At 55.1% G+C, this 57,671-nt stretch carries 57 protein-coding genes and 1 other annotated feature (1 of these 58 only partly in view); of the genes, 40 read left to right on the forward strand and 17 right to left on the reverse strand.

Going from position 1 to position 57,671, the window contains the following annotated elements; genetic code table 11:
• From OCV66_RS00410 to OCV66_RS00420, 3 genes are all read right to left on the reverse strand, one after another.
• The coding region (locus OCV66_RS00410) for an integrase DNA-binding domain-containing protein (protein ID WP_262563553.1) at positions 1–300 on the reverse strand (300 nt) is incomplete at its 3' end.
• 78 nt (positions 301–378) lie between these two features.
• Positions 379–582 carry an excisionase gene (locus OCV66_RS00415; RefSeq protein WP_002607397.1) on the reverse strand — a complete coding sequence of 68 codons (204 nt, stop codon included), beginning with the start codon at positions 580–582 and terminating at the stop codon, positions 379–381.
• Positions 582–1,643: a replication initiation factor domain-containing protein gene (locus OCV66_RS00420; RefSeq protein ID WP_279222308.1), complete on the reverse strand. Its 1,062-nt coding sequence runs from the start codon at positions 1,641–1,643 to the stop codon at positions 582–584. Before OCV66_RS00420 ends, OCV66_RS00415 begins: the two co-directional genes overlap by 1 nt.
• Before the next feature lie 496 nt (positions 1,644–2,139).
• Here OCV66_RS00420 and OCV66_RS00425 point away from each other — a divergent pair, with 496 nt between their 5' ends.
• On the forward strand, positions 2,140–2,811 hold the full coding sequence (locus OCV66_RS00425) for a helix-turn-helix domain-containing protein (protein ID WP_055200788.1): 672 nt from the start codon (positions 2,140–2,142) through the stop codon (positions 2,809–2,811).
• A 398-nt stretch (positions 2,812–3,209) separates the two neighbouring features.
• Positions 3,210–3,497: a hypothetical protein gene (locus tag OCV66_RS00430; protein WP_262563554.1), complete on the forward strand. Its 288-nt coding sequence runs from the start codon at positions 3,210–3,212 to the stop codon at positions 3,495–3,497.
• Here the strand turns inward: OCV66_RS00430 and OCV66_RS00435 are convergent.
• The 6 genes from OCV66_RS00435 to OCV66_RS00460 all read right to left on the reverse strand — a co-directional run bounded on the left by OCV66_RS00435 (position 3,481) and on the right by OCV66_RS00460 (position 11,272).
• Entirely contained in the window at positions 3,481–3,663 is a 183-nt protein-coding gene (locus OCV66_RS00435; RefSeq protein WP_147573643.1) for a recombinase family protein, read from the reverse strand. The two genes, OCV66_RS00430 and OCV66_RS00435, sit on opposite strands and share 17 nt — an antisense overlap.
• Positions 3,664–3,747: 84 nt before the next feature.
• Positions 3,748–3,915, reverse strand: coding sequence for a hypothetical protein (locus OCV66_RS00440; RefSeq protein ID WP_147573644.1), 168 nt, complete (start codon positions 3,913–3,915; stop codon positions 3,748–3,750).
• 1,059 nt (positions 3,916–4,974) lie between these two features.
• Entirely contained in the window at positions 4,975–8,529 is a 3,555-nt protein-coding gene (locus tag OCV66_RS00445) for an S-layer homology domain-containing protein (RefSeq protein ID WP_054327638.1), read from the reverse strand.
• A 216-nt stretch (positions 8,530–8,745) separates the two neighbouring features.
• Complete coding sequence (locus OCV66_RS00450; protein WP_207724418.1) at positions 8,746–9,378, reverse strand: recombinase family protein; 633 nt, start codon at positions 9,376–9,378, stop codon at positions 8,746–8,748.
• A gap of 18 nt (positions 9,379–9,396) precedes the next feature.
• Complete coding sequence (locus OCV66_RS00455; protein WP_186949422.1) at positions 9,397–10,419, reverse strand: replication initiator protein A; 1,023 nt, start codon at positions 10,417–10,419, stop codon at positions 9,397–9,399.
• A 280-nt stretch (positions 10,420–10,699) separates the two neighbouring features.
• Complete coding sequence (locus tag OCV66_RS00460; protein ID WP_107632080.1) at positions 10,700–11,272, reverse strand: N-acetylmuramoyl-L-alanine amidase family protein; 573 nt, start codon at positions 11,270–11,272, stop codon at positions 10,700–10,702.
• Between the two features lie 232 nt (positions 11,273–11,504).
• Here OCV66_RS00460 and OCV66_RS00465 point away from each other — a divergent pair, with 232 nt between their 5' ends.
• From OCV66_RS00465 to OCV66_RS00485, 5 genes are all read left to right on the forward strand, one after another.
• The gene (locus OCV66_RS00465) at positions 11,505–12,374 is read left to right on the forward strand and encodes an NAD(P)H-hydrate dehydratase (protein ID WP_159068217.1); all 870 of its coding nucleotides are present in this window, start codon (positions 11,505–11,507) and stop codon (positions 12,372–12,374) included.
• Between the two features lie 82 nt (positions 12,375–12,456).
• The gene (locus tag OCV66_RS00470; RefSeq protein ID WP_147573646.1) at positions 12,457–12,954 is read left to right on the forward strand and encodes a hypothetical protein; all 498 of its coding nucleotides are present in this window, start codon (positions 12,457–12,459) and stop codon (positions 12,952–12,954) included.
• A 19-nt stretch (positions 12,955–12,973) separates the two neighbouring features.
• On the forward strand, positions 12,974–14,095 hold the full coding sequence (gene alr / locus OCV66_RS00475) for an alanine racemase (protein WP_147573647.1): 1,122 nt from the start codon (positions 12,974–12,976) through the stop codon (positions 14,093–14,095).
• Positions 14,096–14,246: 151 nt separating this feature from the next.
• Entirely contained in the window at positions 14,247–14,609 is a 363-nt protein-coding gene (locus OCV66_RS00480) for a type II toxin-antitoxin system PemK/MazF family toxin (protein ID WP_054325835.1), read from the forward strand.
• A 75-nt stretch (positions 14,610–14,684) separates the two neighbouring features.
• The gene (locus OCV66_RS00485; protein WP_054325836.1) at positions 14,685–15,269 is read left to right on the forward strand and encodes a hypothetical protein; all 585 of its coding nucleotides are present in this window, start codon (positions 14,685–14,687) and stop codon (positions 15,267–15,269) included.
• On the opposite strand, the gene OCV66_RS00490 is transcribed toward OCV66_RS00485, so the two are convergent.
• A complete protein-coding gene (locus tag OCV66_RS00490; RefSeq protein ID WP_107632081.1) occupies positions 15,262–16,572 on the reverse strand; it encodes a DUF1015 domain-containing protein in 1,311 nt (436 codons plus the stop codon). The genes OCV66_RS00485 and OCV66_RS00490 overlap by 8 nt on opposite strands.
• A gap of 323 nt (positions 16,573–16,895) precedes the next feature.
• On the opposite strand from OCV66_RS00490, the gene OCV66_RS00495 reads away from it, so the two are divergent.
• Together OCV66_RS00495 and ptsP are read left to right on the forward strand one after the other, a co-directional pair.
• Positions 16,896–17,273, forward strand: a complete 378-nt coding sequence (locus OCV66_RS00495) for a hypothetical protein (protein WP_054325837.1) — start codon at positions 16,896–16,898, stop codon at positions 17,271–17,273.
• A gap of 164 nt (positions 17,274–17,437) precedes the next feature.
• Positions 17,438–19,150, forward strand: coding sequence for a phosphoenolpyruvate--protein phosphotransferase (ptsP, locus tag OCV66_RS00500; protein ID WP_054325838.1), 1,713 nt, complete (start codon positions 17,438–17,440; stop codon positions 19,148–19,150).
• 64 nt (positions 19,151–19,214) lie between these two features.
• On the opposite strand, the gene OCV66_RS00505 is transcribed toward ptsP, so the two are convergent.
• The 4 genes from OCV66_RS00505 to OCV66_RS00520 form a co-directional block, all read right to left on the reverse strand.
• The gene (locus OCV66_RS00505; RefSeq protein WP_054325839.1) at positions 19,215–19,430 is read right to left on the reverse strand and encodes an alpha/beta-type small acid-soluble spore protein; all 216 of its coding nucleotides are present in this window, start codon (positions 19,428–19,430) and stop codon (positions 19,215–19,217) included.
• Between the two features lie 338 nt (positions 19,431–19,768).
• The gene (locus OCV66_RS00510; protein ID WP_262563555.1) at positions 19,769–20,227 is read right to left on the reverse strand and encodes a hypothetical protein; all 459 of its coding nucleotides are present in this window, start codon (positions 20,225–20,227) and stop codon (positions 19,769–19,771) included.
• Positions 20,224–21,762: a Y-family DNA polymerase gene (locus OCV66_RS00515; RefSeq protein ID WP_147573648.1), complete on the reverse strand. Its 1,539-nt coding sequence runs from the start codon at positions 21,760–21,762 to the stop codon at positions 20,224–20,226. Before OCV66_RS00515 ends, OCV66_RS00510 begins: the two co-directional genes overlap by 4 nt.
• Positions 21,763–21,821: 59 nt before the next feature.
• Positions 21,822–23,975 (reverse strand): ATP-dependent helicase, encoded by a 2,154-nt coding sequence (locus OCV66_RS00520; protein WP_147573649.1) that lies wholly within the window; start codon positions 23,973–23,975, stop codon positions 21,822–21,824.
• A 219-nt stretch (positions 23,976–24,194) separates the two neighbouring features.
• Between OCV66_RS00520 and OCV66_RS00525 the strand changes: the two genes are divergently transcribed.
• Both OCV66_RS00525 and OCV66_RS00530 read left to right on the forward strand, forming a co-directional pair.
• Positions 24,195–26,777, forward strand: coding sequence for a translation factor GTPase family protein (locus tag OCV66_RS00525; RefSeq protein WP_147573650.1), 2,583 nt, complete (start codon positions 24,195–24,197; stop codon positions 26,775–26,777).
• A gap of 75 nt (positions 26,778–26,852) precedes the next feature.
• Positions 26,853–27,281 carry an RrF2 family transcriptional regulator gene (locus OCV66_RS00530; RefSeq protein WP_054325841.1) on the forward strand — a complete coding sequence of 143 codons (429 nt, stop codon included), beginning with the start codon at positions 26,853–26,855 and terminating at the stop codon, positions 27,279–27,281.
• Positions 27,282–27,316: 35 nt separating this feature from the next.
• Here OCV66_RS00530 and OCV66_RS00535 read toward each other — a convergent pair whose 3' ends face one another.
• A complete protein-coding gene (locus OCV66_RS00535; RefSeq protein WP_147573651.1) occupies positions 27,317–28,735 on the reverse strand; it encodes a lipopolysaccharide biosynthesis protein in 1,419 nt (472 codons plus the stop codon).
• Entirely contained in the window at positions 28,732–29,307 is a 576-nt protein-coding gene (locus OCV66_RS00540; protein ID WP_159068003.1) for a phosphatase PAP2 family protein, read from the reverse strand. The genes OCV66_RS00535 and OCV66_RS00540 overlap by 4 nt, the downstream gene beginning before the upstream one ends.
• A gap of 222 nt (positions 29,308–29,529) precedes the next feature.
• Positions 29,530–29,769: a binding site (T-box leader), on the forward strand.
• Positions 29,770–29,810: 41 nt separating this feature from the next.
• On the opposite strand from OCV66_RS00540, the gene OCV66_RS00545 reads away from it, so the two are divergent.
• The 14 genes from OCV66_RS00545 (at position 29,811) to OCV66_RS00610 (ending at position 42,424) form a co-directional block, all read left to right on the forward strand.
• On the forward strand, positions 29,811–31,346 hold the full coding sequence (locus OCV66_RS00545; protein WP_390126344.1) for a 2-isopropylmalate synthase: 1,536 nt from the start codon (positions 29,811–29,813) through the stop codon (positions 31,344–31,346).
• 20 nt (positions 31,347–31,366) lie between these two features.
• Positions 31,367–32,629, forward strand: coding sequence for a 3-isopropylmalate dehydratase large subunit (leuC, locus tag OCV66_RS00550; protein ID WP_174887834.1), 1,263 nt, complete (start codon positions 31,367–31,369; stop codon positions 32,627–32,629).
• A gap of 16 nt (positions 32,630–32,645) precedes the next feature.
• Positions 32,646–33,137: a 3-isopropylmalate dehydratase small subunit gene (leuD, locus tag OCV66_RS00555; protein ID WP_054325843.1), complete on the forward strand. Its 492-nt coding sequence runs from the start codon at positions 32,646–32,648 to the stop codon at positions 33,135–33,137.
• A 5-nt stretch (positions 33,138–33,142) separates the two neighbouring features.
• Positions 33,143–34,219, forward strand: a complete 1,077-nt coding sequence (gene leuB, locus OCV66_RS00560; RefSeq protein WP_147573653.1) for a 3-isopropylmalate dehydrogenase — start codon at positions 33,143–33,145, stop codon at positions 34,217–34,219.
• A gap of 84 nt (positions 34,220–34,303) precedes the next feature.
• Positions 34,304–34,618, forward strand: coding sequence for a phage holin family protein (locus OCV66_RS00565; protein WP_161804664.1), 315 nt, complete (start codon positions 34,304–34,306; stop codon positions 34,616–34,618).
• A 165-nt stretch (positions 34,619–34,783) separates the two neighbouring features.
• Entirely contained in the window at positions 34,784–35,521 is a 738-nt protein-coding gene (locus OCV66_RS00570) for a WecB/TagA/CpsF family glycosyltransferase (protein ID WP_147573654.1), read from the forward strand.
• Positions 35,522–35,524: 3 nt separating this feature from the next.
• Positions 35,525–36,301, forward strand: coding sequence for an FAD-dependent thymidylate synthase (gene thyX, locus OCV66_RS00575; protein ID WP_107630410.1), 777 nt, complete (start codon positions 35,525–35,527; stop codon positions 36,299–36,301).
• Positions 36,302–36,318: 17 nt separating this feature from the next.
• On the forward strand, positions 36,319–37,233 hold the full coding sequence (locus OCV66_RS00580) for a DUF2156 domain-containing protein (RefSeq protein WP_054325845.1): 915 nt from the start codon (positions 36,319–36,321) through the stop codon (positions 37,231–37,233).
• Entirely contained in the window at positions 37,230–38,027 is a 798-nt protein-coding gene (locus OCV66_RS00585) for a GNAT family N-acetyltransferase (RefSeq protein WP_054325846.1), read from the forward strand. The genes OCV66_RS00580 and OCV66_RS00585 overlap by 4 nt, the downstream gene beginning before the upstream one ends.
• 16 nt (positions 38,028–38,043) lie before the next feature.
• Positions 38,044–38,595, forward strand: a complete 552-nt coding sequence (locus OCV66_RS00590; RefSeq protein ID WP_054325847.1) for a DJ-1 family glyoxalase III — start codon at positions 38,044–38,046, stop codon at positions 38,593–38,595.
• Positions 38,579–39,154 carry a 5-formyltetrahydrofolate cyclo-ligase gene (locus OCV66_RS00595; protein ID WP_054325848.1) on the forward strand — a complete coding sequence of 192 codons (576 nt, stop codon included), beginning with the start codon at positions 38,579–38,581 and terminating at the stop codon, positions 39,152–39,154. Before OCV66_RS00590 ends, OCV66_RS00595 begins: the two co-directional genes overlap by 17 nt.
• Positions 39,141–40,028, forward strand: a complete 888-nt coding sequence (locus OCV66_RS00600; protein ID WP_054325849.1) for a CPBP family intramembrane glutamic endopeptidase — start codon at positions 39,141–39,143, stop codon at positions 40,026–40,028. The genes OCV66_RS00595 and OCV66_RS00600 overlap by 14 nt, the downstream gene beginning before the upstream one ends.
• A 31-nt stretch (positions 40,029–40,059) precedes the next feature.
• The gene (gene mltG / locus OCV66_RS00605) at positions 40,060–41,199 is read left to right on the forward strand and encodes an endolytic transglycosylase MltG (RefSeq protein ID WP_054325850.1); all 1,140 of its coding nucleotides are present in this window, start codon (positions 40,060–40,062) and stop codon (positions 41,197–41,199) included.
• Entirely contained in the window at positions 41,192–42,424 is a 1,233-nt protein-coding gene (locus OCV66_RS00610; protein WP_242977783.1) for a peptidase U32 family protein, read from the forward strand. Before mltG ends, OCV66_RS00610 begins: the two co-directional genes overlap by 8 nt.
• A 25-nt stretch (positions 42,425–42,449) precedes the next feature.
• Here OCV66_RS00610 and glpK read toward each other — a convergent pair whose 3' ends face one another.
• Positions 42,450–43,940 carry a glycerol kinase GlpK gene (glpK, locus tag OCV66_RS00615; protein WP_147573655.1) on the reverse strand — a complete coding sequence of 497 codons (1,491 nt, stop codon included), beginning with the start codon at positions 43,938–43,940 and terminating at the stop codon, positions 42,450–42,452.
• 186 nt (positions 43,941–44,126) lie between these two features.
• On the opposite strand from glpK, the gene trpS reads away from it, so the two are divergent.
• From trpS to OCV66_RS00690, 15 genes are all read left to right on the forward strand, one after another.
• A complete protein-coding gene (trpS, locus tag OCV66_RS00620) occupies positions 44,127–45,137 on the forward strand; it encodes a tryptophan--tRNA ligase (protein WP_107630415.1) in 1,011 nt (336 codons plus the stop codon).
• A gap of 26 nt (positions 45,138–45,163) precedes the next feature.
• Positions 45,164–46,297 carry an MraY family glycosyltransferase gene (locus OCV66_RS00625; protein WP_054325852.1) on the forward strand — a complete coding sequence of 378 codons (1,134 nt, stop codon included), beginning with the start codon at positions 45,164–45,166 and terminating at the stop codon, positions 46,295–46,297.
• Positions 46,284–47,432, forward strand: a complete 1,149-nt coding sequence (gene wecB, locus OCV66_RS00630; protein ID WP_054325853.1) for a non-hydrolyzing UDP-N-acetylglucosamine 2-epimerase — start codon at positions 46,284–46,286, stop codon at positions 47,430–47,432. Before OCV66_RS00625 ends, wecB begins: the two co-directional genes overlap by 14 nt.
• Positions 47,429–48,202, forward strand: a complete 774-nt coding sequence (locus OCV66_RS00635) for a hypothetical protein (RefSeq protein ID WP_147573656.1) — start codon at positions 47,429–47,431, stop codon at positions 48,200–48,202. The genes wecB and OCV66_RS00635 overlap by 4 nt, the downstream gene beginning before the upstream one ends.
• Positions 48,203–48,204: 2 nt before the next feature.
• A complete protein-coding gene (locus OCV66_RS00640) occupies positions 48,205–49,458 on the forward strand; it encodes a methionine gamma-lyase family protein (RefSeq protein ID WP_147573657.1) in 1,254 nt (417 codons plus the stop codon).
• A 105-nt stretch (positions 49,459–49,563) separates the two neighbouring features.
• Positions 49,564–50,055, forward strand: coding sequence for a crossover junction endodeoxyribonuclease RuvC (ruvC, locus tag OCV66_RS00645; RefSeq protein WP_107630420.1), 492 nt, complete (start codon positions 49,564–49,566; stop codon positions 50,053–50,055).
• Positions 50,055–50,663 carry a Holliday junction branch migration protein RuvA gene (gene ruvA, locus OCV66_RS00650; protein ID WP_054325855.1) on the forward strand — a complete coding sequence of 203 codons (609 nt, stop codon included), beginning with the start codon at positions 50,055–50,057 and terminating at the stop codon, positions 50,661–50,663. Before ruvC ends, ruvA begins: the two co-directional genes overlap by 1 nt.
• 12 nt (positions 50,664–50,675) lie before the next feature.
• Entirely contained in the window at positions 50,676–51,716 is a 1,041-nt protein-coding gene (gene ruvB / locus OCV66_RS00655; RefSeq protein WP_054325856.1) for a Holliday junction branch migration DNA helicase RuvB, read from the forward strand.
• Between the two features lie 37 nt (positions 51,717–51,753).
• Positions 51,754–53,106 (forward strand): phosphoglucosamine mutase, encoded by a 1,353-nt coding sequence (glmM, locus tag OCV66_RS00660; RefSeq protein WP_054326068.1) that lies wholly within the window; start codon positions 51,754–51,756, stop codon positions 53,104–53,106.
• A gap of 314 nt (positions 53,107–53,420) precedes the next feature.
• On the forward strand, positions 53,421–55,265 hold the full coding sequence (glmS, locus tag OCV66_RS00665) for a glutamine--fructose-6-phosphate transaminase (isomerizing) (RefSeq protein ID WP_054325857.1): 1,845 nt from the start codon (positions 53,421–53,423) through the stop codon (positions 55,263–55,265).
• 83 nt (positions 55,266–55,348) lie between these two features.
• Positions 55,349–56,005, forward strand: a complete 657-nt coding sequence (locus OCV66_RS00670) for a sigma-70 family RNA polymerase sigma factor (RefSeq protein ID WP_242977784.1) — start codon at positions 55,349–55,351, stop codon at positions 56,003–56,005.
• Between the two features lie 75 nt (positions 56,006–56,080).
• Positions 56,081–56,359: a zinc-ribbon domain containing protein gene (locus OCV66_RS00675; RefSeq protein WP_054325859.1), complete on the forward strand. Its 279-nt coding sequence runs from the start codon at positions 56,081–56,083 to the stop codon at positions 56,357–56,359.
• Between the two features lie 249 nt (positions 56,360–56,608).
• The gene (locus tag OCV66_RS00680; RefSeq protein WP_054325860.1) at positions 56,609–56,809 is read left to right on the forward strand and encodes a DUF1858 domain-containing protein; all 201 of its coding nucleotides are present in this window, start codon (positions 56,609–56,611) and stop codon (positions 56,807–56,809) included.
• A gap of 52 nt (positions 56,810–56,861) precedes the next feature.
• Complete coding sequence (locus OCV66_RS00685) at positions 56,862–57,551, forward strand: tRNA (adenine(22)-N(1))-methyltransferase (RefSeq protein WP_147573658.1); 690 nt, start codon at positions 56,862–56,864, stop codon at positions 57,549–57,551.
• Positions 57,548–57,671, forward strand: the 5' end (the start) of a protein-coding gene (locus OCV66_RS00690) for a Nif3-like dinuclear metal center hexameric protein (protein WP_054325862.1). Its footprint extends 653 nt past the window's final position; the window shows 124 of its 777 coding nt (coding positions 1–124); its start codon is at positions 57,548–57,550; the stop codon falls past the right edge of the window. Before OCV66_RS00685 ends, OCV66_RS00690 begins: the two co-directional genes overlap by 4 nt.

The raw sequence follows: 57,671 nt of genomic DNA on the forward strand, positions 1-57,671 counted from the left end.
TTTCTTCACATTTGCCCTCTGTGCGTTCTGTTTGGCGTAGAGTTGGCAAAGCGTCATTTTCTTGCCTGTGCTGTCGATACCGTCCTCAATATCCCGTCTTATCTGCTGTTCCAGTTCACGAAGTGAGGGTTTTTCCCGTTTTCCCTTTGGTGTCGGGTCTGTGGGTGTCAATCTCCAAGCATACACATATTTTGTGTTTCCAAATGCGTCCACATATTTATATAAGTATTTTCCGTCTGTTCGTTGGCTCTCTCCAGTATGCAGGATACGACCTTTGTTATCCCGTCTTTTTTCTTTCATGGTGTCTGCTCCTTTCCTTGTTGGAAAGAGCCTTGATATGACTTGTGTTCATCATAACACATACAAGGCTCATTTGCATTAGATTGCGTCCAATTTATCAATAACCTGTTCAAACTGTCGGCGTTTAATCTGTATGCGGTTGCCATTCATAATGAGCCAGCCAGCGTCCTTGTTTTCCTCTGCCAATCGTCTTAACTTGTTTTCTCCGATACGGAAATATTTTGACGCTTCTTCAATGGTAAGGGTGTATTTTTCCCATACGGGAATATCGTTGTTATTCATCAGATACCCCCTTTCCCATGTTTCGTGTCATATTGGATATAAGGGATAAGGTCGGTGCGGTTTATCCTCTGTAAATGGGCGGTTAATTTACTGGAAAGGGAATTACTGTATCTTGCCTTATCAAGCATAGTTCCCACTTTTTCCAGTCCACCTAATGCGTCATGTTCTTCCAAGAAGTAAAAACTTTTGACAGCGGAAATCACGCCACCCTCTGTGAGCCATTGCTGTGTTTCTTCAAGGGAATTTTGCTGTTTTGGTACTTGCAGTTTTAAGACTTCCACAGCCCCTAAAAAGCGTTCCCAAAACCGACAAGTTTTCCACCTGCTCTTATTACTTTCGTTTCTGTTTGGTACGACAAAGCGTAGGTTGTTTGCCAATAGCCCGAAAGCCAGTTCTCCCAGTTCCAGCGGTCTGTCCTTGAATGTCATGGCAAAAGCATGAGCCTTATCATCACGCAGTTGCATTTCTGTCCGTTTCCAACTGCCGACTTCATCAAGTGTCTTATTATGTTTTGAACAGACTTCCTTATCCTTGTCATAAAAGCGGTAGGACAATCCCGATTTCCCAGCACCGATATAAACGGTCTTTGCGGTGTCGAAATCATCAAACTTGCTTTCGTCAAAGTGGTAGCCCTCACTATTCGAGATAAATTCCTCTTTTTCGCATTTCTTCTTTATCTGCTCTATGGTAAAAAATGGCTTTTCGTTCTTATCATCAATGGCAATATCCAGTCTAGTGAAATGGAAGTTATCCAGTCCATATCTTCGCTCACAATGTTTGAACATATCTCCAAAGGTATAATTCCTACTGTCGAGAATACGGAAAATATCATCACAACCTCTGCCAGTCATAACAAGATAACAGCCTAGCCCTTGTGGGTTGTCCTCTGTCTTTCTTGCGTCCCCCGATACATAAATATCTCCAATCTGCCAGCGTGCTTGATAAGTCTTGAATTTAATGCTTGCCGGATAGACATTGAAAATATCAGTCGGTAAACCTAAAATGTGCATGATGACATCTTCGGCGGTTGCAGTATCGAATACAATACTGATGTAATCAATCTTAACGGATAAATTTTTGTGTGTAGTTATAGTGCATTACTCCTTTCGTACTTCCCGTTTTTTTGCGGGGTAAAAATCGTGTTTTTTCCTTTATTTATCACAGTTTCTAGGTACTATGACATGTATGCGCAGGGCGGTGTTACATATACGCCCTTTACGAACGCCTAAAGGCGTTCCCTTTCTTCCTGTGTCTGATCCGTTCTTAACGCTCACGAGCCTTGTAAGGCTCGTGGCTAAACGGAACAGCCCCAGTCAGAAACTTTATTTTCTGTCTGATAGTCCATGCTCATTCATGCTATCAAAATGAAAATACATCTTTTCTATGCTTACTCAAGCACGTGATTGACCCTAGCGTGCTTAATCACTCTATCTAACACGATAATAACGCCATTAGAATTACTTGTCAAGAAGTTTTTGTTGACTTTTTGATATGTATTAAGTATGATATGCTTATAAATACCAAGAAAAGCAATGAAAGGAGCGGTTATACTAAGTTATGGAGCATTATGAAAAGAAAATCAGTTTCTTAGGAGAGAACATACAAACCATAAGAAAACACAGAGGAATGAAACAGCAGGAACTTGCGGACAAAATCGGTATCAATATGCAGAGCCTTTCCAAGATTGAACGTGGCGTGAATTATCCTACCTTTGATACGCTGGAAAAGATAATGGACGTGCTGAGTGTAACACCCAATGAATTATTATCGGGAGAATGGAAGTATATTGACCACACAGAACCTTACATCATGGATATTGTCAAACGGGAACAAGACTTTAATGTTTCCTTAGATTATCTGTCTGAAAATGAGTTTTTCAATGATGAAAAAGAATGTAGATTTTACAAGGCATATAAACTCATACAGTATATCCATAACTACATTACCAATGAGGTTACGGAGTTGGAAGAACTTATGGAAATCAAACAGTTGATACAGCGTCAAAAAATAGAACGTATGATGAAAGTACATAAGGAAATGCGAGGGTTAGACCGATACAGAGAACAACCGAAAGAGTATAAATACCACAACCCTTATGATGATTGGATATTCCGTCAACTTGCAGATATTGACAACAGAAAAAACATTCCTAATACTTCTCCACAAGTAGACTTTAATGAGGGAGATTATGAAGATTATCTAAAGGCGAAATGGAACAGAGGTCTTTAATTTCCTCTTGCATGGAAGATACAGCAAACAAAAAGCCCAGTAAAGAGTGCAAAGCACCACCAATGGTGGCAAGGCTCTTGACAGGGCTTTTTCTTTTCTGCACGTGAAAAAATGTTGACAAATAAAAGAGCATTAGTTATTCTAAGATTAGCTTAGACTAACTAATGTAAATCTAGGAAAGGAGGAGTTAAATGCAAAATAGAAATTTTAGAAAAATCGTGATATTAGTATGTATATGTTTACTTTCAACACCAATAGCAACTATTATTTCCGATTGTATAGACGTAACTACCACTGAATACGCTATAAGCAGAATTTCTAATTACTCATGGAGCATTAGATTTGCATGTCTTATGTTATCTATGTATTTTATTTTTGACAGAAAGGGGAACTAATCTATGAAGAAAATAGTATCGTTATTGTTAGCAACGGCTGTAATATTAACTAGCAACACTTTAAGTGTTCATGCAGAGACAAAACAAGAAAATTTACCTGATAGTGAAGTTGTTGAAGAATTTAATGTCTTTAATACAGATGTTATCGAAACAACTGAAGAAATACCTGATATTCAAACAAGAAGTCATATTACATATAAAGTGACAAAATTAAATCGGACAAGCGAAATAGGAGCGTACACAGGACAATCTGTTTCGGGAGAACCTGGTGTAACTATTTCTTTATTTTAATAATATTATGGTCTTTTGCGTACTTTTTCAGGATTTCAATTTGATGGGCGATGCTGTTGCTGTCGCCCTCGCTGTCGTCATCACGGGAGAGACGAACATAGAGAGCCGCCCATTTTTTTGCTCCAAAGTTCATGCTGAAAGTTTGTTTATCAGACTGCCTTTTCATTGCAGACCTCCATTCCGGCAGTCACCGCAATTGGTCTTTTATGACACTATTATTATACCAAAAATCAATAAATAATGCAAATTTTCAATGAATCCGCTTTATTTTATCACTTTTGGTTTCTGTGTCGATCAGACGCCGGATATGGTCGGCTGCGGTGCTGCCAGTCTGTTTGAAATGCGAGGTCACGATGTATGTAGTACCGTCAATCATTCTTTTTCTCTGTGGCGGCTTTACCTGGGTACGGCCTGCCATGAAAAAACACCTCCTTAATGCGTCCCGACTTGGGACCGATTTTCAAATGATACGACAAAAACCGCGCCGTACTATCCAGCGCGGTTTTCCTTATGCCTTAAAAGGAATCAAAAGCAATTCAGACGGCGGCTGGCCGAGCCGCTCCATAGGTCTGTACCTCCCTCCATTCCCGTGGCGGGGCGTCCTGCGCTGTGACGCATAGCCGACGCAAGTATCATTATCATCCATACAGGGTCATGGCCCGCAGTTTTGACCTGTGGCTGCTTTACAGCGTGGCGTTGTTCGCTCCTGCCTATCCGGGCAATTATGGCGCACCTGCTGTCTGGCTCTCCTGCATGGGAATGTATCTGGAACGCTTTATTCAGTTATCAAGTATTCCCTCTGACTATTATTACTGAGAAATGAGATAAAATTAAAAATTTTCGACAAATGAAAGCAAAGATTCTAAAAATAAACTTCTTTTCGAGGCTATTCTTAAAAATACAGAATAGAAAAAATTGTACCAGGCTAATTCGCTCTATTCATTATCCCACAATGAATTTACAGCCGGACAGCTATCAGGCCGGCTAAACCAGGATATTCAATATACAGCGCCGCCGGAGGGGCGCTGTACAAGCAAGTATGGCATTTGTGACAAAAATGCCGCTTGTCAGGGGCGAGCCCCTGAAACCCCACCCGCAGCAGCGGGGCGTTATCCCGCGCGCGGAGGGTATCCCGCCGTCCGTCCACCGTCAAGGCCGGGCGTCCGCTGCGCAGCCGCCCGCGAGCCGCCCCATCAAGGGGCGGGCCTTGACTGCGGATTTCCGGCGGGATTAAAGGCCGCCAAGGGGATAACGCCCCCACTGGGCGCGCATTGCGCGCCCAGTGGTTATTCTGGTACTCCAGCAGGCCGTCGCCCAAGACGCAGGCAGAAAAAATGAGTCCCGACTCGGGACACATTAAGGCCGCCGAAAGCAGGAAAAGTCAATATACGAACAGCCTGTGAAAGAGATAAAAGGACTCCCGTGTGATATCCACACGGGAGTCCTTCTTTCAGGTGCTTACGCAATAAGAGATCGCTTATGCCATATCACGATACAGGAACGACACGATTTGGCCGCGGGTGCAGGCTGCATCCGGGCTGAACGTGGTCGCGCTCGTGCCTGCGGTAATATTCTCCGCAACCGCCCACTGGACAGCCGCCGCATAGTAAGCGTCTGCCGCTACGTCGGTAAACGGACTGCTGCCGGAAACGGCCGGGGAGCCGTTCGCACGGTGCAGGAAAGATACGGTCTGGCCGCGGGTAACGGTTGCGTTCGGGCTGAACGTAGTCGCGCTGGTGCCGCTTGTGATGCCCTTTTCAACCGCCCACAGAACCGCGTCATAGTAATACGCATCCGCACTTACATCGGTGAACGGGTTTGCACCGGCCGCCTTGGGCGAGCCGTTTGCACGCCACAGGAAAGATACCATCTGCGCACGGGTGCAGGACGCATCCGGGCCGAAAGTAGTCGCGGTGATACCGCTGGTAATACCCTGCTCGACCGCCCACTTGACCGCGTCATAGTAGTATGCGCTGGACGCTACATCGGTAAAGGCCATCGAACCGGGTTCCGGCTGCTCGCTCACCTTGGCAAACGTCGCTTTAACCGTCACCTTGCCGGACGGCATGGTAAAGGTGTACTTGGTGTCGCTCTCACGCTCCACGCTGATTTCGTCGCCGTCCTTATCAGTTACCGTCAGCTCGTCCAGCTCATAGCCGGCATCGGGCTTGACAGTAATGGTAACGGTCTTGCCCTTGGATGCACTCTTCGGGGAGACGCTCACACTACCGTTGGAAGTGGAGGAGACAGAAACCGAATAGCGGCTGCTGGAGCTACTGGAACCGCCACCGCCGCCGGAAGAACCACCGCCGGAAGAGGAATTGCTTGAATCCCAGCTTGCAGAAACTGTAGTATCCTGCGTAAAGGTTGTATTTACATCAATCTGACCGATTCCGCTCGCGTACCAGCCCTCGAAAGTATAGCCCTCTCTTGTGACAGTCGGCAACGCCTTCAGCTTGCCTTCGTTGTTTGTCGTCAGTGTTCTGCTATTGGTATCGCCATCCGAGAAGGTGCCGCCCGCTGGGTCAAAGGTGATGGTAAACGACGTAACCGGACTGGTAGCCGAACCATCTTCTCCGAGTACGACCTGTGCGCCTTCCAGTTTTTTGTTGATTTCTCCAACGATCTGCTCAGGAGTGAAGTTGTTCATTCCTGACACGTTGTTCTTAATATTTTCAATAGTACTTTTGTCCACCTTAATCAGCGGCCCATTCGGCTTACCGGTGACGTTGTTCAACGTGATTTCGGGCAACGTGGTTACGCCGGTTCCTACGCCGTACTCAATTCCATTATCTACGGTCGTATTTGCAACTTCTGCTTCTGCACCGTTGACCAGAATCGAGCTGTATACTCCATTGGTTACGGTAACACTGTCCAGCTTACTTTTCTCAATGCAATACAGCTGTACACCGTACTTACAGTTTTCAGCATCCACCGTTACATTCTTCAGGGTAAAGCTATCTGCGCCGGACTGCGGGGTGCCGCCTGCCGGGTCTCCCGTCGCCTGTGCGACAATCAGAGCACCTGCGGGTTTTTCTGCCGTTGCATTCCCGGTATAGGCAATCGTATGACCGGCACCGTCCAGCGTCACATTGGCTTCGTCAATCACAATGGACTGCGTAAGCTCTGCATCCTGTAACAGGGTGATGGTTTGACCTGCCTGCACAGCGGCAACGGCTGCTTCCAAAGAGGTATATGGTGCATCGCCCACCATAACGGTCACTTCGGCTGCGCTTCCATCCTGCGTCATGCCCAATTCGTAACCATTGGTATTACCAGAAGCCAGTGCAATGTTATTTTCACTGACCTTCATCCGGCTGCTCGTTCCGCCCATAAAAATACCGGAGGAAAAATCTGCGGTTTCGTTGTTTGCTGTCGCAATGTTTTTCAGCGTATTGCCTTTCAGAGTAACGTCAGTGCCTTCCAGATAAATACCGGTATACGCAGTACCGTCAATCGTGTTCCCCTGAATCGTTGCATTGGAAATCGAATTGAAATACATACCATATTTCAGATTTTCCATCTTACAATTCTGGACATTCACATATCCGCCTGTTTGTGGCTGGCGTGGAAGCGTCAGAATACCAACAATACCGGAATTTACTGCATCCGCAGAACCAACAAATGTACAGTTAAGAATTTGAATCGGCGATTCGTTTGTGCCATTTGCTTCAATGCAGATTGCACTTTCGTCCTTCATTCCCTGTTCCAGACCAGCCATTTTCAAGTTCTGAATAGTGACACCAGCAGACTGAATCACAAAAACAGATTCATAGTTACCGTAGCTCGGATCAGCTGTATCCGGTACCTTATCAAAGGAACGGATAATCGTATGGTTATCACCGTCAATCGTAATTGCTTTATTAATTACAATATTATTTGCATTTCCGGCAGCAATTTGAATGTCCTGCTTCAGCACAATGGTATCGTTTGCTTTTGCTGCCGTAATCGCACCTTCAAGCGTTGCATAATAAGTTTCGCCAATTTTCGCCACCTTGCTGTTTTTGATAGCGATACCGCCGTTGTTTTGGGCGGTTTCTGACAGCTCAACGGTATTGTTTTTCATTGTTACCGGAAGTGCCGAAGTGCTTTCGCTCAACTCATTTACATAGATACCTGAAATAAACGGTACAGAATTGTAGGATGTCATCGCAATATTCGTCAAATTATTATTGCTGACAGTTATCCCTGTACTGCTTGCCGGTACATCCATATAAATGCCCGTATAGCTTGTGGTATCAAGCATGTTGTCGGAAATGACAGACTGGCTGCCAATCGAGTTAAAGTACATGCCATACTTGACGTACTGGAACTCACAGTCACTCACATGAACTACCGGAGAATAACCGGTTGCTCCTATGATACCGGCAGTTCCATAGGAATTATCCTCATTCTGTGTTCCTATGAACTTGCACTCCGTAATAGTAACACTTTCATTGGTCGCAATATAAATCGCGGCTTCGTCCTTCATTCCGTTCTCCAGGCCGGACATGGTCAGGTTTTTAATCGTGACATTCCCGGCATTGATCTGGAAAACGGCTTCGTAGTTGCCGTAGCCCGAATCGCCTTGGGTAGTATCAAAAGTTTTTATCAACTTATGCCCATTACCATTAATTGTGATTTCGCTGTTAATCACGATATTGTTTTCCGGGCCTGCTGGAATCGTAATATCACCACTAAGCGTGATTTCAGATGATGCATCGTCATCAGCATTTGTGATTGCACTCTTGAGTTCCGCTAATGTGTCGATACCTTCATTGCCTGTATCTTCCGTTGTATCTTCAACGTCAGTGGCATCTTCGGAGTCGGCCTCTACATTATTGGTACCACCCTGAGCATCTTCGTTTTTTTCGACCGTTTCTTCATCTGGTGCCTGTGGCTGCTCTGTGCCCGCAGGCGTTGTTGTTTCCTGTGGTTCTGTGCTGGTCGTCACAGTGGATGTTTCTTCTGTCTCATCCACAGCAGACGCAGCGGGAACCATTGTCAGCACCATGGACGCAGCCAAAAATGCCGACAACATTTGCTTTTTCATGTGGTTTCCCTCCTTATTTTTTGACGTAAATAGCAGAAAATGTGGAAATCACCCCCTATCGTTTTGGATAATTGTACGTTTTCAAAGTGTTATTTGGAACTACAAATTTGCATGGAATCCATTGAAAAAGTAAGGAATATAGAGTATAATTGCCATAGGTGCTTACCGGCCAAAAATTTGGAAATGTACACATTCCCAAATTTTTGGCCGCTTTATTTAACCCCCTTTTTCAAACTTCACAGCCTTATAATAAAAAGTCCCTTCCGGCATATTGCAGGCTTTCGCTGCCAGCCGGAGAGGGATTTTCTTTTCCCGCCATGCCTTATGTACCTCGCGGAAGTTATCGGGCAGGGGCAGGGCTGGCCTGCCAAACTTGACGCCGCGCGCCTTGGCGGCGGCGATGCCCTCGGCCTGCCGCTGCCGGATGTTTTCGCGCTCATTTTCCGCGACAAAGGACAACACCTGCAATACAATATCGCTGAGGAATGTCCCCATCAGGTCTTTGCCGCGCCGGGTATCGAGCAGGGGCATGTCCATCACGACGATATCCACGCCCTTTTCCTTAGTCAAAATGCGCCATTGTTCCAGAATTTCTTTATAATTCCTCCCCAGACGGTCGATGCTCTTGATATAGAGCAGGTCGTCTTTTTTCATGCGCCGCGCGAGCCTTTTATATTGCGGCCGCTTGAAGTCCTTTCCGCTCTGCTTGTCGATGTAAATATTTCGTTTCGGGATGCAAAGTTCCTGCATGGCGATAAGCTGCCGCTCCTCGTTCTGGTCACGGCTGCTGACGCGGATATATGCGTATTGTTCTCCGATTTTATATACCTCCCTGCGTTTAATTTCCATAGACTGCTACCTTGCTTGTTAGTGTAACGCATATTGGATTCCTCTGCTTTCACGGGATTTAATCAGTCCCAACTTGGGACTGATTTCTTTCTGCCTGCGTTTTGGGCGCAGGCTTTCCGTAGTTTCCCAGAATAAACGCAGGGCGCGCATTGCCGCGCCCTGTGAGGGTGTTATCCCCTTGGCGGCCTCTAATCCCGCCGGAGGCCCGCAGTCAAGGCCCGCCCCATCAAAAGGGCTGCTCGCGGGCGGTTGCGCAGCAAACGCCCGGCCTTGACGGCGGACGGACGGCGGGATACCCTCCGCGCATGGGGTAACGCCCTGTTGCTGCGGGTGGGGTTTCAGGGGCATACCCCTGACAAGCGGCGTTTGTGACACAAATGCCATACTTGCGCGGACAGCGACGCCGCGAGGCGTCGCTGCCTGTTGTGTGACTGGATTTGGCTGGCCTGATAACTGACTGTCCCGCTGTAAATCCGTTTCGGGATGGATAGATAGATGGATAGATTTCATTAACTCAGTATAATTCTTATTCGTATAATTACATTCGGTTTTCCCGTATTCTTGACTTCCTGTTTTCCGCGGTGCAGAGGTATCGTTTTGAGCCGTCAAGACTTCCGTTTCTGTGCAGTTTTGATTACGGCTGCCGGTGGGATGATGGGGCGGCTCTGGATGCCCTTGCGCGGTAAACTGCCTGACATAAATTTTGGACGGTTTGCCCTGTCCCTGACGGATACGTTCTATTAAGCCGACGCCTTTTTTGTTATCCAGCTCATTCAGCAGCTTTAATGTCTTGTCCTTTTTGCAGTTGAGATGCTCCGCGATATCCGTGACAGTGTAATAGATAAATACGCGTCCCTGCTCGTCATACCAGCCATTACGGGCGGATAAACACATACGGTCCAGCATCAGGCTATATAGCAGTTTGGCGTCTGTGGACAGGCCGCGAAACTGCGGGGCGGTAAACAGCAACCGGGGGACGCGCAGAAAGCGGAAACTCTCCGACTGTTCGTCGTAGTAATAATCAAAGCTCATTTCTCTCATAGACTTTCCTCCTCGTATAATAAGTTTTAAGGTTAATGAAATCATGTATCAGTAGGCTTAGAGATGCCCGTGATACAATAGCTGTAGAACAGCAGAGTCAAGTTCTTGGTCCTCCTTGTAGATAAGAAAAACGGCACTATCCGTCGGATAGTGCCGTTTTCTGGCGCTTATTCTCTTGTCATAAAGACTCTTGTACGGTGATTGCCTCTTTTTTGCGCTTTTTCTGCCCTTTTTGTTATTCCTTATGCGTATCCGCCTTTGGACCGCCTGCTTTTTCCTGTCAAAGTGGGGCAAAGCCGAAATAGCTGAGCAGGCCGTTGTAGATCCCCTGGGCAAAGCCGTAAGGGTCGTCGCGCAGCTTTTGGGCGTCCTCGGCGTTGCTGAGATAGGCAAGCTCGACCAGGATCGCGGGCATGGAGGTGCGCCGCAGTACGAACAGGCTGGGATTCAGCCGGACGCCATTATCCTTGGTACCGACGCGCTCGACAATGCCGATCAGGACATGCTGTGCAAGCCAATAGGGCTGCGTATTTTGCTGAAAAACATAGACCTCCGTACCGTTGATGGCCGGATTGACGTTGGAATTGCAGTGGATGCTGATAAAATAATCGGCGGGCCAGCTGTTTGCCATGCGCACGCGCGCGGCAAGGCTGCTGGCATTACTGGTGCCAAGTATTTCGTCAGGGGAATTGCGGCTCAGGCGCACCTCGAAGCGAGGGTCAGCGCGGAGCAGGTCGGCCAGATATACGCCAACGATAAAATTGACGTCCTGCTCGCGCAGGCCGTTGCCCTCCGCTCCGGTATTGGGGCCGCTGGGATTATGTCCCTGGTCTATAAAAATGCGAATAGCCAATTGATCACACTCCTTCGGTTCAGTTTATTCCGGTACAGTGGCCGCCGGTGACGGAAAAGAAAGAATGCCGCCGGATTCCTTGACGGGGATCCGGTAAAAATGCTATGCTGTAGAGGGCAGGAAAGGTTTGGATAGCAGGGAGTCCGTTTTTTCATAAACAAAGGGATATTGCGGATCCGGAAGACAAAATTATGACCATACCCGCAGGAGCGGGATGAAGGAGCCTTACAAAATGATGACAGAACTTGATCAGAGCTATGTGGACCGCATCATACCGGAGCGGGCTGCGGAGGCGAACAAGAATGACTTTGGCCGCGTGCTGTGCGTCTGCGGCTGTGCGGGATATACCGGAGCGGCTTATTTTGCCGCGCAGGGAGCGGTGCGCATGGGAAGCGGCGTGGTGACGCTGGCGACACCGGAGCGCGCTTGGCCCGTGCTCGCGGTGAAGCTCAATGAACCGGTTGTTCGGCCGATGCCGTGCGGTGCGGATGGGATGCTGTCGCGCGAGGCACTGCCGGCGTTGCTGTCGCTCGCGGAAAAGGCAGACGCGTTGCTGATCGGCTGCGGTCTGGGGCGGTCTTACGCGGTCGCGGAAATTGTCGTGACATTGATCGAAAATGCAAAATGTCAGATTGTTTTGGACGCGGATGGTATAAATGCGCTGACCGCGCATAAGGATATACTGCGGCAGGCGGCACAGCCGGTCATCCTTACGCCGCACGCGGGGGAATTCGCCCGTCTGTCCGGCCTGGAAAATCCGCAGCAGGGCGAGCTGACGCTGTTCGCCCGTAAGATGGGCTGCATACTGCTGTACAAGGGACACCGCACGCTGATCGCGGCGCCGGATGGCAGACTGTACCGGAACCATTCGGGGAATCCCGGCATGGCGAAAGGGGGCAGCGGGGATGTGCTTGCGGGGATGCTGGTCTCCCTGTGCGGACAAGGGCTGGATCCTGTGGACGCCGCCTGTGCGGCGGCTTGGCTGCATGGACGCGCCGGGGACATGGCGGCCAACGCGCGCTCTGAGTACGGCATGACGCCGGGCGATTTGCTGCACTTCCTGCCCGATTTGCTCAAACGGTATAATACGAGGGAGTGGTGATCTGAAACAAAGGCTATGTGCGGCCGCGCTGGCCCTGTGCCTGCTTTCCGGCTGCGGCGCGCCCGCGGCGGACGGGGAAAGTGTGCGCGAATATTTCAGCGCGCTGACGGGATTTGAGGCGCATATCAAAGTTTTATCCGATTTAGAGGATTCTGTGCTGGAATATGAGATGGATTATAATTATAATAAAGAAGATGCGGACACATTCACGATCACCGCGCCGGAATCCCTGGCGGGGATCGGAGGGCGCATTGCCGGAACGGACAACGGGGCGTTTTCTCTGCAGTACGATGGCATGGTGCTGGACGACGCGATGCCGCAGCGCACCGGGCTGACGCCTGCGGACGGGCTGTTCTGCCTGCTGTCCGATCTGCGTAACAGCGAGCCGGAGCAGCAATGGACAGAACAGTCTTCGGGGACCGAGTTGCTTGTTCTCCGGTATGCGGAGGACGGTACGGATGGCAAAATAGAAAAACAGGTATGGCTGACCGAAAACGGACGGCAGCTCGTCTGCGCGGAGCTGTATGCGGACGGAAAACGGGTGCTGACAATCCAGGTCATGTCGTATCAGGAAACATAAATTAGGGGATGAGCAAAGAATGGAACCGAGCAAGCACCGCACCTGGGCGGAAGTAGACTTGGGTGCGATCGAACATAATTACCGTGTAATCTGTGCGCAGGCAAAATCGCCGGTGCTGTGTGTGGTAAAAGCGGATGCGTATGGGCATGGCGCGGTGCAGATCGCGACGCGTTTACAGGAGATCGGCGCGCCGTATTTCGCCGCCGCGACCGTGCCGGAGGCGGTGGAGCTGCGCGAAAACGGTATCCACAAGCCAATTTTGATTCTGGGATATGTGGATGAGGCCGATATGGATACCATTGCCCGCTGCCATATCACGGCGCCGGTCTATGATACCGAAACCGCGCGCCTGTTGTCAGAGGCCGCCGTGCGCACGGGGGAGAGGATCGCGGTACACTACAAGCTGGATACCGGCATGACGCGCCTGGGTTTTTCAGCATGGGACACGGAGCGGACAATAGAGCAGATTTTGTGGTGTTCCGATCTGGCTGGGCTGGATTCCGAGGGGATTTTTACACACTTTGCGGTTTCCGACGTACCGGAAGGCAGAGCGTACACGGCGCTCCAATATCAGCGGTTTGAGGCGGTGTGCGACGGCCTGCGGCAGGCCGGACTCGACCTGCCTCTGCGGCATTGCGCCAACAGCGGCGCAATCCAGAGTTATGAGCAGATGCACTGCAGCATGACGCGGGCGGGCATCATCCTGTATGGATACCGGCCGGATGTCTCTGTGCCGCCGGTGCTCGATCTCAGGCCGGCCATGACGGTCAAGGCACGCGTGGTGCAGGTTCGCGATATCCCTGCGCATACGACGGTCAGCTATGGCCGCACCTTTGAAACAGATGGTCCGGCACGCATTGCGGTCGTTTCGATCGGCTATGCGGATGGATTCCTGCGCACCGGCTCCGGAAAGGCGCGGGTGGTCATCAATGGACGGAGTACGCCCGTGCTTGGACGCATCTGCATGGATATGTGTATGGCACGCGTCCCAGAGGGAGAAAGCGTGCAGCGCGGGGACGAGGTTATCGTATGGGGCGCAGATACCTGGACGGCGGAGGACGCAGCGGCGGCTGCTGGCACGATCTCCTACGAGGTGGTGTGCAGCATCAGCCGACGGGTACCGCGTTTTTACAGGGGCTGACAATCCGCCTGTGGTTCGCATAGGATGAATCGGGGAAAATTCCCTGACCTTATGCCATAGTTTTTTACACGACTGTTATATTTTCTTGTGGCGTGGGGAAAATAGGTTTGCGGACAAACCGCAAATCTATTTCATCGGAGAGTGAACCAAAGTGGATACCAGCATCAAACGGGGAGATATTTACTATGCCGATCTCAGCCCGGTGGTCGGCAGCGAACAGGGGGGCATCCGTCCAGTACTTATTGTCCAGAATAATGTGGGCAATCGGTACAGCCCGACGGTGATTGCCGCCGCTATCACATCGCAGGTCAACAAGGCCAAGATGCCGACCCACATCACGCTTGGTGCGCCCAACTACGGACTGACCAAGGATTCCATCATCCTGACCGAACAGATCCGGACGCTGGATAAAAAGCGCCTGCGCGAAAAGATGGGCTCGCTCGATGAAAATGCGATGCGCCATGTGGATGAGGCTCTGGCCGTCAGCTTCGGCTTGGGATCTGTACAGGGCTGAACGTCATATTTGCAGGCAAAAGCGCGTATCCTATTATTGGATACGCGCTTTTTTACGGGAGGAGGGGGAGCGGCGGTGCAGGCAGAGGTTCGGTTCCGCGGCAGTGCGGTAGGCAGGCTGGAATGGCTGCCCGACGCTTACGGAGTACGGATTGATTTGGACTGTGCGATTCCCTGCGACCTGCTGCTGCGCTGCTATGCAGCGGCGGATGGGGCAAGGCCGCTGCTGGTCGGCCTACCGGAACCGGTCGGAGGACGGCTGCGGCTGACGCGGCATTTATCCAGAGAAACACTGAAAACGGCCGGGTATGCGAACCAGCAGCCATCCGACTTTTATCTCTCTGCCGGAGAGGAAGAGGAGGTCGGCCGGCAGTCCGTGTCTCAACAGGACGCTTCAGAACAGGCGCCGCCTCCGGACGCACGGCAGACAGAAAGGCAGTTATGGACAGGGGATGTGGTGTTGGATAGCCTGGTGGAGCGCGGCGAGCTGAAAGCGGAGGCTGCGGAGGGGACGCTCTGCCTGCGTTGTCCCTTTGCGCCGGACCGGCCGTTCCTGCTGGCGCCGGCATTCGTGCTTTGCACGGTGGAAAACGGGGAAGCGGTGCTTCGCTGGACGAAAAAGGACGCAGCCGGAAAGGCTGCGTCCGAAGAGATCACTTGACGATCGTTTTGGCTTCCATGTAGTAGCGCTTTTCGTGCGCCTCTCCCATGGAGAAAGTTTTGCGGGGAAGCACACCGTCGAAAATAACGCCGCGGAACAAATCGTTTTTGGCAATATCGGGCAGGATAAAGCCAAGATTGCCGGGCTTTTCGGCGAGGGCGGCCACAACATCCGCGCCGTGGATGTAGTCAATCTTGGCCGAGGGATGCGCGCCCAGATATGCGTCAAGGCCGGTCTGGATGGTCGCGACAGGGATGGACCATTTGGGATTCTCGACAACGAATACGCCGGAGCGGTTTTCCGCGCGGAAAGGATAATAATGTGCGGCGGCATCTGCCGGCGCCTGCTCGGCGACATAGGCCTTGCAGCCTTGGGATTCGTAAAATGCCGTGAGACTGCCGAACAGTTCGTTAGTCTCCACACCGAACAGGATGCGGTGGATCGGTTCGATAATCAGGCTTTCGTCGTGGATATTGACCACTTCGACCAGGGCGTAACGCGCGGGGTGGTTCTGCTGCTCCTCGGCGGACAGGCTTTTTTTTGTTTCCTCCCAGTATGCCTTCGCGGTCGCCATGGAGTGGTTGCCGTCGCCGACCGCATAGGGAAGGAGGGCTTGGGCGTCCGTGCAGCCATACTTTTGGTTGAATGCGGCTCGGTCGCAGAGTGCTTCAAGCCCAGCCTCGACCGTGTCGGTTTCCACGCCCTTGGGAATGAACCAGCCGGTGATATGGCCGCCGTTCTGCATCAGATCGGTGTCGTAAATTCTGTCAAAAGAAGCGGTTTTCTCAAAGAGCGGTTCGATAATCGTGCGGTCGGGATCGTCGATCAGGATCATGATGTGCGGCAGCTCCATGCAGGCTCCCTGGCGCACCTTGAGACGCGGCGGGATGCGCTCGACAACGGTTTTTTCCGTGGGACGGATCAGGGAAGCAGAGCCGGGCGTGTATTCATACGCCTCAAGATCCATGGCAAGCACGATTCCGCGCCGCGGGCAGGCGCCGCCAGACCAGCGTTCGGTCAGGATAATGCCGGCGGGAAGCGTTTGCAGCGTTCCCTCCTCAATGTAGCGGCGCATAGTCTTATGAATGGTTTCGGTGCGCGCTGCAACGTCCACCTCTTCCAGATAGACTTCCGGCAGGGTCAGACGCAGCGTGGAGGGGGCGTCTCCAACGATGCGGTCGGTCTCCGCCCAATATTCGGGCTGCGAGGTATATTGATCACAGGCGATGACCGCCCATTTGGAAAGGTCGGTCCCTTTTGGGGGCAGCATGATTTCGGGAATACGGGTGCAACGGTTTGCCATGTTTTGTCGTTCCTCCTCACAAAATGTTGGAATGATTCCAGTATAGCAGAAAAACGGTGCGCAAGCACGTTTTTTTGCAAATTTATTCCGGAGTTTTGCAAATCGATAAAGAAGGTTTCGCATAATGGATAAATCCGTGTGGATCTGGAAAGCAAAACAGGATAAACTGTACAAACAGCCGGCACGGCGGATACCCTATTGACAAGGTAGGGATATGTGGTAAACTAAAATAAATAAGCAAAGGCTAACTGCAAAAGGGAGGCCTGCGGCAAATGCAAATGGACGGGGCGGAAGCCCCGATTGTAAGATAGGATGATCGAAAGATGAGTTGTCATACCGGAAACTGCAAAGGATGCCAGGGCTGCGGCGGCTGCGGAAACGGTTTATCCCTGTTTCGGGAGGAACTGGAACTGCTGCGCTGCTTTGCGCAGAGCCCGTTTCTACCGGTCGCGTGCGCGGCAGGGGCGGCAGAGCCGGTCTACCTGGAAAACGGGCGGGACAAGGCGGGGAACTATGCGGCGGCGATCGCATTGCTGCAGCGAAAGGGGCTGATACGGGTGGATTATGACATCCCCTTAAAAAATTTTGCTTATGACGGGTATGAGACATATCCCTGCAAGGGCAGCATGGCGCTGACGGCAAACGGGATACGGGTGCTGGAGGTACTCGAAACACAGGGGGTTACGGGGGAAGCGCTGTGAAAATAAACGCTGACAGACGCGCTTTGACCACGATACCGGACTGCGGGGCGCGCTTGCGGAAAATGGAGGAAAGACAAGGATTTGCTTGACGAAAGCACCAAGATACCGTACAATGGTGTTGAAATATTTGTTAGGATTTACAATCCACAGGAGGAAAACGGCTCATGTTGAAATTCAAAGCGATTGGTGTCTCTGAAGGCCTTGCACACGCGAAAGCGCTCGTGATCAAAGAGGCGGATTTAACGGTCGTAAAAAACAGTATTACGGATGCTGCCGCTGAGCAGAAACGGGTAATCGATGCCGTGGAGCATGCGAAAAAGCAGATAGAGCTTCTGCGGGATGAGGCGGAGAAGAATATCGGCGCGGCCGAGGCGGAAATCTTTGACGCGCATCTGCTCATGCTGGACGACCCTGATTTTGTGGAAGGCATCACCAATCTGATCGCAGATGAAATGGTTTGCGCAGAATATGCCTGCTTTGTCAACTGCGAGAATTTCCAGGCCATGTTCAGGGCGATGGACGATGAATATATGCAGGCGCGCGCGGCGGATATCGGCGATATCTCCCAGCGCATCCTGAAAAACCTGAAGGGGATCGCAGACAACGCGATCGACTCGATCTCCGAGCCGTGCATCATTATTGCCAACGATCTGACTCCGTCGGATACGGCAAAGATCGGCTCCAAGCCCGTGGTGGGCTTCGTTACGCGTATCGGCGGACGGACCAGCCATTCCGCGATTATGGCGCGCTCCATGGGCATCCCTGCCGTAGCCGGTGCCGGCGAGAAGGCGGATGAAATAAAGGATGGAGAGGAGCTTTTGCTGGACGGTGCGACGGGCGAGATCGTCGTGTCGCCCGATGCGGAAACACTGTCCCAGTTTGAACAGAAGAAAACGGCGGAGGATGAGCGCCGGGCAATGCTGGTGCAGTTTAAGAACCGACCGGGCGAAACGAGCGATGGCCGCCGTGTGATCGTGGAAGGGAATATCGGCACACCGGAGGATGCGGTGCGCGTTGCCGAGCTGGGCGGCGAGGGCGTCGGCCTGTTCCGTTCGGAGTTCCTGTTTATGGACCGCGACGACTTGCCGAGCGAGGAGGAGCAGTTTGAAGCCTACAAAAAGGCTTGCGAGACGATGGCGGGCAAGCCGGTCATCATCCGCACTTTGGATATTGGCGGCGATAAGGAAGTTCCCGCGCTGAACCTGGAAAAAGAGCAGAATCCGTTTTTGGGCTACCGCGCGATTCGCATCTGCCTGAACCAGACCGATCTGTTTGTGACCCAGCTCCGCGCACTGTTGCGCGCCGCGCAATACGGCGACCTGCGCATCATGTTCCCTATGATCTCCTCCATTGAGGAGATACGCAACGCCAAGCAGGTACTCCAGCAGGCCAAGGACCTGTTGGATGCGGAGGGCGTCGCCTATAATCCGAATGTCAAGGTCGGCATCATGGTTGAAATTCCGGTAGCGGCCGTTTGTGCGGATATGCTAGCAAAAGAAGTGGATTTCTTCTCCATCGGCACAAACGACCTGATCCAGTATTCCTGCGCGGTGGACCGCATAAATGAAAAAATATCCTACCTGTACCGCCCCCTGCATCCGGGCGTGCTGCGGCTGATTCATATGACTGCGAAAGCGGCAAATGAAAACGGCATCGAGGTGGGGGTCTGCGGCGAGATGGCCGGTACGCCGGGGATGGCGCCCGTTCTCTGCGGACTCGGCGTGACCAACCTTTCGATGTCGGCATCGGCGATGCTGGCGGCGAAAGCCGATCTTGCGGCGCATTCCTTTGCGGAATGCAAGGAATTTGCCGAGCGCCTGCTGTGCGCCGCGAGCGCTACGGAAGCGGAGCAACTATTTGCCGAGTGGCGCGCTTGATAAAATAAACAAAGAGCGCTGTTTCCTTCACCAAAGGAAACAGCGCTCTTATTATTTTCAGGACTTAGCCCTGGTTAGCCAGATTCTGCTCGTAGGATTCGATCATCTTCTTGACCATCTGGCCGCCGATCGAGCCCGCCTGGCGGGAGGTCAGGTCGCCGTTGTAGCCCTGCTTCAGGTTGACGCCAACCTCTGCTGCCGCTTCCATCTTAAAGCGGTCCATTGCAGCGCGGGCTTCCGGTACCATACCCTGATTAGAACCATTTTTTGTGTTAGTCATGATTGTTCTCTCCTTTTCGATTTCGTTTTTTTGTTTAGTGGGTTTTGCTGATAGTATCTTGTGCGGCAAAACGCATGATATGACTTGAAATTGCTGCTCTTCATGGAAAAAGCTGAGTGATTTGAACGAAAAAACGGAAAAAAAGTTTTAATGTGCGAATTATCCGTTTGCGTTTTGCCATGCCGTTCCTATGAATATGTGTGAAACGCGGCACTGGATACCGGTGTGGCGGCAAAATGCAGCAGGCTCGACGGCGTATCCATAGCAGCCGGTTAGGTCTGCAGTAATGGAAAAACGGGACAGAAAAAGATTGTTTGTTGGGGAGAATGTGTTTCCATCTATATATCGACGCCGCGGAATAAGGGGCTTTCGATTGCGAGGAGGTCGTCGATCGCAATAACAGTGCCATCCATCAATAGAATCTTTCTTTCATGCTCGTTAAACCTTTTGATTGTACCGGATACTGTGGCGTAAGCGCCGCCCTCTTTTTTTCTGTCTGGGATGAAATAGGTGACGGCGATATGCGGATACTGACCGGAACGCTCCCGCAGGAGCCGTAGCCGCCTATCGATCACGGCTTTTTCGTTTTCGTCCAGATCAATCTTCCGGTCGGTGAGCCGTGCTGTCTCCTTTAGCGTATCGCCATGCCCTGTCAGCGCGGCGAACGGGGCGAACTGCGCGGCACGGTCCAGCATCGGCATGGAGGGATGCTTTAAAGACCTGTGATGCGGCCGTTTGAGGATATCGTCATACCGGCGGATTTTGTCCGCCTGCCCATAACGGTTTACGCCTTTCACGCCCGATGCCCTCCGATCTGGCAGTTGCGCTCCCTCGCGGTAGCGGATTCCTGTAGGCTGGTGCCTTTCAGAATCGCGTTTTTGCCATGTTTGCTTTTGATGGATAACACAGCCTGCTGCATTTTCCTTTCCCGCGCTAACAGGGCGTCCTGCTGCCGGCGCTGCTGCGACAATACGTTATAATCGGTGAAAAGATCAAGCTGCTCGAAAGTCGGCTGGTGTATCGCCGCATCTTCTTCAAGCACATGGTTTGCGGACAGGTAGATCCGCCGTATGGTAAGCGTTTTGTTTACAATGCGGTCGTACAGTTCCAGAACGGCATTGGAGATAAGATGCGCGGAGAAGGTATGCCGGTCCAGGTTGGCGGTTCCGTGCGCATGCTTGGGGATTGTCCGTCCATAGCGGTCTGCAGTGACTGCACCGTGATACGCCCGACGCGTTTCAGGATGGGTCAGGTTTTCCCGATCATATCCGACGGTCAGGACGATCTGGTCGATGACGAGCCTGCGTCCGACCAGGTCGAGCGCGAGCAGATCTGCCATTTCCTGCACCACCAGCCTGGCCTGTGAAAAGCTGTAGGGGGATTTCAATACCTGCCCCGAAGAAATGCTTTTCGAGGAGGGGCGGTACCTTTTGATATCCGCGATGGTGCAGGGCTCCCAGCCCCATGCGTGGTCGATCAGCAGCTCCGCATTGATGCCGAACATCTGATAGAGCAGGTCTTCGTTATAATAATCATTCGGCTTGCCGAGGGAGCAGCGCGCGATATCGCCCATGGTGTATATCCCGTGCTGCGCCAGCTTTCTGGCGTAGCCCCGCCCCACACGCCAGAAATCGGTCAGAGGCTGATGCCGCCATAGCAGGCGGCGGTAAGTGATTTCATTCAGGCGCGCAATGCGCACTCCCTTGCTGTCCGGCCGGATATGCTTTGCGACGATATCCATGGCGACCTTGGACAGATAAAGGTTGGTTCCGATTCCAGCGGTCACAGTAATACCGGTCGTCTGCAGCACATCGCGGGCGATCATCGACGCAAGCTCACGCGCGGAAAGCCCGTAATAGGGCAGGTAGTCTGTCGCGTCGATAAATACCTCGTCTATGGAATAAACATGGATATCTTCGGGTGCGATATATTTCAGATAGAGCTGGTAGATTCGGGCGCTCCATTCAATATAGTGCGCCATTTGAGGCAGCGCTGTGATAAACCCAACCGCCAGTGACGGGGAGGCCTTCAGTACGGTATCGTCGCAGGATTCACCGGCCAGGATATGGTTGGGCGCGTTTTGCCTCCGGTTGCGGTTGACCTCCCCGACCCGCTGCAGCACTTCAAACAGGCGCGCCCTGCCGGCGATCCCGTAAGCCTTGAGGGAAGGGGATACCGCAAGGCAGATCGTTTTTGCCGTCCGGCTGGCGTCCGCTACGACGAGATTGGTTGTCAGCGGGTCAAGGCCACGCTCCACACATTCGACCGCGGCGTAAAATGATTTCAAGTCGATCGCGATATAGGTGCGCTCTTGGGGGGTATCTGTCGACATATTCTCACCTCACAGGCAAAGGGGGATGGGGATAAAAAGGCGGCTGCGCTCCCAGCGCGCTAAAGCGGTGTGATCCGGACGCGGAAGGAGATGCTGCGCGGCGTTGGGATATCGTCGAACTGAACGGTGTAGGTGGAAGCTTCCCGATCGATGGCAAGGATGGCGCCGTCGCCAAAAATAGGATGCGAGATCCGCTGTCCCGCTGAAAAAGAAGGGCCGGCCGCCAAGGCGCTGAGCTGACGCTGGTGAAAGCGGATATGGTCCGAGGCTTCGGCCACAAGGCTTTCCGGAAGCTCGGCGGTATATTGTAGCAGCAGACGGTCGATATCGAAAACGAAGCGGGAGGGGATGCGGGAGGAGCCATCTATGTTGCGGCCTGCATTGTCCGATAGGAACAGCCCGCCTTCCGCGCGGGTCATGGCGACAAAAGCGAGCCGCCGCTCCTCCTCCATGGCCGGCAGGGTTTTCGTTTTGACAGAGGGGAACACGCCCTCGCAAAGCGAACAGAGGAAAACATACGGGAATTCCAGCCCCTTTGCCGTATGGACGGTCATCATTTTAACGGCATTGCGCCGCTCCGATGTATCGCTGTTGGAAAAAAGCGCGACATGGGAAAGATAATCCTCCAAAGTACATTCTTCGCCGCAGGCGGCTTCATATTCATAGATGGACTGCTTCAGCTCCGCCAAATTATCCAGCCGGTCCTGATTGCCCTCCGTCCGCAGCATTTCCTCATAGCCGCTCCGGTTGAGCAGCATGCCGAGAACCTCGGAGACAGGCTTGCCGGCATATCTGGCCGCGGTTCCCTCAATCAACTGGATGAACGGGCGCGCTTTCGTGTTTCGGAACAGTTCGTCTTCCAAACAACGATGCAGCGCTTCGTACAGCGAGCAGCCGTTTTGTTCCGCATAGAGCTTCAGGAAGCGCATCCGCTTTTCACCGAGGTTTCGTTTGGGGGTATTGACAATACGCTGGAAAGAAAGGTCGTCCCGATAGGCCGTCATGCGGAGGTAAGAGAGTGCGTCCTTGATCTCTTTCCGGTCAAAAAACTGCGCGCCGCTGTATATGACATAGGGAAGCTTGCGCCTGCGAAAGACTTCTTCCAAGGTTCGCGTTACATAATGCGCACGGTAAAGGATTGTAATATCCTGATAAGGGACGCCCTGCTGCTCCAGCTCCGCGATTTTTGCGGCGATCCATTCCGCCTCCTGCTCCGCGGATTCCGCATGGTGAAAAAACACCGGACCGCTATCCGGCAAAGTCGAGAGGAGTTCCTTTTTGATGCGGTGGACATTTTTGGAGATCAGGGAATTGGCTGCCCGCAGGATTTGCGGGGAGGAACGGTAGTTCTGCATCATCATGATGGTTTTGCAGTTCGGAAACGCTTTGTCAAAATCCAGCAGGTATTTTACATTGGCGCCGCGCCAGGTATAGATCGTCTGATCGGGGTCCCCGACGATGAACAGGTTCCTGTGATAGCCGCAGAGTACGCACATCAGCTTATACTGCAGCTCGTCGATATCCTGGAATTCATCGATCATTATATATTCCAAGCGCCTTTGCCATTTCAGACGGATGCCGGCGTCCTGCTCAAAAAGATACAGCGTAAATTTGATCAGATCGTTATAATCTAGGCCAAAGCACTTTTTTTCCTGATACAGATAGCCGTAAAAAATGATATCCTCCACAGCGGCGGCAGAGAGATATTTCTCGCGCAGCCCCTCCAGCGGCATGGCCAGCATATCCTGGTAATAGTCCGGCTCCTGAAACAGCTTGCGTATTTCGATCATATCCCGCGCCCTGCTGAACGTCATATGGCGCAGGGTGAGGTTTCGTTCCTCATAAACGGTTTGCAGCATGGTGTCGATATCCGAATTATCCAGCACGAGGAAGCGCTTGGGATACTGCACGGCATGGCTGTCCTCCTGCAAAACGGATACGCAAAAGCTGTGAAAGGTGCAGATATAGCCTGCGTCGCTATCTCCGGTAAGCTGGCGGATTCGCTGACGCATTTCACCCGCTGATTTATTCGTAAAGGTAACGCACAGAATATTGCCGGGCAGGATGCCAGCTTCGTTTACCAGATAGGCAAACCGGTGCGCGAGCGCGCGCGTCTTTCCGGAGCCGGCGCCCGCAACGACGCGGATCAGGCCCTCGGTCGTTGTGACCGCCTCACGCTGCGCGGCGTTTAAGTTTTTCAGGACATCCTGCATAGCGACCCCACCTTTTTTCTGTTGCGTGTGCGGGCGTCCGGCGGCTTCCGCACCCGCTGTTTACAGTATAGCATAAAGATTTGAGATATGCAAACATTTGTTCGTGTTTTTGACCGATGATCGCGTGGCCCGCTTTGCGAGAGGATTCGGCTTGTCCGAACACCGTGTTTTTGCTATAATAATTTTATAATACAACGAATTACAGCAAATGAGGAAATTATGAAACGAATTGTCGTCGGAATTCTGGCACATGTGGATGCCGGTAAAACCACGCTGGCCGAAGCGATGTTGTACCGGGCGGGTGTGCTGCGCAGGCTTGGCAGAGTGGACCACAGGGATGCTTTTCTCGATACGGCCGCGCTGGAACGGGAGCGCGGTATCACGATTTTTTCCAAGCAGGCGGTTTTTGATCTGGCGGGAACCTCTGTCACCCTGCTGGATACGCCGGGACATGTGGATTTCTCTGCGGAGATGGAGCGCACGCTTCAGGTGCTCGACTATGCGGTTCTGGTGATCAGCGGTACGGACGGCGTACAGGCGCACACCCATACGCTTTGGCGACTGCTTGCGCGGCATCAGATCCCTGTAGTGGTTTTTGTCAACAAGATGGACCTCGCTAGTACGGAGCGGGCGGGACTGCTCGCCGAACTGAAAAAGCAGCTGGGGGAGGGCTGCGTTGATTTCAACGGAAACGCCGCGCGGCAGGCGTTTGAAGAAAGCCTGGCGGTATGCGATGAAACGTTGCTGGAGCGGTATCTGGACGGACAGGCCGTGCGGGATAAGGATATTGCCGCACTGATTCGGACAAGAACGGTTTTCCCATGCTATTTCGGCTCCGCACTGCATCTACAGGGTGTGGAGGACCTGCTGGACGGATTGGACCGCTATACGGACATGCCGGCGGATGGCGCGGCTTTTGGAGCGAGGGTGTTCAAAGTCGCGCGGGATGAGCAGGGAAAACGGCTGACCTATCTCAAGCTGACCGGCGGTACGCTGCGTGTGCGCGAGGTGGTCAGTGGCAGCGAGGACGGCGGCTGGCAGGAAAAAGTCAACCAGCTTCGGATCTATTCCGGCATGAAGTACCGGACGGTGGAAACAGCGGAATGCGGTATGGTTTGCGCGGCGACAGGGCTGACGCATACCATGCCGGGCATGGGGCTGGGGAGCGTGGCGGGCGCGCTATCACCGGCGCTGGAACCAGTGCTGACCTATCGGATGCGGCTGCCGGATGGCTGCGACCCGCATGTGATGCTGCAAAACATGCGGCTGCTGGAGGAGGAAGACCCGCAGCTTCGGGTATCGTGGAATGAAGCGTCTGCGGAGATCCACCTGCAGCTTATGGGCGAGGTTCAACTGGAAATACTGGCACGGCTGATTGAGGAACGCTTTGGGGCGGCCGTGCAGTTTGACACGGGCAGGATTGTTTATAAAGAGACGATCGCTTCGCCGGCTGTTGGTATCGGTCATTTTGAGCCGCTGCGCCACTATGCGGAGGTGCATTTGCTGCTCGAGCCGGGCGAGCGGGGCAGCGGCCTTGTGTTTGCTTCCGCCTGCCCGACCGATGTGTTGGACCTGAACTGGCAGCGGCTCATCCTGACCCATCTGGGAGAGAAGACGCATATCGGTGTGTTGACCGGCGCGCCGGTCACGGATATGAAGATCACACTGCTTACCGGTCGGGCGCACGTTAAGCATACCGAGGGCGGAGATTTTAGGGAAGCGACCTACCGCGCGGTGCGGCAGGGCTTGATGCAGGCGGACAGCATTCTTTTGGAGCCGTATTATGCTTTTCGACTTGAGGTGCCGGAAAGCTGTATCGGGCGGGCGATGAGCGATATTCAGCGGTTGGATGGTTCGTTTGAGATACCGGAAAGCAAAGACGGCCGCGCGGTACTGACCGGAAAGGCGCCAGTGTCCACCCTACGCGATTACTGGACTGAGGTTGCGGCGTATACGCGCGGTGAGGGGCGGCTTTCCTGCGAGCTGTCCGGCTACGAGCCGTGCCATAATGCGGCGGAAGTGATCGCGGCGGCGGCATACGACGCCGCGCATGACGTGGAAAACACACCGGATTCGGTTTTTTGCTCGCATGGCGCGGGGCATGTCGTCAAATGGGACGAAGTACCCGCGCAGGCGCATCTGGACAGCGGCCTCCGGCTGGGCGGCGGAAAAGAACAGACGGATACGCCGCCGGCACGGCAGACACGCTCCCGAGCAGGTTCGGGCCTGGAGGAGGACGCGGAGCTTCGCGCGTTGTTTGAACGCACCTATGGCCCGATCAAGGACCGGGGGTTCGAGGCGTTCCAGCAAAGCCGCAGGAAAAGCGCTACGCTCGAGCAGCTGTATGTGACCCGCATCCGCGCGGAGGATTACCTGCTGGTGGACGGCTACAACATCATATTCTCCTGGGACGAGCTGCACGACATCGCGGCGGGGGACATCAACGCCGCGCGGGAAGCGCTGCTCAACCTGCTCAGCGATTATCAAAGCGTGCGCAAGTGCCATTTGATCGTGGTGTTTGACGCGTATAAGGTTAAGGGCGGCGTCGGCTCGGTCGAGAAGCTACATGGCCTGGATGTCGTTTACACCAAGGAGGCGGAGACTGCGGATATGTATATTGAGCAGGCATCCTATGACTTGTCCCGCAAGCATCGGGTTCGGGTCGCGACCTCGGACGGTATGGAGCAGATGATTATTCTGGGGCATGGGGCGGAACGCATGTCTGCGACCGAGCTGAAATGGGAAGTGCAGCAGGCAAGCGAGCATATTCAAAGCGTTTTGCGGGAGATGAAAAACCGGTGAACGGGTAGCTCTGCGCTTTACTGCTTGAATTCATAGTAATTCTGTGGAATAATAGTGGAAAGAGGGGAATGCCATATGAAGATTTCTACAAAAGGCAGGTATGCGCTGCGCCTGATGATCGACCTTGCGCAGCATGACGCAGGGGGCTTTATCCCGCTGCGGGATATTTCCAGGCGCCAGGAGATATCGGCAAAATATCTGGAGCAGATTGTTGTGCAGCTTTCGCGGGCGGGCTTTGTCCGGTCGATCCGCGGTGCGCAGGGTGGGTACCAGCTTTCCCGACCGCCGGCGGAATATACGGTCGGCGATATCCTGCGCATCACGGAGGGGTCGCTCGCTCCGGTCGCGTGTTTGGAGAGCGAGCCGGTCGAATGTTCGCGCGCGGGCGACTGTATCACATTGAATTTTTGGCGCGGCTTATTTGATACGATCAATCAGTATGTCGATTCCGTGACGCTCGAGGATTTGATCCACAGGGGACAGTCGCTGGATTTTTCCATTTGAAAAGCCGCAGGCTTAGGCCTGCGGCTTTTATTTGCTTACGCGCGGTGCAAAAGCTTTTTTACGCCGAGAAGCAACTCCTTGCAGTTGAGCAGGAATACGAAACCGAACAGAAGCAGCTGCCAGACGATCCAGAGCGGCGGCTCCGTGAGCATGAGCGCGGTCTGGACGGCGAGCAGGAGTACGGTGCCTCCCAGACGCCTGACATTCCAGTGGATCGGCATGAACCGGCGGCTGTCAATCGCGCGATAGAGGAACAGGCCGATATAGCTGACCATGGACGCGGTGGCGGCGCCCATGCCGCCGTACCGCGGGATCAGCAGCACGTTGAGCAGAATATTAACGACCGCGGAAAACGCGGTGGAAAGGAAAGAGGGGACCGTGCGTTTTTCCAAAAGATAGACGCTTTTCTGGAAGCTGGAAAGACAGTTGAACCCCGCGCCGACCGCCAGCAGGGGAATAAACATCCAGCCTATAAAGTAGCTGGGAACAGCGAGGATCATCATAGCCAGCTTGGCGCACATGATGCCGCCCGAAGCGATAATGAAAACGATTGAACTGTAGGTGTTTCCAACGTTGGAAAAGAAGCGGATCTGCTCCGGACGGGAATTGTCATTGACCATGGAGAGCTGCCAAGCGTCGACAAATATGGACGCTACCAGCGCGATCAGCGTGGGGACGCGGTAGGCGACCGAGTAGATGCCGCTGACCGCGGTGCTCTGCATGCTGGCCAGAAAGGTCTGCCCGAAAAAGCCGACAATATAAACAAAAATCGCATCGGGTACAAGGGGCAGGGAATAGGCGAGCATGCCCCGCCAGAGGTGGAAATTGATCTGCAGCGGCTTGATATATTTCCACAGTCCGGCAATCAGGAACAGGCAGATCGTGGAGAGAGCGTCCGCGCAGATAATGGAAAATACATAGCCGAATATGTTCCACTCAAATACCTTCAGGTAGAGGATGTTGAGCAGAATGGTCATCAGCGTGCGGAAGATGCCGTCGACCGCATAGAGGCGGACAAAGCCGAGCGCGCGGATGAACTGGCTGCATACATTCTGCGTGCAGGAGGTCAGCACATACAGGTAAATCAGCCATTGGTAATCCAACAGGGAACCGCTTGTGCCGAAAGAGGTTTTATAATGAATCAGGCTGAGCGCGGGGTGGAACGGCAGGGAGATCAGGAAGCCGCAGAGTAAGGTAAGCAGCCCGATGGTAAACACCTCGGGCTTGCTCTGCCTGCGTTCCAGCCCATAGCGGATGACCGCCTGCCCGATGGACAGGGACACGACCGGATAAAGGATGCTTGTGGTTTTGACGATCAGGTCCGCCACGCCCATTTCGTCCTGCGTGAGGATACCCGTGTAAAAACGGAGCATCAGAATCACAAGGATTTTGGAACTGAATGTGCCGACCGCAAAAATAAACGTGTTGCTTAAAAGGCGCTTATACTGATTCATTGGACACCCTTTCTCAGACGAGCGGCATGGATACGGTCAAAAAGACGGTCGACAAGCCACACGGCAAGCAGGCCGCAAAGGATACCGATCAACAGGCCGGCGAGCACATCGGTCGGATAGTGTACACAGGCGTAAAGACGGGAAAAACCGATCAGCGCAGCGACCACATAAGCGGCAGCGCCGGCTTTTCGGTGGAAAAAGCAGAGCGCTGTTGCGGCGGCAAACGAGGACAGCGTGTGGCCGGAGGGGAACGACCACTGATCGCCCGGGTCGAGCAGCGCGGTCAGCTCCGGATGCGTGACAAAGGGACGCGGCCGCATGACCCATTCCTTCAGAAAAACATTGCCCACCAGCAGGCCGATCAACAGGGCCGCGAGCATCGCGGCCCCCGCGCGTCGGGTCTTCCTAAAAAAGAGCAGGATGACCGCCAGCGCAATCCACAGTGCGCCGCCGTTGCCCAGGGTGGAGAATACGGTCCAGACTGCGTCGGACACACCGCCGCGCCAATGCTGGAAAAGCTGCAGCAGGATTTCATAATCAAACGTATGGACAATATCCCAGAAAACTTCCACAGCGGAACTCCTCTCAGTGGAATTTGCGGCGGAGGGGCGAACACGTGGGTGCTCCCTTCGCCAGATGCAGGTTTTTTGAAAATCGTATTTGCTATACCAGTAACTATACCAGATAAAGCGCTGCTTAGCAAGATTTATCAAAATGTAGCGAATGGCACAAAGAAAAATCTGAAAAAGCACTTGACAAAGCCGCAGGGCAGAGAGTAATATAGTCACATAATGAAAAAAGTGATGAACGGGTAAAGTAACCGCGTCCCTGTCCGCAGAGAGTTGCCGGCCGGTGTAAGGCAGCGTCAGAAAACGGTGAAACTCGCCCGGGAGCTGTCCGCTGAAAGCCTTTGGCCGGTAGGCTGGAACGGAGGCCCTCCGTTACAGGGGCGGCGTATTGTTAGATGCGCGCTGAGTGGTCGCAGGAATGCGGCAACAAGAGTGGTACCGCGGAGCTTTCGCTTCGTCTCTTAATTTTGGATTAAGGGACGAAGTTTTTTTTGTCCCTGTACACCCTGAAACAAGAAAGTGAGGACAAGAAAATGGGCAGAACAATTCGAATATTTGACACAACACTGCGCGACGGTGAGCAGTCCCCCGGCTGTAGCATGAACCTGAACGAAAAGATCGAGGTAGCCAAGCAGCTCGAAATGCTCAAGGTCGATATCATAGAGGCCGGCTTTGCCGCCGCCTCCCCGGGCGACGCGGCCGCGATCGCGGCGATCGCAGATATCGTTCGCGGCTCAACGATCTGTTCGCTGGCACGCTGCAACGAAAAGGACATCGATGCGGCGTGGAATTCCATCCGCCGCGCAGAGAACGCCCGCATCCATACGTTTTTGGCCACCTCTCCGGTGCATATGCAGTATAAGCTTAAAATGACGCCGGACGAAGTGGTGGAATCGGTTGCGCACAATGTTGCCTATGCGAAAAAATACTGCGACGATATCGAGTTCTCCGCAGAGGACGCCTGCCGCTCGGATCTGGATTTCCTGTGCCGCGTGTTTGAAACCGCAATCAAGGCAGGAGCGACCACGATTAATATTCCGGATACGGTCGGATATATGATTCCAGAGGAGTATGCGGCGCGGATCCGCTACCTGCGCGAGCATACGCCGGGCATTGAAAATATTGTACTCTCCTGCCACATGCACAACGATCTGGGTATGGCGGTCGCAAATTCGCTGGCCGGCGTGGAAGCGGGCATCGACCAGATCGAATGCACAATCAACGGCATTGGAGAGCGCGCGGGCAACGCTTCCATGGAGGAATGCGTTATGGCGCTCAAAACGCGCGCGGATATTTTCGGCATCGCCTGCAGCATTGATACGACGCAGATCTACCGCGCCAGTCGCATGATCCAGACCATCACGGGCGTTTCCGTGGCGCCGACCAAGCCGATCGTCGGTGCGAACGCGTTTGCGCACGAGGCAGGTATCCATCAGCACGGTGTGATGGAAAACAAGGAGACTTACGAAATTATGACGCCGGAGTCGGTCGGCATCCCGAAGAACGCAATCGTGCTGGGCAAGCATTCCGGCCGCCATGCGTTCGAGGAGCGGCTGCGTGAGCTGGGCTATACGCTGGATCAGGAAAAGCTCAACAAGACGTTTGAAAAGTTCAAAGCTCTGGCGGACAAGAAAAAGGTCATCAAGGACCGCGACCTGGAAGCGCTGGTCGGCGCGGTGCCGGTTTCCGGTGAGGAGCGTTACACGCTGGACCGCTTTGTCATCAACTCGGGCAACACCATCACTTCGACCGCGGTCATCCGCGTCAAGAAGGGCGACGAAACCTTCGAACGCGCGGCCGTGTCGGACGGCCCGATCAACGCGGCGTTCCGCGCAATCAATAAGATCGTTGACAAGGATGTGGAGCTGGAGGATTACTCGCTGCGCTCCATGACCGATGGTGAGGACGCGCAGGCGGAAGCGATCGCCAAGATCAGCGTTGACGGGGGAGAGATCGTTACCGGCCGCGGCGTTTCGACCGACGTGATCGAGGCATCTATCAAGGCCTACATCAATGGCATCAATAAGTACTTTATCGATTAAAACAGGGGGGAAGCACTGTTATGGGCATGACGATGACACAGAAAATACTCGCAAAGCATGCGGGGCTGGAAAGCGTGGAAGCCGGGCAGTTGATCGAGGCGAACGTTGACCTGACGCTTGCCAACGATATCACCGGTCCGGTCGCGATCCGTGAAATGGAGAAAGCCGGCTTTGACAAGGTGTTTGACCGCACCAGGATCGCGCTGGTGATGGACCACTTCGTGCCGAATAAGGATATCAAGTCCGCGGAGCAATGCCTGGAATGCCGAGAGTTTGCCAAAAAACATCAGATTGTCAACTTCTATGACGTGGGCGCGATGGGCATTGAGCATGCGCTGTTGCCGGAAAAAGGGCTCACCGCCCCGGGCGAGCTGATTATCGGCGCGGACAGCCACACCTGCACTTATGGCGCGCTGGGCGCGTTCTCGACCGGCGTGGGTTCGACCGACCTTGCCGCCGGCATGGCGACGGGCAAGGCTTGGTTCAAGGTGCCGGGCGCGATCCGGTTTGTACTCAAGGGCAAGCTTAGCCCGTGGGTGTCCGGCAAGGACGTGATCCTGCACATCATCGGCCAGATCGGCGTGGATGGCGCGCTGTATCAGTCCATGGAGTTCGTGGGCGAGGGCGTGGCCTCCTTGTCCATGGACGACCGCTTCACCATTTGCAATATGGCGATCGAGGCGGGTGCGAAGAACGGAATCTTCCCCGTGGATGAAAAGACCATGGCGTACATCCAGGGGCGCGTGGACCGTGAGGTCACGGTGTTCGAGGCTGATCCGGACGCGGTATATGAGAGGGAGATCGAGATCGACCTGTCTGCCCTCAAGCCCACGGTCGCGTGTCCGCACCTGCCCGAGAACACCAAGACCATCAACGAACTGGGTCATATCGAGGTGCAGCAGTCGGTCATCGGCTCGTGTACCAACGGCCGCATCGACGATATGCGCGCCGTAGCAGCCATTCTCAAGGGCCGCAAGGTGCATCCGAGCGTGCGTACCATCGTCATCCCTGCCACACAGGAGGTTTATCTCCAGTGCATCGAGGAGGGGCTGACCAAAATCTTCATCCAGGCGGGCGCAATCGTTTCCACCCCGACCTGCGGCCCATGCTTGGGCGGCCATATGGGCATCCTGGCGCACGGCGAACGGTCGGTTTCGACCACCAACCGCAATTTCGTCGGCCGCATGGGACATATCACTTCGGAGATCTATCTGGCAAGTCCGGCCGTTGCGGCGGCGAGTGCGGTCGCAGGCTATATTTGCGCGCCCGACGAGCTGAAGTAAGGGAGGAAACAATACCATGAATGCAAAAGGCAGAGTTTTCAAATATGGGGATAACGTCGATACCGACGTCATCATCCCCGCGCGCTACCTGAACATCGCGGACGCCAAGGAGCTGGCAACTCACGCGATGGAGGATATCGACGCGGATTTCGTCAAAAAGATGCAGCCGGGTGATATCGTCGTGGCAACGCGCAACTTCGGCTGCGGCTCTTCGCGTGAGCATGCGCCTCTTGTCCTCAAGGAAAACGGCGTGTCCTGCGTGATCGCGGCCTCGTTCGCGCGCATTTTCTACCGCAACGCCATCAACATCGGCCTTCCCATCCTCGAGTGTGAGGCGGCGGCGAACGGCATCGATGCGGGCGACACGGTTTCGGTCGATTTCGACACCGGCGTGATTACCAATGAAACCAAGGGCGAGACCTATCAGGCGGCGGCTTTCCCGCCGTTCATCCAGAGCATCATCCAGGCGGGCGGCCTTTTGAAGTCGCTCAAAGAGAGAGGGGAGTAAGTCCGATGGAATACAATATCGCAGTCGTCAAGGGCGACGGTATTGGTCCGGAGATCGTGACCGAAGCCATGCAGGTGCTCGACAAGGTGGGCGAGCGGTTCGGCCACACCTTCCACTATCAGGAGGTGCTCGCGGGCGGCTGTTCGATCGACGCGAACGGCATCCCGCTGACTGAGGAGACCATCGAGATATGCAAAAACGCGGACTCCGTGCTGCTCGGCGCGGTCGGCGGCCCTAAGTGGGACGAAGTACCCTCGGAAAAACGCCCGGAGAAAGCGCTGCTCGGCCTGCGTTCGGCGCTCGGCCTGTTCGTCAACCTGCGTCCGGCGCAGATGCACAAGGCGCTGTCCGACGCGTGTCCGATCAAGCCCGAGATCATCGGCGACGGCTTTGACATCCTGGTCTGCCGCGAGCTGACCGGCGACGTATACTTCGGCCGGCATTACCGCCGCGAGAGCGACAAGGGCTGGGGCGAGACCGGCGCGGATGATATGAACTACTCGGTCTACGAGGTCGAGCGCATCGGCCGCCGCGCGTTCGAGATGGCGATGAAGCGGAATAAGAAGGTCTGCTCGGTCGATAAGGCGAACGTGCTCGAAACCAGCCGCGTCTGGCGCGAAACCATGCACCGCATCAAGGACGAGTACCCCGAGGTAGCATATTCGGATATGTATGTGGACAACTGCGCGATGCAGCTTGTCCGCAATCCCAGCCAGTTCGACGTGATCGTGACCGGCAACCTGTTCGGCGATATCCTGTCGGACGAGGCATCCATGATCACCGGCTCGATCGGCATGCTGCCCTCCGCCTCGATGAACGAGAGCGGCAAGGGCATGTACGAGCCGATTCACGGCTCCGCGCCGGATATCGCCGGCAAAGGCATCGCCAACCCGATCGCGACCATCCTGTCCTGTGCGATGATGCTGCGCTACTCTTTCGGCCTCATGGCCGAGGCAGACGCGGTTGAGAACGCGGTCGAGGCCGTGCTGGACGCGGGCCATCGCACAGCGGATATCGCCGCGCCGGGGGAAAAAGCGCTCTCCACCAGCGAGATGGGGGCGCTCATCCGCGCACAACTTTGATTGTTGACAGAGAGGAACGCCGGCCGTGGGCCGGCGTTCCTTTTTTTCGCTTCCTTTCATAAAATGGATGGGAGGTGAATGAATTTGGAGCAGGTTTCGCAATATATCAAGGCGGATTATGCCATTCTGGTGGCAGTCCTGTATTGCTTGGGGCGCGCTTTCAAGGCAATCAGAAAATTCCCCAATCAATTTATTCCACTTGCCCTTACCGGCTGCGGCATCATGCTGGCCTGTCTGTCGGCTGTTTCCCGCTACGGGGAGTATGCAAACTGGGCAGCCGCTCTGTTCGATGGTATGGTGCAGGGAATCCTCTGCACCGGAATGTCCGTTTACCTCAATGAAGTGATCTCGCACTGCGGCCTAGGCGGCTGTTCGTGCCGGAAAGACAAAAAAGATTGAAAAACACCAAAAGTCAGGCGCTTTGCCTGGCTTTTTACATCAATTTTCCGAATCATCCAGTTTTATACCTTGCAGGCTTGAGATTTTGAAACAACTGCGCTATAATAAAATAGATTTGGAATGTGTATTATGCAGCAATGATGTGAAAATATGGGAGACAAAGAGATGAAAACCGCTTCAATTCTGGGCGTGCATTTTCATGCCGTAACGTTGCAGCAGGCGGTGGAGTTGGCCATGAGCCGGATCCGCGCGCGGCAAAAGGGGTATGTGGTGACGCCAAATCCGGAAATAGTGGATCTTTGCCGAAAGGACAGCGATTTTATGAGGGTGGTGAATCATGCCGCCCTGGTATTGCCGGATGGCATCGGCATCATCTATGCCGCAAAAATCCTGGGCGAGGAGCTGTGCGGCAAGGTCGCCGGCATAGATTTTGCCGAAAGCCTTGCCGCTGCCATGGCAAAGGAAGGAATGCGCCTTTACCTGCTCGGCGCAAAGCCGGGCGTGGCAGAAAAGGCGGGCAGAAACCTCTGCGTAAAATACCCCGGGCTGGTCCTTGCAGGAACGCACGACGGCTATTTTTCCGATGAACAGGAAGCGGTCGAGGCCATCAATGCCTGTGGCGGCGCGGACGCTGTGTTCGTATGCCTGGGGGCGCCGAAGCAGGAGAAGTTCATTTCCGCGCATATCGACGAAATCCATGCCACTCTGTACTGCGGCTTGGGCGGCTCGCTCGATGTTTTCGCAGGCGAAGCAAAGCGCGCGCCGGATATTTTTATCCGGCTGGGGCTGGAATGGTTTTACCGCCTGCTCAAGCAGCCCAGCCGGATCGGCCGTATGATGAAGCTGCCCAAATTCCTGCTTATCGTGTTTCGGGAGCGCCTTTTGGGACGGAAAGGAAAATAAAAAATGAAAGTGAAACTGTTGGCGCACACGCCCGAACCGGAAAAGCTGGTGGCGGCGGCGGCCAAGAACTGCTATTCCTTCACAGATGTCGACAGCGTGCTGGACGGATTGACAGAGGAAAAAACCCAAAGTTTTGTCCATATGCTTTCAGAGATCGGGCATGAAAGCCCGATCGAGCATGTGTCGTTTACATTTGCGATCGAGGGCGTGTCGCGTTCGCTGCTCGCGCAGATCACGCGGCACCGCATGGCCTCGTTTTCCGTACAGTCCCAGCGGTATGTGAGGGAACGCGGGTTTGAGTATGTCGTGCCGCCGGAGATCGATAAAATCCCAGCGGCGCGGGAACAATTTATTCGGGCGATGGAGGATGACCAGCGCACCTACGAGGCGCTGACCGCCGCGCTGATGGAGGGCTACGTTGAGGAGCTGCTCGCGCAGGGCGTTCCGGAGAAGCAGGCGCGCAGCCAGGCGGAAAAGCACGCGATCGAGGACGCTCGATATGTGCTGCCGAATGCCTGTGCTACCCGCATTGTGATGACTGCCAATGCACGCAGCCTGAAAAACTTTTTTAAGCTGCGCTGCTGCAACCGCGCGCAGTGGGAGATCCGCGCGCTTGCAGAGGAAATGTACCGCGTGGTATACGCGGTCGCGCCGACGCTGTTCGCGCACTGCGGGCCTGCGTGCGTGGACGGCGCCTGCACCGAGGGTAAAATGTCCTGCGGGAAGGCGGGTGCAGTACGCGCATATTATCAAAAGCTGCGAGAGACAGCGGGACAATAAGGAAAAGGATATTTTTTATGTTACCATTTTGCGAAATCACACTGAAGGACAAGCGGGCGGTCGAGGCCTGCGGCGCCCATTACAATTACCATCTGTGCGAGCGTTGCTTTGTCGACCTGTTTATGTGGCGTAGTCATTATGGCACGCAGATCTGCTTCCGCGACGGTTTTTTGCTGGTCAAGATGACGCCGCTTGACGGCGGGCATGACTGTTACTTGGCGCCGATTGGAGAGGGAGATCTGGGCGGCGCGCTAGACGCGCTGGAAGCCGACGCCGCGGAGCGGGGAATCCCGTTCCAGCTGGTATCCATAGCGGAGCCTATGATCGAACGGATCGAAGCTGTCCGGCCGGAAAAGTATTCTTTCTCCCACGATAATGAGGATGGGGATGACTACATTTACCTTGCAGAAAAGCTGCGCACCCTGTCCGGAAAAAAGCTGCAGTCTAAGCGCAATCTGGTCAACCGGTTTAAAACCGCGTATGAGGGCAGATGGAGCTATGAGGATATGACGCCGGAAAACGTCAAGGATGCGTTTGGATACCATATCCGTTGGTGCAATCAGAACGGCTGTGCGCAGAATCGGGACTTTCAGGGGGAAACCTGCGCGATTGTGCAGGCGCTGCACAACTTCTCCGCGCTTGCGCTCAAAGGCGGGCTGCTGCGTCTGGATGGCGAAGTGATCGCTTTCACGTTTGGATGCCGGGCAACGCCGGATATGTATGTGGTACAGATCGAAAAGGCCGACCATACGATTCCGGGCGCTTACCAAATGATCAACCAGCAGTTCGTTTTGCGGAACTGCGATGATGTGGAATACGTCAACAGAGAGGAAGACCTCGGTATAGAGGGGCTTCGGAAAGCCAAAAAATCCTATTATCCGGTGATGCGCGGCGTGAAATACACGGCCGTGCCAAAGGAGCGTGCGGAATGATCCGCTTTGCTGGACCGGAGGATGCCGGCGCGGTTCGAGCGCTTTGGGAGCGTTGCTTTCCGGACGAGGGAGGCTTCAATCCGTATTTTTTCGCCCATTTTTTCGATATCGGGAAAACGCTGCTCTCGGTTGAGGGAAGCACGCTGTGCGCGATGGTGCAAATGCTGCCGTACCGTCTGGACTGCGGGGGCGATGTGTCCGAAGCGACCTATATTTACGGGGCATGCACCCATCCGGACTATCGCCGGCAGGGACATATGGCGCGGCTTCTGGAGCATTCCTTTGCGCTTGACCGCGCGGCGGGACGAACTGCCTCCACGCTTATCCCTGCGGAGGAGTGGCTGTTCGGCTTTTACCGGCCGTTTGGCTATGAGCCGTTTTTTCGCATAGCGCGCCACGAGATCGTGAAAAAGACGCGGGGGAGCGTTCCGCAGCGTCTTTCCGAACAGGATATCCCACAGCTCGCGGCGCTGTATGACCGGCTTGCCGCACCCTGCCGTATCGCGCGCAGCCCATCCTGCTGGGCGGGGCAGATAGCGCTGTTCGACGCTTTGGGAAAGGGCGTGTACGGCTGGCGGGAGGCTGGTAAGCTGGCTGCCTATGCGTTCTGCTGGGAGGATACCGCACAGGAAGCATTCGGCATGACGCCGGAGCGGGAGCAGGGCTTGCTGGAGGTATTGCGGAAAGATGCGTTCACCTATACGGCATGCGGTCGGGAAACGGCCCTGGGCTGTATCAAATGGCATGTGCCCAGGGCGGTTTCCTGCGGCTATATGAATTTAATGCTCAATTGAAAGGTGTGTGACAACAATGGTATATGTGTTGCTGGCAGAAGGCTTTGAAGAACTGGAAGCGCTGTCGCCGGTCGATCTCCTGCGCCGTTCGAGTGTGGAGGTAAAGCTGGTGGGCGTGACCGGTAAAATCGTACACGGTTCTCACGGTATCGGCGTGGAAACCGAGCTTTCCATGGACGAAGCGGATTGGGATGCGGCGGAAGCGGTGATACTGCCGGGCGGAATGCCGGGTACGGCCAACCTGTATGCGGACAAGCGTGTGACGGATGCCGTGCGGAAGTGCTATGACGATGGCAAATTCGTCGCGGCGATCTGCGCCGCGCCCTCGGTCATTCTGGGCGGCATGGGGCTGCTGCAGGGGCGCAGGGCGACCTGCTACCCCGGCATGGAGGATGGAATGAAAGGTGCGACCGCAGTTCGGCAGACCTGTGTGCGGGATGGAAAAATCATCACGGCGTGCGGCGTGGGCGGCGCGTTGGATTTTGCCTGTACGCTCGTCTCCGCGCTCTGCGGTGAAGCGGAGGCCCGCCGTGTGGCGGATTCCGCGCTGTATGCGTTTGGAAAATAAACCGGAGCTACGCCGCTTTTTCCTGAAGCAGCGGATGGAGCAGCCGCGGGCGGAAAAAGCCGCGGCCGATCGGAGTATCTCCGAGCGGCTGCTGGCCAGTACGGTTTTTGCCCGCGCACAATGCGTGTTCTGTTATGTATCCACGCCGGATGAGATCGATACGCATGGTATCCTGCGTCAGGCGCTTGCCGAGGGGAAAAACGTTTGCGTGCCGCGCTGCCTCCGCGCGGGGGAGATGCGGGCGTACCATATCGCGTCGTTGGACAGCCTGCGGACGGGACGCTTCGGCATTCTGGAGCCGGATGCGTCTGCGCGGGAGGTGCCGCCGGAGCGTATCGACCTGATTGTCGCACCGGCGCTGGCCTGCGACCGTGCGGGGTACCGCCTGGGCTACGGCGGCGGATATTACGACCGCTTTATGATACGGACGCCGGCCATTCGGGCTGCCTTGTGCGCGGAGGGGCGTTTGTTGGAACGGTTGCCGCGCACGGCGTTCGATCAGCGCTGCGGCTGGATTTTTACCGAAAGGCGGGTGCTGCACACGGATGAAAAACAATAAGATCGCGCTGCTGCCCGGCCTGTCATTGTTTCTGTGCTTTTGCCTGCTGACCGGCATGGGGCGGCTGGCAGGACGGCTCGGCGGCGGCGCGCCGCTGACCGCGCTGTCGGAGGCAGCGGCTTTTCTGCTGCCGATGGTTTTGGCGGTCGTCTCTCTGCGCGACCAGAAGGCGGTCCGCCAGCGCCTGCGGCCCAGGCGGCTCCCCAAAGGGGCGCTCGGCGTAACGGTTAAGCTCGGCGTAACGGTGGCGGTGCTGTCGCTTTTTCTGAACCTGCTGATATACCAGATCGCCGGCCTTGCCGGAGCGGATCTGACTGCAACCGCGCTGGACACACCGCAGACCGGCATGACGCTGCCAGGGAAGCTGCTGGTGATCGTAGCGCTGAGCGCGACCGTGGAGGAGATGTATCTGCGCGGCGCGCTGATGGCCGCGCAGGAGCAAAGCGTCGGCACCGGCGCGTGCCTGGTGTTCAGCGGCTTTGCGTTTGCGATGCTGCACGGCAGCCTGATGAATTTTTTCGGCCCGCTGCTGGCGGGTATCGCCTATGCGTATCTGACGTATGCGTTCGGAAGCGTTTGGCCGGCCGTGCTTGCGCACGCGGTCAATAATCTGTATTATGTTTTTGTCCTTTGGATCACGGATACTTATGCCGCCTTTGGCATTTGGAATCATTTCGCGGCGATCAATGCGATCGTATTGCTGCTGTTTTTGTATCTGACGCTGCGCGGGGCGGAAGGACTGCTGGCAAAGGGGTATATCCCGCACCTGGAAAAGGGTGCGGGGCTGTACGACCTGTTCCTGCTCGTGCGCAATCCCGGTGTTATAGCTTTTATCGTGGCGTTTCTCGTCAAAGTAGTGCTGCACTGGATCTGAAAAAACCTTGAGAAATGGATGAGGTGAAAACATGGAAAACATGGAGAATCAGCAAACCCAACCGGTACAGCAAACGCGCCGCCGGAGCAGGCGGCGCAAGAACAGCGGGTGTGCGGGCACGGTTGTGTATGTAATCGCCGTGCTGGGCATTTCGATCGTCCTGTCGCTGGTGGCGATTTTTGTTGCAAACGACGTGTTTGCGTTTGTCAAGGACGACGCGGTAAAAGAAATAACCGTTGCGGAGAATACGGACGTTCTCTCCCTTGCCAAACAGCTTGACGATGAGGGCGTGATTAATTACGGCACGATTTTCAAGCTGTATGTCCGTCTGAAAGGGGATAACGAGAGCGTTTTGGCCGGCGCCTACGCGCTCAATCCCAATATGGATTACGGGCAGATCATCGACACGCTGGCAAATTCCACCAGCACGGAGACGATCCAGATAACCGTGCCGGAAGGCTATTCGACCATGCAGATCAAGCAGCTGTTGCTTGATGAGCACGTCTGCACGGAGGAAGCGATCGACGAAGCGCTCAACGATTACGAGTTCAAGCATGAGTTTTTACAGGAGGAAAAGCCGGCGAAGCAGGGCTGGCTGGAGGGGTATCTATTCCCCGACACCTATGAGATATACAAGGGGAACTCCACGGTCGTTTCCAGTCTCAACAAGATGCTCAACAACTTTGATGAAAAGTATGACGATGAGATCCAGGCAGGGGCCGAGAACCTTGGCATGTCGATGCACGATATCGTAACGGTTGCGTCCCTGATCGAACGCGAGGCGCAGCAGGACGGGGAGCGCGCGACGATCGCGGGTGTTATTTATAACCGTCTGAACAATCCGGATTCGTTCCCCTACCTGCAGGTGGACGCCTCGGTGCTGTATGGCTTGGGACGGACGAGCGGAAAGCTGAGCGAGGAGGATCTGCAGTCCGATACGCCATATAACCTGTATACCAAGCAGGGCTTGCCCCCCGGACCGATCTGCAATCCCGGCTACGCTTCGCTGTACGCGGCAAGCCATCCCGAGCAGCATAACTATTTCTACTATGTCGCCATGCCGGATGGCAGCCATCTGTTTGCCAACAGCTATGCGGAGCATGAGGCGAATATCGCCGCCTCCAACGCGGCGCAGGCTGCGGCCGCCAGCGCGGAGGGAAGCGGTGAATAAGCGGCCGGAGCTGCTCGCGCCGGCAGGGGATATGGAAAAGCTGCGCTTTGCCATTGCGTATGGAGCGGACGCCGTGTATTGCGCCGGACAGCAATTCGGCATGCGGGCCGCTGCCGCCAATTTTGACGAAGAAGCGCTTCGTTCCGGCATCGCTTATGCGCATGGGAGGCACGTCAAGTGCTATGTAACGGTTAATATCATGCCCTCCAACCGCGACCTGCTCGCCCTTCCATCCTATCTGGAGCTGTTGGAGGATGCGGGAGCGGACGCGCTGATCGTGGCGGACGTGGGCGTGCTTCGGCTGGCACGGAAATACGCGCCTCATGTGCCGCTGCATATCAGCACCCAGACCAGCATCCTGAACCATGAGGCGGCGAATTTCTGGGCGGATCTTGGGGCAGAGCGGATTGTGCTGGCGCGTGAGCTTTCCTTGGACGAGATCGCGGAAATACGGGAAAAGACCCCTAAAACGCTGGAAATCGAAGCGTTTGTCCATGGCGCGATGTGTATATCCTATTCGGGCCGCTGCCTGATTTCGCAATATATGACAGGGCGGGACGCCAACCGCGGCGCGTGCGCGCAGCCGTGCCGGTGGAATTACGCGCTGATGGAGGAAAAACGGCCGGGGGAATATTTTCCGGTCGAGGAGGACGCGCGCGGCACCTATCTGTATAACTCCAAGGATATGTGCATGATCGGGCATATTCCAGAGCTGATCCGCGCGGGGGTGGATTCATTTAAGATCGAGGGACGCAACAAAACGGCTTACTACGCCGCCTGCGTGACCGGGGCTTACCGCGCGGCGATCGACGCGTACCGCGCCTCTCCGGAGACATTCGTGCTGCCGGAGTTCTGCACGGAGGAGGTCAATAAAGTAAGCCATCGGGAATATTACACCGGCTTTTACTTCGGAAGTGGGGAGAACGGCCAGCATTATGGCGACAGCCAGTATATCCGCGATTACGAGGTCGTAGGGATGCCAGTCTGCTGCGGTGCGGACGGACAGGCGGTGTTTGCGCTGAAAAACCGCTTTTTCCGAGGGGAGGAGCTGGAGCTGCTGCAGCCCGGCAGGGAACCGCATGTGTTCCGCGCGGAAAACGCGGTAAATGAAGAGGGGGAAGCGCTGGCGCTTTTCAATGTCCCACAGATGAAAGTGCAGTTTGCGTTCCCATTCCCAGTGAGTGAATACGCGATTCTCAGAAAGAAAAAGGAACGGCCGAATTAGGCCGTTCCTTTTCGTTTGTCTCGATTCAGTTGTGCGGCGCCCAGTCCAGACTCCGGCTCACCGCTTTATTCCAGCCGTCCAGCAACCGGACGCGCTCCTGCGTCTCCATATGGGGGGCATACAGCGTGTCACAGCGCCAGAGCCGTTTCAGTTCCTGCCGGTCTTTCCAAACACCGGTAGCAAGCCCAGCCAGATAGCATGCGCCGAGCGCGGTCGTTTCACGGATGACCGGCCGCCGGATGGTACAGTTCGAGATATCCGCCTGGAACTGCATCAGGAAACTGTCCCTGCTCGCGCCGCCGTCAACAGAAAGGGAGGCGAGAGGGACGCCGGTATCGCGCGCCATTGCGTCAAGCAGGTCGTTAACCTGATAAGCGATGGATTCCTGCGCGGCGCGGATAATATGCTCACGGCTGGTGCCGCGCGTCAGGCCGATCAGGCAGCCACGCGCGTACATGTCCCAATGCGGCGCGCCGAGGCCGGTGAACGCGGGAACAAGGTATACGCCGCCGGTATCCGGCACCTTCTTGGCGTAGTATTCCGCATCGCGGCTTTCGGAGAAAAAGCGCATTTCATCGCGCAGCCATTGGATCACCGCGCCGCCGATAAATACGCTGCCCTCCAGAGCATACTGGGTTTTTCCCGCAATATGGATGCCGATTGTGGTTAGCAGGCCGTTTTTGCTTTCGCAAACCTGTTCCCCTGTATTCATCAGCAGAAAGCAGCCTGTCCCGTAAGTGTTTTTCGCATCCCCCGCGTCAAAGCAGGTCTGGCCAAACAGCGCAGCCTGCTGGTCGCCTGCAATGCCGGCGATCGGCACGTCGCCGCAGGGAAGGGAGACATAGCCGTAAATTTCGCTGGAGGAGCACACGCGCGGCAGCATGGCGCGCGGGATGTCGAGTGCACGGAGCAGGGTGTCGTCCCAGTCCAGCTTATGGATATCAAAGATCATGGTGCGGGCGGCGTTGGTCATGTCAGTGATATGCGCTTTCCCGCCGGTCAGCTTCCATACCAGCCAGGAATCCACCGTGCCGAACAGAATCTCGCCGCGCGCGGCTTTTTCCCGCGCGCCTTCGACATGGTCCAGAATCCACTTGATTTTTGTTCCGGAAAAATAAGCGTCCAGCACGAGTCCGGTCGTATTGCGTATGTGATCGGTCAGCCCCTGCCGCACGAGGCTGTCCACAATATCGGCGGTACGCCGGCACTGCCATACAATTGCGTTATAGACAGGACGGCCGGTGGCCTTGTCCCACAGGATCGTTGTTTCGCGCTGATTGGTGATGCCGATCGCGGAAACATCAGCGGGAGAAACGTCTGCCGCAGCGAGAGCCTCCAGCATAGCGGCGTATTGCGTTGACCAGATTTCCATGGGGTCCTCCTCGACCCAGCCCTCGCGGGGATAGTGCTGTGACAGTTCGTGCTGCCGGATGGAAAGGATGTTTTGTTCGTTGTCGAATAAAATTGCGCGCGAGCTGGTTGTCCCCTGATCGAGTGCCAATACATAGTTTGCCATTGGATCGCCGCCTCTCTTTTTCCTGCTATTATCATACCCCGCGGCCCCTGCTGCTGTCAATATTCCGCAAATGCGCGAAAACACATTGCAAAAGTGGGCAAAATATGATATTATTACAATCGAGTATAGCCTTTTAGCACAAACCTGTCACAAAGTAAATTCTAATTTGTAAGGGAAGTTTTCTATATGAGCGAAAATCAGAAGCAAACCATTTTTTCTGGTGTCCAGCCGTCCGGCAAACTGACGCTGGGCAATTACCTGGGCGCGATCCGCAACTTTCCGCTGCTGCAGGAGGATTATAACTGCATCTACTGCGTGGTTGACATGCATGCGATCACGGTGCGTCAGGATCCGGCAGCGCTGCGGCGCCAGACGTTGGAGGTGCTTGCGCAGTATATCGCCTGTGGCCTTGATCCGGAAAAGAGCGTCCTGTTTATCCAGAGCCATGTGCCGGCGCACGCCGAGCTGGCTTGGGTGCTCAACTGCTTTACCATGTTTGGAGAGGCTTCCCGCATGACGCAGTTCAAAGATAAGTCCGCCAAGCATTCGGATAATGTGAATGTCGGCCTGTTTACCTATCCGGTTTTGATGGCGGCGGACATCCTGCTGTACCAGACCAATATTGTGCCGGTCGGCGTGGACCAGAGTCAGCATATCGAGATCTGCCGCGATATTGCAAACCGCTTTAACGGGGTTTTTCCGGATACTTTCACGATTCCGGAGGGACGCTATCCGAAGGCGGGCGAGGGCGCGAAGATCATGAGCCTGTCCGATCCGGAAAAGAAAATGAGCAAGTCGGATGAAAATGAAAACGGGTATATCCTGCTGATGGATCAGCCGGATGTGATCATGCGCAAGTTCAAGCGCGCGGTGACCGATTCGGACGCCCGCATCGTCATGGACCCGCAGGGCAAGCCCGGCATTTCCAACCTGCTGCAGATTTACGCGCTTGCGACTGGCAAGACGGTTGCCGAGGCGGAAGCGGAATTTGCGGGCAAGGGCTATGGGGAGTTCAAGCCGGCGGTGGGCGAGGTGGTCGTCGAGCTGCTGCGCCCAATCCGCGAAAAGACGGAGGATCTGCTGCGCAACAAGGATTACCTGCAGCAGGTATATACCGAGGGCGCGCAGAAAGCGTCCTACCTGGCGCGGAAAACGCTGGACAAGGTTTACCGGAAGCTGGGGTTTGTCAAGCGCTGAACATCTGCTTTTGAGAGGAACAAAAAATGCCTGAATATATCGTGATCGGTATGGTTGTCGCCGCGTTTGCCGCGGCGGGCGTGCTGTCGTATTTCTTTACGCCGCCGGTCAAAAAGTTCGCGCACAAGGTCGGCGCGATCGACGTTCCCAAGGATAACCGCCGCATGCACAAGGAACCCATACCGCGGCTGGGCGGGTTGGCCATTTTCGGCGGCTTCCTCTGCTCGATTCTGATTTTCGGACAACTGGACAAAACCATGCTGTGCGTACTGCTGGGAGCGATCATCATTGTTTCGCTGGGCATTTTTGACGATGTCCTGGCGCTTGGCGCAAAGCTCAAATTCGTTGTGCAGATTGTCGCGGCGGCGATACCTGTATGCGTAGGGGATCTGCAGATCAAGCTGTTCACCAATTTGAACCCGTTTTCCGACGAAGCGTACTTCCACTTGGGGATTTTTGCAATTCCGGTGACGATCCTCTGGATTGTAGGCATTACCAACGCCGTGAACCTGATCGACGGCCTGGACGGACTGGCGGTCGGCGTTTCATCCATTGCTGCGATCACCATGCTGGCGGTCGCGTTGCTGACGGAGAACATGATGATCGCTGTCACAATGGCGGCGCTCGCAGGCGCATGCGTCGGCTTTATGCCGTATAACCTGAACCCCGCAAAGATATTTATGGGGGATACTGGCTCGACCTTCCTTGGTTATATGCTGGCAACGGTATCCATCATGGGCCTGTTCAAATTTTATGCGGTCATTTCGTTCGCTGTTCCGTTCCTGATACTGGGGCTGCCGATTTTTGACACGGCCAATGCGATCATCCGCCGCGTGGCGGCGGGGCGCAGCCCGATGAGTCCGGACCGCGGCCATGTCCATCACAAGCTGATCGATATGGGCTTTAACCAGAAGCAGGCGGTCGCGATCCTGTACGCGATCAGCGCGACCCTTGGCCTGACAGCGGTCGTATTGACCTCGTCGGGGGAAGTAAAGGCCATTATCCTGCTGCTGGCGGTATTGGTCGCAATTATCGTCGGCGCATGCGTCATCTACGGCGCGGAACACTGGGGCAGGCATCCGCACGATGGAACCCCAGAGGCAGAAGACAGGGATGATGGGGACGCACAAAAGGAGAAAACAGACGATGAACAAAATTAAAGTGATGACTGTGTTCGGCACGCGGCCGGAGGCGATCAAAATGGCGCCGCTGGTGCATGCACTGAAAAAGAATGCCCATACCGAGCCGATCGTCTGCGTCACCGCGCAGCACCGCGAGATGCTGGATCAGGTGCTGGATATTTTTCAGATCAAGCCGGATTATGACCTTAACATCATGCAGCCGCGGCAGACGCTGGCACTGATTACAGAGAAAAGCCTGCATGGGTTGGATGATGTGTTCGAGCAGGCGCAGCCCGATATGGTGCTGGTGCATGGAGACACCTCGACGACGTTCGCAGGCGCGCTTGCCGCGTTTTATCATAAAATACCGGTCGGGCATGTAGAGGCCGGCCTGCGCACCTATGACAAGTACTCTCCGTTCCCGGAGGAGATGAACCGCAAGCTGACCGGCCAGATCGCGACGCTGCATTTTGCGCCGACCCCGCGCAATCGGGATAATCTGGCGCGCGAAAGCATCACGGATGGGGTTTCGGTGGTCGGCAATACCGTCGTCGATGCGATCCACATGACGGTCCGGCCGGATTTTGCTTTCCGCGACGAGCAGCTGAAAACGCTTGATTTTCAGAATAACCGCGTGGTGCTGGTCACCGCGCACCGGCGGGAGAATTATGGCGAGCCGATGGAAAATATCTGTCGCGCGATCGCCGCGCTGTCGGAGGCCTATCCGGATGTGCATTTCGTGTATCCGGTTCACCTCAGTCCGTATGTGCGTGAAACGGCGGAGAAGTTTCTGGGTGGGAACGACCGCGTCCATCTGATCCATCCGCTCGCGGTGGATGAGATGCACAACCTGATGGCACGCTGCTATCTAATTATGACGGATTCCGGAGGCCTGCAGGAAGAGGCCCCCAGTCTTGGCAAGCCGGTGCTGGTGCTGCGCCGCGAAACCGAGCGGCCCGAGGCTATCGAGGCCGGCACAGTCAAGCTGGCTGGGGTGGAGCAGGAGAACATCGTCCGTCTGGCGCGCGAGCTGCTGGACGACGCGCAGGCTTATGGAGCAATGGCGCATGCGGTCAACCCATATGGCGACGGCCAGACCTCTGAACGCATCGTACAGGCGATTGAGCATTATTTCGGCCTGCGGGAAGGCGGCCCCGCGCCGTTTACACCGTGAAAATGAAGAAAAAGCTGTCCGCCCCTCTGATTGCGGCCATTGGCGCCGGCGTATTTGTCGCTCTGCTGGCGCTGGCATATCTGTTTGCTTCCGGCCTGCTGCATGAACGGGATACCGGCATCGTGTTGTCCGATGGTACGCAAAACGCGCCGGTCGTCAGCTCGGGAAGCCAGATGCTGACTGCGCAGAGCGTCGCGGATATCGAGATCGGCCCTGTGAATGCGCAAAAGGTCGTTGCGTCCTTGGTACGTCCGACCGCCTATAGCTGCAGCATACAAAATACGCTGTACTATGCGGGCGGTTCGTCCACGCTGTCCTGCCGCCAATATGTCAAGGATGGCGTGGTGCGGACTGATACCCTGCAGGCGTCGGGGAGCGTGGAAAGTACCCTGCTGCGCAGGGGCGATACTGTTTATGCCTGGGAGAACGGTGCTTCCAGCGCTTATGAGGGAAACTGGGGCGATTTTACGGACGACGCGGCTGCCATGCTGCCCACCTACGAGGACGTATTGGGGGAAGAGGTGCGGCTTTTGGATGCGGGGCGGCAGGACATGGACTATGAGCCGTGTATCCGTGTGGAATTTGAGCAGGGAGGCTACCGCTGTGTATATTACATATCAGCAGCCTCCGGCCTGCTGAAAGCAGCGTCGTTTTACAGCGGCGATACGCTGGTCCGTCAGGTGACGGTCAGCGAACTGAAAACCGAAGCGCCGGAGGACCAGGTTTTTGATTTGCCGGATGGGCGCTCGGCGTTGGGAGAGAATCACTGAAAATGTCTGAATATTTACCAATATCGGAAGAAATACGCGCGCTCGGCCGTCAGGCTGAGCGCGAAATCATGCCGTGCTTTTCTCGTATCGAAGAGATCTGCGACCGGAATACGGAAAAGGTGCTGGCGGCGTTTACGAAAAACCGCGTGTCGGATAACCTTTTTGCCGGCACGACCGGCTATGGATATGACGATCACGGGCGTGACACCCTGGACCGCATTTATGCCGATATCTTCGGGACGGAGGCCGCGCTGGTGCGCATCGGCTTTGTCAACGGCACGCACGCGCTTTCCTGCGCGATGTTTTCCGCAGTCAAAACAGGGGACACGGTGCTTTCAGTCACCGGTCCGGCGTATGACACGCTGCAAAACACAATCACCGGGGATTACTGCGGCAGCATGAAGCACTATGGTATCGGTTACAAGCAGGTGGACCTCAAGGACGGCGCGCCCGATCTGCCAGCGATTGCCGCAGCCGTGCGAGACCAAGCGGTCAAACTAGTGTTCATCCAGCGCAGCCGCGGCTATGCCGTACGTAAAACGCTGTCCTGCGAGGAGATCGGAGAAATCTGCCGGACGGTGCGTGCCGCAGGCTCCGAAGCCGCGATTATGGTGGATAACTGCTACGGCGAATTTGTGGAGGAGACTGAGCCGACCCAGGTTGGCGCGGATCTGATTGCGGGTTCGCTGATTAAAAACCCGGGCGGGGGTCTTGCGCCCACCGGCGGTTACATCGCAGGCCGCTCGGATCTGGTGGAGAATGCCTCCTATAAGCTGACCGCGCCCGGCATCGGCGGGGAGTGCGGCTGCACCATAGGACAGAACCGTTTGCTGTATCAGGGGCTGTTCATGGCGCCGCATATCACGGCGCAAGCGCTGAAAACGGCCATTTTCTGCGCCAAGGTCATGGAGCTGATGGGATACGAGGTCAGCCCGAAAGCGGAAGAGACGCGGTATGACATCATCCAGACGATTGCGTTCGGCGCGCCGGAGCCGCTGCGCCGGTTCTGCGAAGGGATTCAGGCGGGCGCGCCGGTCGATTCCTTTGTGACACCGGAGCCGTGGGCCATGCCGGGCTATGACGATCCGGTCATCATGGCGGCGGGCGCTTTCGTGCAGGGCGCTTCCATTGAATTGTCGGCGGATGCTCCGATGCGGGAGCCGTATGTGTGCTATTTACAGGGCGGCCTGACCTACGCTTCAGGCAAAGCCGGTATTTTGCTCGCGGCTGAGCGTATCAGCAATGCCAAATCGTGAAAGTGGAGGAAGAGCGGCGGGACCGCTCTTTTTTCACGGGTATGGTTGCGCGAAAAGCGGTTTCGTGGTACAATATTTGGGTTGAGAGGGCAGAGGTTTGCAGCTATGACGATTCTTGGTATCGACCCTGGCTACGGTACGATCGGCTATGGGGTCGTGCGGTTTGAAAACTTCAAGTTCACGCCCGTGCAGTACGGCGCGGCAACAACAAAGGCCGGCATGCCGATGCATCTGCGTCTGTGTGAGATTTATGAGGATATCAGCACGTTGGTCGATACGTTTCATCCGGACGAGGTTGCGATTGAAGAGCTGTTTTTCTCCAAAAACATTACGACCGGCATCCAGGTCGCGCAGGCAAGAGGCGTGATCCTGCTTGCGCTCGCCCAAAAGGGCCTGCATCCGGTTTCGTATACGCCGAACCAGGTCAAAATGGCGGTGGTCGGCTATGGCAACGCAGAAAAAAAGCAGATGATGGAAATGACGAAAAGCATCCTGCATCTGACAAAGCTTCCGCGGCCGGATGACGCGGCGGATGCGCTCGCGCTTGCGATCTGCCACGGCCATTCCAGAAATGCAATACGGTATGAGGGTATTTGATGTTTTATTATGTAGAGGGTACGGTCGCGCTGCTCAAGCAAGGGCTTGCCGTAATCGACTGCGGCGGTGTGGGATATGCATGTCACGCTTCGCAGAACACGATCGGCAAGCTGAAAATCGGCGCCCGCGCGCGTTTGTTGACATATCTGAATGTCCGCGAGGATATTTTTGAATTATACGGGTTTATTGACGAGGAGGAGCAGTCCTGCTTCGAAATGATGATCGGCGTATCCGGCGTGGGGCCGAAAGCCGCTCTTTCCATTCTGTCGGTCGCGCCGCCGGACCGGCTTGCGCTGTCCATCATCACAGGGGATGAAAAAATGCTGATGCAGGCGCCAGGCATCGGCAAAAAAATCGCGCAGCGCATTGTTTTGGAGCTGCGGGACAAGATGAGCAAGGAACAGTTGGAGACTGCGTCCAGCGTATCGCCTGTTGCCATGGCCGCGGCGTCCGGCGGGGTCAACCATACGCAGGAGGCTGTTGCGGCGCTCATGGTGCTTGGGTACAGCCAAACGGAAGCGCTTCAGGCGATGGAGGGGATGGACGCCGCGCAGATGGAAGCGGAGGAGATCATCCGCCAATGCCTGAAAAAGCTGGTCAAACAGTAAAGGGGTGTCGCTTTGAGCATTGAATTTTCCGGCGGCATGGCCGACGATGAACGCATTATTTCCACCAGGCAGTTGGCGGAGGATGAAACCGAAAATTCCCTGCGGCCGAAATCCATGGCGGATTATGTCGGCCAGGCAAAGGTAAAGGAAAACCTCGGTGTTTACATCGAAGCTGCAAAGCAGCGGGGAGAGGCGCTGGACCATACCCTGCTGTACGGCCCGCCGGGCTTGGGAAAAACCACGCTGGCCGGCATTATTGCAAATGAGATGGGGGTCAATATCCGCGTCACCAGCGGCCCTGCGATCGAAAAAGCAGGAGATTTGGCGGCTTTATTGACAAACCTTTCGGAAAATGATATTTTGTTTATCGATGAGATCCACCGTTTAGACCGTGCGGTCGAAGAGATCCTCTACCCGGCGATGGAGGACTACGCGCTCGATATCATTATTGGCAAGGGGCCTTCCGCGCGTTCAATCCGGCTCGACCTGCCGCGTTTCACCCTGATCGGGGCGACGACGCGCGCCGGACAGATGACCAGCCCGCTGCGTGACCGCTTCGGCGTGATGCTCCGTTTGGAACTTTATTCCGCGGAGGAGCTTTGTCATATCGTGGAACGCTCGGCAAGCATACTGAATGTGCCGTGCGAGCACGAGGGCGCTTTGGAAATCGCGCGCCGCAGCCGCGGCACGCCGCGTATTGCCAACCGCCTGCTGCGCCGTGTGCGCGATTTCGCGCAGGTGCGCGGCACGGGCACGATCGACAAGGCCAGCGCGGACATGGCGCTGCGCGCGCAGGAGATCGATGAGTTGGGGCTGGACGCGGTTGACCGGCGCATGCTCAAAAGCATCATGCTCAATTACGGCGGCGGTCCGGTCGGACTGGAAACGCTGGCCGCGACCATTGGTGAAGAAGCCATTACATTGGAGGATGTATACGAGCCGTATCTGATGCAGATCGGCTTTCTCAGCCGCACGCCGCGCGGGCGGTGTGTAACGATGCAGGCTTATCGGCACATGAATATGGAACCGGCGGACGGGCAGCAAATGCTGTGACGGCGCTGTTATCAATAAGAAAGTTAGGTGTTTGATATTGGGTAGATATTTTGGGACGGACGGTGTCCGCGGTGTGGCAAATTCCGAACTGGACGCGCTGCTTGCATTCAAAATCGGCGCGGCGGCGGCGTTTGTGCTGACGCAGGAAGCGACCCACAGCGGAAAAGCCAAGCTGCTGATCGGCAAGGATACGCGCATCTCCTCGGATATGCTGGAAAACGCGCTGGTGGCGGGCATCTGCTCAGTCGGCGCGGATGTGGAGCTGCTGGGCGTTATCCCAACACCGGCAGTAGCTTTTTTGACGATCAAGCATAAAGCGGATGCCGGCATCGTGATCTCGGCAAGCCATAACTCGTTTGAATATAACGGCATCAAGATATTTGCGGGCAACGGCTACAAGCTGCCGGACGAAACTGAGGCCAAAATCGAAGACCTGATCGACGACTTTGAATCCATCCCCAAAATGACCCATGAAAAGCTGGGCCGCGTGCTGAAAAGTGCGATCGATCCGGTGGTGGAGTACACCGACCACCTTGCGGAAACGATCAAGGGCGACTTGTCCGGCCTGCACGTCGCGGTGGACTGCGCAAACGGCGCATCCTCTACCACGGTCGAGCGGTTGATGCGTTTGGTCGAGTGCAGGGCGGAGATACGGTTTTACGAGCCGGATGGAATCAATATCAACGCGGGCTGCGGCTCGACTCATCTGGAACAGCTCAAGGAGCGCGTCCGGAAAGGCAGCTTTGATTTGGGCGTCGCGTTCGATGGCGACGCGGACCGCTGCCTGATCGTGGACGAAACTGGCGAGGAGCTGGACGGGGACCGCATCATGGCCGTATGCGCCGCCCATATGAAAAAGGAAGGCAAGCTGCGCGGTGGGGCGTTTGTCGCCACCGTGCTGTCCAACATGGGTCTGCACGCCTATGCTCAAAAAAACGACATGCGGATCGAATGCTCCAATGTGGGAGACCGGTATGTGCTGGAAATGATGTTGAACAAGGGATATATCCTTGGCGGCGAGCAGTCCGGCCATGTTATCTTCCTGGAATATGCCTCAACCGGAGATGGGGAGCTGACCGCGCTGCAGTTCATGTCCATTCTGAAAAGCAGTGGCAAAAAATGCTCGGAGATCGCCGCGGAGGTCGTGCCGTGGCCGCAGGTCATGATTAACGTCAAGGTGCCGAATGATAAAAAGGCCGCCCTGCAGGAGCTGCCGGAGGTCAAGGCTTCGATCGACGAGGCGGGCGCGGCTCTGGGGGAAAACGGCCGGATTTTGGTACGTCCCTCCGGTACAGAGGCTTTGGTGCGCGTTATGGTCGAAGGAAAGGACAGCAATCAGGTCGATACTTTGGCAAAAAGGGTTGCCAAAGTGATAGAGTCTGTCGTATAATAAGAAAGAGCCAACATAAGGTGGATGTGGTTTTCGCATCCACCTTGTTTTGTGAAAGAGAGGGGTGAAAAGCAGCGGTACAACAGAATAGCAAGTCAAGCGCCAGAACTGCGATGCAGCCGGTATCGCAGTTGACGAGGGAAGGGTTAATCGAAGTTTTCGGCGGATGCCCTTCGGCCATGAGTGGGTTGGTCGTGAGCAGACTGTTAAATCGCGCGGGCGACTGCGCGGACAGAGCAGATTCTGCATAACGCACTATTTTTATACCCAAAATTAAAAAACTGCCATCCTTTCTATTGGAGGAATTTATTCTTATGTGTGGAATCGTTGGATTTACGGGCCGCGAAAACGCGCTGCCCATTCTGATTAAGGGATTATACAGCCTCGAGTACCGTGGGTATGATTCCGCCGGCATCGCCGCCTTTACGCGGGACGGCCTGCGTGTTGTGAAAACACAGGGCCGCATCGCGAGCCTGGAAGAGAAAATCCAGTCCGAGGGCGGCTTGTCCTGCACCTGCGGCATCGGCCATACCCGCTGGGCGACGCATGGGGAGCCGTCCGACCGCAATTCCCATCCCCATCTGGGCGGTCGGGACGGTCAGGGCAAGGTCGCGGTCGTCCATAACGGGATCATAGAAAACTATAAGGAACTGCGGGAGCGACTGGAGGCGCATGGGTACACGTTCTGTTCCGAGACGGATACGGAGACCGTCGCGCACCTGGTCGACTACCTGCATACCGGCAAGCAGGAGGACTTGGCGAAGACCGTGCTCGCCGCAGTACAGCGCATCCGCGGCTCCTACGCACTGGGCGTGGTTTCTATGGACAATCCGGAGGAGATCGTCGCCGCGCGGCGGGATAACCCGCTGATTATCGGGCTCGGCCAAGGGGAAAATATGATTGCCTCGGATCTCACGGCGATTATCGGCCGGACCCGCGATTACATCATTCTGGACGACAATGAGGTGGCGATTATCCGGCCGGACAGCGTGGCTGTGATGAACGAGTTCGGCGACGTAGTGGAGAAAGCGGTCCAAACTGTCACTTGGGATATGTCGGCCGCGGAAAAGGGCGGCTACCAGCATTTCATGCTGAAAGAGATCATGGAGCAGCCGAAAGCGGTCGCGGATACAGTCAACCCGCGAATTCAGAACAATGCTGTTGTATTTGAGGAAAACGGCCTGACCGATGAACGGCTGCGCGAAATCGAAAATATTCATATCGTAGGCTGCGGTTCCGCCTTGCACGCGGGCATGGTCGGCAAACGTGTGATCGAGGCAATGTGCCGCATCCACTGTACGGCGGAGGTAGCCAGTGAGTTCCGGTATGAAAACCCGATCATCGGGAAAAAGGATCTCTGCATCGTAATCAGCCAGTCGGGCGAAACCGCCGATACGCTGGCGGCGATGCGGCTGGCCAAGCAGGCGGGCGCGTTCACGGTCGCGATCGTCAATGTGGTATCCTCGACCATCGCGCGCGAGGCGGACGGAGTGCTGTATACCTGGGCGGGGCCGGAGATATCGGTTGCGACCACAAAAGCATATTCCTCACAGCTTTCCGCCCTGTACCTGATCTCCGTGAAAATCGCACGCACGAGGGGCCTGATCTCGATCGGGGATGAGCGCGCGCTTTGCGCCGAGCTGCAGCGCTTGCCGGCCTGCATTGAGAAAGCGTTGGAAAGCCAGCAGGATATGCAGCGCATCTCCACGCGGTACGCCAACCGGCCGAGCGTGTTTTTCCTGGGGCGCGGCCTGGACTATGCTGCGGCGCTCGAGGCCTCGCTCAAGCTCAAGGAAATATCGTATATCCATTCCGAGGCATATGCGGCGGGAGAGCTCAAACACGGTACGATCTCGCTGATCGAGGAGGGGACACTGGTGGTGGCGTTGGCAACGCAGCCTGCGCTGTTTGAAAAAACCGTCTCCAACATCCGAGAGGTAGTTTCCCGCGGCGCGGTCGTCGTATTAGTCACCACGGACGACTTCACAGGGGATGAATCGGTCTGTCAGCATATTATCCGGCTGCCGAAATGTCTTTATGAATTTTCCGCGTCTCTTTCGATTATTCCCATGCAGCTTTTGGCATACTATATTGCGGTGGAGCGCAACTGCGACGTGGATAAACCGCGCAATCTCGCCAAGTCGGTGACTGTCGAATAATGAAAAATATTGTTTATTGTTCAATCGGCACAAAAAAATAAATCTGTTTTTGCCATCAAAACAGTAGTTTTCACAAAAATTCCTTGACATTATCTTTTTTTTCGCATATAATAAATCTTGACATGAGACACGGTATAGAAAATATTCCATTGCAGCCGTTATCCGATGAAGCGTTGTGCCGGCTGGCGCAGCAGGGCGGCGGCGATGCGGCGGAAGCTTTGGTAAAAAGGTATTCCAGACTGGTAAAGACCTGTGCGCGCCCGTATTTTTTAGTGGGTGCGGATGAAGAGGATCTGCTTCAGGAGGGGATGCTCGGTTTGATGAAAGCGATCCGCGAATATGATGAAGGAAAAGGCGTGCCGTTCAGCGCGTTTGCGAAGATCTGCGTTATGCGGAAAATTTTTTCCGCGGTGCGGTCTGCCGCCGCAATGAAGCACGACCCGCTCAATCGTTCCATGTCAATCGATCGACCTCTGTTTGAAGACCTTGCGGAATCGCACACCCGGGTTACGGCACCGATTGGTGACCCTGAATCGCTGGTGATCGGCAATGAGGAGAGGGAAGAACTGGTCCGTCGGCTCTACTCGCTTCTGTCTGAATTCGAGGCAAAGGTTTTAACATTGTTTTTGGATGGCCTGTCGTTTGAGGAAATGTCCAAAACGCTGCGTAAACCGATCAAGTCTGTGGATAATGCCATCCAGCGCATCAAGCGGAAATCGGCAAATATCAAACCCCAATAGGCGATTGCAGGCATGCGGCCTGTACGCATAAATTTCAGGTTCCCGAGGGAACGGTATCAAAGAGAGGTAAAAACCATGTACGAAGACAAGACTTTAGTATGCAAGGAATGCGGTCAGGAATTTGTGTTTACTGCCGGCGAGCAGGAATTCTATGCAGAGCGCGGTTTCCAGAACGAGCCGCAGCGCTGCAAGGCCTGCCGTGACGCCCGAAAGAACGCGGCTCGTGGCCCGCGCGAATATTTCACCGCTACCTGTGCTGCTTGCGGCGGAGAGGCTCGTGTTCCGTTCGAACCCAAGTCCGACCGTCCGGTATATTGCAGCGAATGCTTCGCCAAAATGCGCGAGCAGGGCTGATAAGTGAACGGAAAATGTCCGGCTAACGCCGGACATTTTTTGGTTTTACGAAGAGCAGCTCAGGGGACGGGCCGCTGCGGTGACGGATGGTTGGAAAGGAGAAAACGGCCGCGCGGTCGGCAGGGGGCGTTTATGGTAAAAAGGGCGCGTATTTTTTTGTTGATTTCTGATAAAACGCGATAAGGTGATTGAAATTTGTATATTTTTGCGGTATACTAAAGACAACAAAAAACAAACAGGAGGTCCATCATGGCGGCTATCACGAAAAAGACCACGATTGGCGAGGTGCTGAACCGCAATCTGGAAACGGCAAAGTTCTTTATGGAAATCGGTATGCATTGCTTGGGCTGCCCGGCATCGCAGGGCGAAAGCATTGAGGAGGCCTGCATGGTGCATGGCACCAATGCGGACGAACTGGTTGCCAAGCTCAACGCATTCCTGGGCGAATAAGGATGAAAGACAAGGGCCGGCAAAGCATGCCGGCCCATTTTTTAGGTGAGAAATGGAACGGATGATTTTAACGCCCCGCTTGGCCTGCATCGCAGCGCTGATCCCTCGTGGGGCGCGGCTGGCAGATATCGGAACGGATCATGGAAAACTGCCGGTTTCTCTGCTGCTTTCCGGACGTGTCGCCGCCGCGATCGGGTCGGATATCCGGCAGGGGCCGCTGGATCATGCGGCCCGTAATGCCGCGGAGCATGGTGTGGCGCTGCCGCTGCGCCTTGCGGCGGGGCTGGAGGCCGTGCGGCCGGAGGAGTGCGACACGGTCAGCATCGCCGGCATGGGAGGCCAGACGATTGCAGATATCCTGGCGGCCGCGCCGTGGACGGGAGATGGCGAGCATCTGCTGCTTTTACAGCCAATGACGATGGTCTATGAGCTTCGGCAGTGGTTTTGGGCGCATGGCTATATGATCGAGTGTGAAACGGTCTGTCGGGAGGAACGCCGGTATTATGTTGTGCTTTCCGTGCGCGGCGGTGGACCAGTGCGCGTGGTCCCGCTTTCCAGCTGCGCGTTTTCTCCGGCGCTGCTGCAGGCGGCGGGTGCGCGCGACTATCTGGAAAAGCTGCTTCAGCGGGAAATACGCGCGCTGGAGGGTATGCAAAGCGGAAGCGCGGTTGACCGCGCCGTCCTTGACGGACAGCGTGAAATCGTTCGCGTGATCAAACAGGCATGGGAGGAATTGGCATGATTACGGTTCAGGATATTGTAACGCTGCTGGAAGGGCTGGCGCCGCCCGCGCTGGCGGAAAGCTGGGATAATGTGGGGCTGCTTTGTGGGGATCGGGCGCGCGAAGTGACCAATGTGCTTT

Source organism: Agathobaculum ammoniilyticum, from assembly GCF_025567315.1.
Lineage (GTDB): Bacteria > Bacillota > Clostridia > Oscillospirales > Butyricicoccaceae > Agathobaculum > Agathobaculum ammoniilyticum.

Bases quoted from the DNA above. Each gene is read 5' to 3' on its own strand.
- OCV66_RS00415 (WP_002607397.1), bottom strand. From the start codon at position 582: ATGAATAACAACGATATTCCCGTATGGGAAAAATACACCCTTACCATT.
- trpS (WP_107630415.1), top strand. From the start codon at position 44,127: ATGAGCGAAAATCAGAAGCAAACCATTTTTTCTGGTGTCCAGCCGTCC.
- OCV66_RS00530 (WP_054325841.1), top strand. From the start codon at position 26,853: ATGAAGATTTCTACAAAAGGCAGGTATGCGCTGCGCCTGATGATCGAC.
- leuD (WP_054325843.1), top strand. From the start codon at position 32,646: ATGAATGCAAAAGGCAGAGTTTTCAAATATGGGGATAACGTCGATACC.
- OCV66_RS00675 (WP_054325859.1), top strand. From the start codon at position 56,081: ATGTACGAAGACAAGACTTTAGTATGCAAGGAATGCGGTCAGGAATTT.
- leuC (WP_174887834.1), top strand. From the start codon at position 31,367: ATGGGCATGACGATGACACAGAAAATACTCGCAAAGCATGCGGGGCTG.
- OCV66_RS00505 (WP_054325839.1), bottom strand. From the start codon at position 19,430: ATGACTAACACAAAAAATGGTTCTAATCAGGGTATGGTACCGGAAGCC.
- OCV66_RS00465 (WP_159068217.1), top strand. From the start codon at position 11,505: ATGATGACAGAACTTGATCAGAGCTATGTGGACCGCATCATACCGGAG.
- OCV66_RS00520 (WP_147573649.1), bottom strand. From the start codon at position 23,975: ATGCAGGATGTCCTGAAAAACTTAAACGCCGCGCAGCGTGAGGCGGTC.
- wecB (WP_054325853.1), top strand. From the start codon at position 46,284: ATGAACAAAATTAAAGTGATGACTGTGTTCGGCACGCGGCCGGAGGCG.
- ruvA (WP_054325855.1), top strand. From the start codon at position 50,055: ATGTTTTATTATGTAGAGGGTACGGTCGCGCTGCTCAAGCAAGGGCTT.
- OCV66_RS00600 (WP_054325849.1), top strand. From the start codon at position 39,141: ATGAAAAACAATAAGATCGCGCTGCTGCCCGGCCTGTCATTGTTTCTG.
- OCV66_RS00445 (WP_054327638.1), bottom strand. From the start codon at position 8,529: ATGAAAAAGCAAATGTTGTCGGCATTTTTGGCTGCGTCCATGGTGCTG.
- OCV66_RS00450 (WP_207724418.1), bottom strand. From the start codon at position 9,378: ATGGAAATTAAACGCAGGGAGGTATATAAAATCGGAGAACAATACGCA.
- OCV66_RS00455 (WP_186949422.1), bottom strand. From the start codon at position 10,419: ATGAGAGAAATGAGCTTTGATTATTACTACGACGAACAGTCGGAGAGT.
- OCV66_RS00435 (WP_147573643.1), bottom strand. From the start codon at position 3,663: ATGAAAAGGCAGTCTGATAAACAAACTTTCAGCATGAACTTTGGAGCA.
- glpK (WP_147573655.1), bottom strand. From the start codon at position 43,940: ATGGCAAACTATGTATTGGCACTCGATCAGGGGACAACCAGCTCGCGC.
- OCV66_RS00625 (WP_054325852.1), top strand. From the start codon at position 45,164: ATGCCTGAATATATCGTGATCGGTATGGTTGTCGCCGCGTTTGCCGCG.
- thyX (WP_107630410.1), top strand. From the start codon at position 35,525: ATGAAAGTGAAACTGTTGGCGCACACGCCCGAACCGGAAAAGCTGGTG.
- OCV66_RS00590 (WP_054325847.1), top strand. From the start codon at position 38,044: ATGGTATATGTGTTGCTGGCAGAAGGCTTTGAAGAACTGGAAGCGCTG.
- ruvC (WP_107630420.1), top strand. From the start codon at position 49,564: ATGACGATTCTTGGTATCGACCCTGGCTACGGTACGATCGGCTATGGG.
- OCV66_RS00430 (WP_262563554.1), top strand. From the start codon at position 3,210: ATGAAGAAAATAGTATCGTTATTGTTAGCAACGGCTGTAATATTAACT.
- OCV66_RS00640 (WP_147573657.1), top strand. From the start codon at position 48,205: ATGTCTGAATATTTACCAATATCGGAAGAAATACGCGCGCTCGGCCGT.
- OCV66_RS00585 (WP_054325846.1), top strand. From the start codon at position 37,230: ATGATCCGCTTTGCTGGACCGGAGGATGCCGGCGCGGTTCGAGCGCTT.
- mltG (WP_054325850.1), top strand. From the start codon at position 40,060: ATGGAAAACATGGAGAATCAGCAAACCCAACCGGTACAGCAAACGCGC.
- glmS (WP_054325857.1), top strand. From the start codon at position 53,421: ATGTGTGGAATCGTTGGATTTACGGGCCGCGAAAACGCGCTGCCCATT.
- ptsP (WP_054325838.1), top strand. From the start codon at position 17,438: ATGTTGAAATTCAAAGCGATTGGTGTCTCTGAAGGCCTTGCACACGCG.
- OCV66_RS00580 (WP_054325845.1), top strand. From the start codon at position 36,319: ATGTTACCATTTTGCGAAATCACACTGAAGGACAAGCGGGCGGTCGAG.
- OCV66_RS00440 (WP_147573644.1), bottom strand. From the start codon at position 3,915: ATGGCAGGCCGTACCCAGGTAAAGCCGCCACAGAGAAAAAGAATGATT.
- OCV66_RS00595 (WP_054325848.1), top strand. From the start codon at position 38,579: ATGCGTTTGGAAAATAAACCGGAGCTACGCCGCTTTTTCCTGAAGCAG.
- OCV66_RS00685 (WP_147573658.1), top strand. From the start codon at position 56,862: ATGGAACGGATGATTTTAACGCCCCGCTTGGCCTGCATCGCAGCGCTG.
- leuB (WP_147573653.1), top strand. From the start codon at position 33,143: ATGGAATACAATATCGCAGTCGTCAAGGGCGACGGTATTGGTCCGGAG.
- OCV66_RS00515 (WP_147573648.1), bottom strand. From the start codon at position 21,762: ATGTCGACAGATACCCCCCAAGAGCGCACCTATATCGCGATCGACTTG.
- OCV66_RS00490 (WP_107632081.1), bottom strand. From the start codon at position 16,572: ATGGCAAACCGTTGCACCCGTATTCCCGAAATCATGCTGCCCCCAAAA.
- OCV66_RS00570 (WP_147573654.1), top strand. From the start codon at position 34,784: ATGAAAACCGCTTCAATTCTGGGCGTGCATTTTCATGCCGTAACGTTG.
- alr (WP_147573647.1), top strand. From the start codon at position 12,974: ATGGAACCGAGCAAGCACCGCACCTGGGCGGAAGTAGACTTGGGTGCG.
- OCV66_RS00680 (WP_054325860.1), top strand. From the start codon at position 56,609: ATGGCGGCTATCACGAAAAAGACCACGATTGGCGAGGTGCTGAACCGC.
- OCV66_RS00525 (WP_147573650.1), top strand. From the start codon at position 24,195: ATGAAACGAATTGTCGTCGGAATTCTGGCACATGTGGATGCCGGTAAA.
- OCV66_RS00535 (WP_147573651.1), bottom strand. From the start codon at position 28,735: ATGAATCAGTATAAGCGCCTTTTAAGCAACACGTTTATTTTTGCGGTC.
- OCV66_RS00425 (WP_055200788.1), top strand. From the start codon at position 2,140: ATGGAGCATTATGAAAAGAAAATCAGTTTCTTAGGAGAGAACATACAA.
- OCV66_RS00495 (WP_054325837.1), top strand. From the start codon at position 16,896: ATGAGTTGTCATACCGGAAACTGCAAAGGATGCCAGGGCTGCGGCGGC.